This window comes from Bradyrhizobium iriomotense (assembly GCF_030160715.1).
GTDB lineage: Bacteria > Pseudomonadota > Alphaproteobacteria > Rhizobiales > Xanthobacteraceae > Bradyrhizobium > Bradyrhizobium iriomotense.
This window is the reverse complement of sequence record NZ_BSOW01000001.1, coordinates 1-57,010: the sequence shown is the minus strand read 5'-3', so window position 1 is coordinate 57,010 and position 57,010 is coordinate 1. Positions and strand designations below refer to the sequence as shown.

General features: G+C 64.4%; 51 protein-coding genes and 2 tRNA genes (1 of these 53 cut by a window edge). 19 read left to right on the top strand and 34 right to left on the bottom strand.

All coding sequences use genetic code 11. The features are described from left to right. The 7 genes from QQL28_RS00270 to QQL28_RS00240 all read right to left on the bottom strand — a co-directional run. Positions 1-394, bottom strand: the 5' portion of a protein-coding gene (locus tag QQL28_RS00270) for a YybH family protein (protein WP_284260036.1). It extends 8 nt beyond the left edge of the window; the window shows 394 of its 402 coding nt (coding positions 1-394); the start codon lies at positions 392-394; its stop codon lies off the left edge, out of view. Positions 395-414: 20 nt separating this feature from the next. Then, on the bottom strand, positions 415-3,777 hold the full coding sequence (locus QQL28_RS00265; RefSeq protein ID WP_284260035.1) for an AAA family ATPase: 3,363 nt from the start codon (positions 3,775-3,777) through the stop codon (positions 415-417). Then, on the bottom strand, positions 3,774-5,180 hold the full coding sequence (gene qhpG / locus QQL28_RS00260) for a flavin-dependent monooxygenase QhpG (protein ID WP_284260034.1): 1,407 nt from the start codon (positions 5,178-5,180) through the stop codon (positions 3,774-3,776). Before qhpG ends, QQL28_RS00265 begins: the two co-directional genes overlap by 4 nt. Then, on the bottom strand, positions 5,173-6,546 hold the full coding sequence (locus tag QQL28_RS00255; protein WP_284260033.1) for a radical SAM/SPASM domain-containing protein: 1,374 nt from the start codon (positions 6,544-6,546) through the stop codon (positions 5,173-5,175). The genes qhpG and QQL28_RS00255 overlap by 8 nt, the downstream gene beginning before the upstream one ends. A 5-nt stretch (positions 6,547-6,551) precedes the next feature. Continuing rightward, on the bottom strand, positions 6,552-8,948 hold the full coding sequence (locus QQL28_RS00250) for a hypothetical protein (RefSeq protein ID WP_284260032.1): 2,397 nt from the start codon (positions 8,946-8,948) through the stop codon (positions 6,552-6,554). A 17-nt stretch (positions 8,949-8,965) separates the two neighbouring features. Beyond that, positions 8,966-10,447, bottom strand: a complete 1,482-nt coding sequence (locus tag QQL28_RS00245) for a ferritin-like domain-containing protein (RefSeq protein WP_284260031.1) — start codon at positions 10,445-10,447, stop codon at positions 8,966-8,968. 435 nt (positions 10,448-10,882) lie between these two features. Beyond that, positions 10,883-10,968, bottom strand: a tRNA-Tyr gene (locus QQL28_RS00240). A 212-nt stretch (positions 10,969-11,180) separates the two neighbouring features. On the opposite strand from QQL28_RS00240, the gene rlmB reads away from it, so the two are divergent. Next, complete coding sequence (rlmB, locus tag QQL28_RS00235; protein ID WP_284260030.1) at positions 11,181-12,011, top strand: 23S rRNA (guanosine(2251)-2'-O)-methyltransferase RlmB; 831 nt, start codon at positions 11,181-11,183, stop codon at positions 12,009-12,011. 75 nt (positions 12,012-12,086) lie between these two features. Here the strand turns inward: rlmB and QQL28_RS00230 are convergent, their stop codons facing one another. Next, positions 12,087-12,566 carry a hypothetical protein gene (locus tag QQL28_RS00230; protein WP_284260029.1) on the bottom strand — a complete coding sequence of 160 codons (480 nt, stop codon included), beginning with the start codon at positions 12,564-12,566 and terminating at the stop codon, positions 12,087-12,089. 59 nt (positions 12,567-12,625) lie between these two features. Continuing rightward, entirely contained in the window at positions 12,626-13,120 is a 495-nt protein-coding gene (locus tag QQL28_RS00225; protein ID WP_284260028.1) for a hypothetical protein, read from the bottom strand. 308 nt (positions 13,121-13,428) lie between these two features. Here QQL28_RS00225 and QQL28_RS00220 point away from each other — a divergent pair, with 308 nt between their 5' ends. After that, positions 13,429-13,902: a hypothetical protein gene (locus tag QQL28_RS00220; protein ID WP_284260027.1), complete on the top strand. Its 474-nt coding sequence runs from the start codon at positions 13,429-13,431 to the stop codon at positions 13,900-13,902. A 196-nt stretch (positions 13,903-14,098) separates the two neighbouring features. Next, positions 14,099-14,173, top strand: a tRNA-Thr gene (locus QQL28_RS00215). A gap of 25 nt (positions 14,174-14,198) precedes the next feature. Here the strand turns inward: QQL28_RS00215 and QQL28_RS00210 are convergent. From QQL28_RS00210 to QQL28_RS00200, 3 genes are all read right to left on the bottom strand, one after another. After that, positions 14,199-14,372, bottom strand: a complete 174-nt coding sequence (locus QQL28_RS00210) for a hypothetical protein (RefSeq protein ID WP_284260026.1) — start codon at positions 14,370-14,372, stop codon at positions 14,199-14,201. Positions 14,373-14,684: 312 nt separating this feature from the next. Continuing rightward, entirely contained in the window at positions 14,685-16,517 is a 1,833-nt protein-coding gene (locus QQL28_RS00205) for an outer membrane protein assembly factor BamB family protein (protein WP_284260025.1), read from the bottom strand. A 102-nt stretch (positions 16,518-16,619) separates the two neighbouring features. Beyond that, positions 16,620-17,336 carry a class I SAM-dependent methyltransferase gene (locus tag QQL28_RS00200; protein WP_284260024.1) on the bottom strand — a complete coding sequence of 239 codons (717 nt, stop codon included), beginning with the start codon at positions 17,334-17,336 and terminating at the stop codon, positions 16,620-16,622. 102 nt (positions 17,337-17,438) lie between these two features. On the opposite strand from QQL28_RS00200, the gene QQL28_RS00195 reads away from it, so the two are divergent. Then, positions 17,439-17,783, top strand: coding sequence for an alpha/beta hydrolase family protein (locus QQL28_RS00195; protein WP_284260023.1), 345 nt, complete (start codon positions 17,439-17,441; stop codon positions 17,781-17,783). A 205-nt stretch (positions 17,784-17,988) separates the two neighbouring features. On the opposite strand, the gene QQL28_RS00190 is transcribed toward QQL28_RS00195, so the two are convergent. From QQL28_RS00190 to QQL28_RS00180, 3 genes are all read right to left on the bottom strand, one after another. Further along, positions 17,989-19,686: a methyl-accepting chemotaxis protein gene (locus QQL28_RS00190; RefSeq protein WP_284260022.1), complete on the bottom strand. Its 1,698-nt coding sequence runs from the start codon at positions 19,684-19,686 to the stop codon at positions 17,989-17,991. A gap of 162 nt (positions 19,687-19,848) precedes the next feature. Continuing rightward, entirely contained in the window at positions 19,849-20,328 is a 480-nt protein-coding gene (locus QQL28_RS00185) for a GNAT family N-acetyltransferase (RefSeq protein WP_284260019.1), read from the bottom strand. A gap of 98 nt (positions 20,329-20,426) precedes the next feature. Then, positions 20,427-20,594, bottom strand: coding sequence for a hypothetical protein (locus QQL28_RS00180; protein ID WP_284260018.1), 168 nt, complete (start codon positions 20,592-20,594; stop codon positions 20,427-20,429). A 103-nt stretch (positions 20,595-20,697) separates the two neighbouring features. On the opposite strand from QQL28_RS00180, the gene QQL28_RS00175 reads away from it, so the two are divergent. Continuing rightward, on the top strand, positions 20,698-21,084 hold the full coding sequence (locus QQL28_RS00175; RefSeq protein ID WP_284260017.1) for a hypothetical protein: 387 nt from the start codon (positions 20,698-20,700) through the stop codon (positions 21,082-21,084). A gap of 304 nt (positions 21,085-21,388) precedes the next feature. Further along, the gene (locus QQL28_RS00170) at positions 21,389-21,643 is read left to right on the top strand and encodes a hypothetical protein (protein WP_284260016.1); all 255 of its coding nucleotides are present in this window, start codon (positions 21,389-21,391) and stop codon (positions 21,641-21,643) included. A gap of 9 nt (positions 21,644-21,652) precedes the next feature. Here QQL28_RS00170 and QQL28_RS00165 read toward each other — a convergent pair whose 3' ends face one another. The 4 genes from QQL28_RS00165 to QQL28_RS00150 all read right to left on the bottom strand — a co-directional run bounded on the left by QQL28_RS00165 (position 21,653) and on the right by QQL28_RS00150 (position 24,064). Next, complete coding sequence (locus QQL28_RS00165) at positions 21,653-21,892, bottom strand: hypothetical protein (protein WP_284260015.1); 240 nt, start codon at positions 21,890-21,892, stop codon at positions 21,653-21,655. A 173-nt stretch (positions 21,893-22,065) separates the two neighbouring features. Continuing rightward, positions 22,066-22,773, bottom strand: coding sequence for an outer membrane protein (locus QQL28_RS00160; protein ID WP_284260014.1), 708 nt, complete (start codon positions 22,771-22,773; stop codon positions 22,066-22,068). 287 nt (positions 22,774-23,060) lie between these two features. Further along, a complete protein-coding gene (locus tag QQL28_RS00155) occupies positions 23,061-23,480 on the bottom strand; it encodes a hypothetical protein (RefSeq protein WP_284260013.1) in 420 nt (139 codons plus the stop codon). Positions 23,481-23,683: 203 nt separating this feature from the next. After that, on the bottom strand, positions 23,684-24,064 hold the full coding sequence (locus QQL28_RS00150) for a His-rich protein BRANT (protein ID WP_284260012.1): 381 nt from the start codon (positions 24,062-24,064) through the stop codon (positions 23,684-23,686). A 272-nt stretch (positions 24,065-24,336) separates the two neighbouring features. Here QQL28_RS00150 and QQL28_RS00145 point away from each other — a divergent pair, with 272 nt between their 5' ends. Together QQL28_RS00145 and QQL28_RS00140 are read left to right on the top strand one after the other, a co-directional pair. Beyond that, complete coding sequence (locus QQL28_RS00145; protein ID WP_284260011.1) at positions 24,337-24,876, top strand: tetratricopeptide repeat protein; 540 nt, start codon at positions 24,337-24,339, stop codon at positions 24,874-24,876. 111 nt (positions 24,877-24,987) lie between these two features. Next, positions 24,988-26,373, top strand: a complete 1,386-nt coding sequence (locus tag QQL28_RS00140) for a serine hydrolase domain-containing protein (protein ID WP_284260010.1) — start codon at positions 24,988-24,990, stop codon at positions 26,371-26,373. Here QQL28_RS00140 and QQL28_RS00135 read toward each other — a convergent pair. Then, on the bottom strand, positions 26,363-27,931 hold the full coding sequence (locus tag QQL28_RS00135; RefSeq protein WP_284260523.1) for a S10 family peptidase: 1,569 nt from the start codon (positions 27,929-27,931) through the stop codon (positions 26,363-26,365). The genes QQL28_RS00140 and QQL28_RS00135 overlap by 11 nt on opposite strands. A gap of 189 nt (positions 27,932-28,120) precedes the next feature. Here QQL28_RS00135 and QQL28_RS00130 point away from each other — a divergent pair, with 189 nt between their 5' ends. The 3 genes from QQL28_RS00130 to QQL28_RS00120 all read left to right on the top strand — a co-directional run bounded on the left by QQL28_RS00130 (position 28,121) and on the right by QQL28_RS00120 (position 30,148). Further along, positions 28,121-28,903, top strand: a complete 783-nt coding sequence (locus QQL28_RS00130) for an NAD kinase (protein WP_284260009.1) — start codon at positions 28,121-28,123, stop codon at positions 28,901-28,903. A 90-nt stretch (positions 28,904-28,993) separates the two neighbouring features. Then, complete coding sequence (locus tag QQL28_RS00125; RefSeq protein WP_027525630.1) at positions 28,994-29,539, top strand: response regulator; 546 nt, start codon at positions 28,994-28,996, stop codon at positions 29,537-29,539. Positions 29,540-29,569: 30 nt separating this feature from the next. Further along, positions 29,570-30,148 carry an Hpt domain-containing protein gene (locus tag QQL28_RS00120; RefSeq protein ID WP_284260008.1) on the top strand — a complete coding sequence of 193 codons (579 nt, stop codon included), beginning with the start codon at positions 29,570-29,572 and terminating at the stop codon, positions 30,146-30,148. Positions 30,149-30,293: 145 nt separating this feature from the next. Here QQL28_RS00120 and QQL28_RS00115 read toward each other — a convergent pair whose 3' ends face one another. The 4 genes from QQL28_RS00115 to folE all read right to left on the bottom strand — a co-directional run bounded on the left by QQL28_RS00115 (position 30,294) and on the right by folE (position 33,925). After that, positions 30,294-31,469, bottom strand: coding sequence for a DUF2336 domain-containing protein (locus tag QQL28_RS00115; protein ID WP_284260007.1), 1,176 nt, complete (start codon positions 31,467-31,469; stop codon positions 30,294-30,296). A gap of 146 nt (positions 31,470-31,615) precedes the next feature. Further along, positions 31,616-32,632, bottom strand: a complete 1,017-nt coding sequence (locus QQL28_RS00110) for a lysozyme family protein (protein ID WP_284260006.1) — start codon at positions 32,630-32,632, stop codon at positions 31,616-31,618. A 152-nt stretch (positions 32,633-32,784) separates the two neighbouring features. After that, the gene (gene hisI, locus QQL28_RS00105; protein WP_284260005.1) at positions 32,785-33,207 is read right to left on the bottom strand and encodes a phosphoribosyl-AMP cyclohydrolase; all 423 of its coding nucleotides are present in this window, start codon (positions 33,205-33,207) and stop codon (positions 32,785-32,787) included. A 28-nt stretch (positions 33,208-33,235) separates the two neighbouring features. Further along, positions 33,236-33,925, bottom strand: a complete 690-nt coding sequence (gene folE, locus QQL28_RS00100; RefSeq protein ID WP_284260004.1) for a GTP cyclohydrolase I FolE — start codon at positions 33,923-33,925, stop codon at positions 33,236-33,238. 253 nt (positions 33,926-34,178) lie between these two features. On the opposite strand from folE, the gene QQL28_RS00095 reads away from it, so the two are divergent. Next, positions 34,179-34,634: an iron-sulfur cluster assembly scaffold protein gene (locus QQL28_RS00095; RefSeq protein ID WP_284260003.1), complete on the top strand. Its 456-nt coding sequence runs from the start codon at positions 34,179-34,181 to the stop codon at positions 34,632-34,634. A gap of 70 nt (positions 34,635-34,704) precedes the next feature. Here QQL28_RS00095 and QQL28_RS00090 read toward each other — a convergent pair whose 3' ends face one another. Further along, positions 34,705-35,592: a COG3904 family protein gene (locus QQL28_RS00090; RefSeq protein ID WP_284260002.1), complete on the bottom strand. Its 888-nt coding sequence runs from the start codon at positions 35,590-35,592 to the stop codon at positions 34,705-34,707. A 250-nt stretch (positions 35,593-35,842) separates the two neighbouring features. Here QQL28_RS00090 and yidD point away from each other — a divergent pair, with 250 nt between their 5' ends. Both yidD and QQL28_RS00080 read left to right on the top strand, forming a co-directional pair. Then, the gene (gene yidD, locus QQL28_RS00085) at positions 35,843-36,181 is read left to right on the top strand and encodes a membrane protein insertion efficiency factor YidD (protein ID WP_284260001.1); all 339 of its coding nucleotides are present in this window, start codon (positions 35,843-35,845) and stop codon (positions 36,179-36,181) included. Between the two features lie 103 nt (positions 36,182-36,284). Beyond that, positions 36,285-36,455 carry a hypothetical protein gene (locus QQL28_RS00080; protein WP_284260000.1) on the top strand — a complete coding sequence of 57 codons (171 nt, stop codon included), beginning with the start codon at positions 36,285-36,287 and terminating at the stop codon, positions 36,453-36,455. A 113-nt stretch (positions 36,456-36,568) separates the two neighbouring features. Here QQL28_RS00080 and QQL28_RS00075 read toward each other — a convergent pair whose 3' ends face one another. Both QQL28_RS00075 and QQL28_RS00070 read right to left on the bottom strand, forming a co-directional pair. After that, entirely contained in the window at positions 36,569-37,783 is a 1,215-nt protein-coding gene (locus QQL28_RS00075; protein ID WP_284259999.1) for a hypothetical protein, read from the bottom strand. Between the two features lie 2 nt (positions 37,784-37,785). Continuing rightward, positions 37,786-39,153: an APC family permease gene (locus QQL28_RS00070; protein WP_284259998.1), complete on the bottom strand. Its 1,368-nt coding sequence runs from the start codon at positions 39,151-39,153 to the stop codon at positions 37,786-37,788. A 327-nt stretch (positions 39,154-39,480) separates the two neighbouring features. On the opposite strand from QQL28_RS00070, the gene QQL28_RS00065 reads away from it, so the two are divergent. Next, the gene (locus tag QQL28_RS00065) at positions 39,481-40,824 is read left to right on the top strand and encodes an alpha/beta hydrolase (RefSeq protein WP_348522470.1); all 1,344 of its coding nucleotides are present in this window, start codon (positions 39,481-39,483) and stop codon (positions 40,822-40,824) included. 69 nt (positions 40,825-40,893) lie between these two features. Here QQL28_RS00065 and QQL28_RS00060 read toward each other — a convergent pair whose 3' ends face one another. From QQL28_RS00060 to QQL28_RS00050, 3 genes are all read right to left on the bottom strand, one after another. Beyond that, complete coding sequence (locus QQL28_RS00060) at positions 40,894-41,289, bottom strand: hypothetical protein (RefSeq protein ID WP_284259996.1); 396 nt, start codon at positions 41,287-41,289, stop codon at positions 40,894-40,896. Between the two features lie 104 nt (positions 41,290-41,393). After that, on the bottom strand, positions 41,394-42,572 hold the full coding sequence (locus QQL28_RS00055) for an MFS transporter (protein WP_284259995.1): 1,179 nt from the start codon (positions 42,570-42,572) through the stop codon (positions 41,394-41,396). Positions 42,573-42,635: 63 nt separating this feature from the next. Next, positions 42,636-43,802: a COG3904 family protein gene (locus tag QQL28_RS00050; protein WP_284259994.1), complete on the bottom strand. Its 1,167-nt coding sequence runs from the start codon at positions 43,800-43,802 to the stop codon at positions 42,636-42,638. A 408-nt stretch (positions 43,803-44,210) separates the two neighbouring features. Here QQL28_RS00050 and thrS point away from each other — a divergent pair, with 408 nt between their 5' ends. Further along, positions 44,211-46,259, top strand: a complete 2,049-nt coding sequence (gene thrS / locus QQL28_RS00045; protein WP_284259993.1) for a threonine--tRNA ligase — start codon at positions 44,211-44,213, stop codon at positions 46,257-46,259. Here the strand turns inward: thrS and QQL28_RS00040 are convergent. Beyond that, the gene (locus tag QQL28_RS00040) at positions 46,256-47,161 is read right to left on the bottom strand and encodes a hypothetical protein (RefSeq protein ID WP_284259992.1); all 906 of its coding nucleotides are present in this window, start codon (positions 47,159-47,161) and stop codon (positions 46,256-46,258) included. The two genes, thrS and QQL28_RS00040, sit on opposite strands and share 4 nt — an antisense overlap. A 245-nt stretch (positions 47,162-47,406) precedes the next feature. Here QQL28_RS00040 and QQL28_RS00035 point away from each other — a divergent pair, with 245 nt between their 5' ends. The 3 genes from QQL28_RS00035 to QQL28_RS00025 all read left to right on the top strand — a co-directional run bounded on the left by QQL28_RS00035 (position 47,407) and on the right by QQL28_RS00025 (position 52,545). Beyond that, on the top strand, positions 47,407-50,472 hold the full coding sequence (locus QQL28_RS00035) for an autotransporter domain-containing protein (RefSeq protein WP_284259991.1): 3,066 nt from the start codon (positions 47,407-47,409) through the stop codon (positions 50,470-50,472). Between the two features lie 111 nt (positions 50,473-50,583). Continuing rightward, positions 50,584-51,147: a nitroreductase family protein gene (locus QQL28_RS00030; protein WP_284260521.1), complete on the top strand. Its 564-nt coding sequence runs from the start codon at positions 50,584-50,586 to the stop codon at positions 51,145-51,147. Positions 51,148-51,273: 126 nt separating this feature from the next. Next, entirely contained in the window at positions 51,274-52,545 is a 1,272-nt protein-coding gene (locus QQL28_RS00025; protein ID WP_284259990.1) for a serine hydrolase domain-containing protein, read from the top strand. Here QQL28_RS00025 and QQL28_RS00020 read toward each other — a convergent pair. From QQL28_RS00020 to QQL28_RS00005, 3 genes are all read right to left on the bottom strand, one after another. After that, complete coding sequence (locus QQL28_RS00020; RefSeq protein ID WP_284259989.1) at positions 52,531-54,993, bottom strand: putative bifunctional diguanylate cyclase/phosphodiesterase; 2,463 nt, start codon at positions 54,991-54,993, stop codon at positions 52,531-52,533. The two genes, QQL28_RS00025 and QQL28_RS00020, sit on opposite strands and share 15 nt — an antisense overlap. 322 nt (positions 54,994-55,315) lie before the next feature. Beyond that, on the bottom strand, positions 55,316-55,510 hold the full coding sequence (locus tag QQL28_RS00015) for a hypothetical protein (RefSeq protein WP_431309558.1): 195 nt from the start codon (positions 55,508-55,510) through the stop codon (positions 55,316-55,318). A gap of 641 nt (positions 55,511-56,151) precedes the next feature. Continuing rightward, a partial coding sequence (locus tag QQL28_RS00005) for a hypothetical protein (RefSeq protein ID WP_284259987.1) occupies positions 56,152-57,010 on the bottom strand: 859 nt, incomplete at its 5' end.

The following is a 57,010-nucleotide window of genomic DNA, read 5'->3' as shown; positions in this document are numbered from 1 at the left end:
CGTTCCGGTTCCAGCTATCGTAAAGCACTTTCCAGGCACCGTGTTCGCGCTTCCAGACCACGAGGTACTTTGCGGTGTTCTTGGGATCATTGGGTTTCGCATCCGGCGCGAAATGGACCAGGCCGAAGTCAGAAGCCATATCGCCTCCGCTCGCGATATCGATGCGTGTGGGCCTGAAATCCAGATACATGTCGGGCGCCGCCTTGTAGATTGCTTCCCAACTGGCGCGGATGGCTGGGTGTCCGTGGGCGGGCGGTTGATCCGGCCACACCAGCGAGCCGTCGGTGGCGTAGAACTCCATCACACGATCCATATTCTTTGCGGTTGCCGCTTCGCTCCATTTCTTGTCGAGCTCCCTGATCGCCGCTTCCTCCGCGTCATGTTTCTTAGACATCGTGATACTCCCTGGTAGGCTCAGGCTTTTTGAACGGTTCGGAATTGTCGCGCAGGCGGGGCGCCGCGAAGTTCGGCCAGAAGTTGGGCGGCTTCTCTCAAATCCCTGGTGTCGCGCCCTTCGGTGAACCATTCATAAACGGGCGCCAGCACTGCAAATGCTTCAGCCTGATTGCTTCGGCTCGCCAAAAGGCGCGCGAGCGTGGTCGCGGTGCGCAGCTCCCAGGATTTTGCGCGCTGGTCACGAGCGACCGTCAAGGACTTGCGCAAGGTCGCCTCGGCTTGGTCAGGTTCGCTTCTCAAGATCAATATCCGGCCCCGGAGGCGCAGCACCTCGGCATAGTGCGACCGTTCCTCGCCGGCTTCGATGCGGACGACACTTTCCTCGATGAGGCTCCAGGCGCCATCGAGGTCTCCGGTTAACGCCAGCGCTTCCGAGCGCAGAGCCCTGAGATACCAGATCCAGATCCGGTGCCCCGTCTGCATCAGACGCTCGATACCGTGATCCAGCTGCGTCAAGGCCTCTGCCAAACGCCCGCTGCGCAGCCACGCCACCCCGCGGCTGATCTCGGCCATGATTTCGCCAAGCAACGGGATGCCGTGCTCCTTGCTGATGCGTTCGGCCTCGTCGGTACGTTGCAGCAGCGCATCGGAATCGCAGAGATAGTCGAACAATTGGGCGCCCAGCGTGAGCGCGAAGGCAAGGTCGAACGGATGGCCACGGCGCCGGGCGTTGGCCTCGGTCGCCTGGTTCGCCGCCAGCGCTTGATCGGGATAACCCATCATCCAGAGGAACTGGGCGCGATAAACGCCTTCGCCGGTGAACGGGTCAGTGTTGGTGAGCGCCACCAAGCCCCAATGCCGCTTCGGGTCGTAAAGTCTGTGCACCTCATTGCCGGATCGGCGCGCCGCTTCGAATTCGCCGAGCCAGTAACGGCAGGCGGAAGCTGCGCGATGTCCGACGATTTCCAAGCCGTCGTCGCCGAGTTCTGCCCCGGCCTTCAATAGTCTGTCAGCCCAGCGGAGGGATTCCGTTAGCTGGTCCACGCACATATAGTGCACCGATAACGCGTTCAAAATCGGCAAGTAGGCCTTCGTTTGCCTGAGCGACTGCGCGAGCCTCCATGCTGGTTTGAGAACATCGCTGACCTCGGCCTGCCCCCAACCGCGCTGCGCCACTATCGTTGGCCCGAGCGCGGTTCTTAGCGAGATTTCCATAAGGTCGCGCGCTTCTGATGGCTGAAGCTTCGATACCGCCGACATGCCAGTCCGCAAATGGGTGACTGCTTCGGGCAAGGCAAATCGCCCGATCGCGGCTTCGCCCGCCCGCAGCCATAGCGGCGCGGCGACATGATAGCACTCCGCCGCGGTGTGATGAAAGGCGAGCAATTCCGGGGCGGAGTCGCGCGTCGCCGGCCAGCGTTCCTCCAGGAGATGGGCGACATCACCGTGCAGCTTCCGACGTTGACTTTTCAGGAGAGATTCATAGGCGGCATCCTGAACAAGGGCGTGGGAGAACGTATACACAGCGTGGGGGATCTCCCCATGGCACGTCGCCAGCCCGGACGAGATCAAGTGTCGTAGTCCATCGCTCAGCGCTCCCTCGCTCTTCAGCTCTAACCCGGCGAGCAGTTCATAACTGAACTCGCGGCCGATGACCGAACCCACCTGGGCGATTTTCTTGCTCACCTCTACCCTATCGAGGCGCGCCATCAGCGAGTCGCGTAGGGTCTCGGGGATCGTGATGTTGGCCGACGATCCAGCATAGGCGTACCGGTCGCCCTCGAGGATCAGGTCGCCGGACTCCATGATGGTTTTCGTCAGCTCTTCAACGAACAGGGGAACGCCGTCGGCCTTGGCAACAATCTGAGCAGCAAGGCCAGGCGGCAGCGCCTTCCGCCCGACGACATTCGCGACGAGCGAACTGCTCTGCGCCGGGGTGAACTTGGCCAAACCTATCGCGGTTACGGCAGAGTGATCCGTCCATGACGCTCTAAATTCAGGGCGCGCTGTGACGACGAGCAAAGTCGGAATGTCGGCCAGCACATCGATAAAGCGTCCAAGCAGGTCGAGCGTCGTCGGGTCAGCCCAGTGAGCGTCCTCGAACAGAATAAGGGCAGGTCCCGCGCGCGCCTCGGCCCGGACGATCTCGATCAACACTCGCATCGTCTCTTCCTTGGCGACCTTGGGGGAAACGAGAATCTCCCCGTAGCGCTCCTGGTAGGGAACCGAGAGCAACGCTGCGACAAAGCGCATGTCTTCCCGCGCGAGGCCCAGTCGGTTGACGAGCCGCGCCTCGAGCTGGGCCAACTGGATCTGCGCACCTTTGTTGCGAACCGGAACGAACCCCCGTTCGAACGACGAACGGATAGGATAGAAAGCGCTATTGACGAAGAACGGCGAGCATTGAAACAGCTGAGTTTGGACGGGTTCGTCCTGGAGGCGTTCGCGCAGCGCACTGACCATTCGGCTCTTGCCAATACCGGCTTCCCCGCGCAGCAGGATCGCCCGCCCCGAACGCGCCTCTTTCACCTGCCGCCACATCTCTATCAATGTCGATAGCTCTGCATCACGCCCGACAATGGGCGTGAGTCCGCGCTTCGTTGCTGCTTCAAAGCGGCTCTCGGCCTCACTCAAGCCGAGTACGTGATAGACCTTCGTAGAGTCGCCGACGCCCTTCAGATCCTTCTCTCCTAGATCCTCATATTCGAACTCCCCGGCCGCCAACCGGCGCACGCTTTCGCTCACCACGACGGAGCCCGGTTTGGCGACCGTCTGAAGGCGGGAAGCCAGGTTCATGGTTTCGCCGAACGCGTTCCGTTCGCCGGAGGCGACCACAATGATGCCTGAAGCGATACCGATGCGAACCTGCAGCCGCTCAACGCCTTTGATGTCGAGTCGTGCGATGGCCTCGACGATATCCAACCCGGCGCGAATGGCGCGTTCAGCCTCGGATTCGTGCGCCAGTGGGAAGCCGAAAAAAGCGACGACGCCATCGCCCAGCATCCTGAAGACGTAGCCCTCGTAACGATTTACGCAGGTCGTGCAGGCCTCTTCGTAGGCGCGAAGGATGATCTGCTGCGCTTCAGGATCGAACTTGTAGGCAAGCTTGGTAGACTCCACCATGTCGCAGAACAGTACCGTCAACTGGCGGCGCTCACCTGTCGCCGTCCCGGCCTGCGCGGCCGGTTCGTTGAGCGCCTTTCCCTCACCCAGGACACTGAGGATTCGCTTGCGCGGCCCGAACGGGATACCAAGCTCCTTGAGATCACTGTCGGTCAGAATCCGAAGGGTCGCGAGATCAACCTCGTTTTCCTCGAAGACTTCAATGAAGCGTTCGAGATCGTGTGACTTGAGCCATTCCAAGAGGGAGGCGGCTCTCATGACGGCGCTCCGCCCTGCTGTCGGACCAAGACGCCATGATTGACGAGCCAGCCTGCGATCGCCATGCCGGATTTGAGCGGCATGTGGTTCGACCAGAATTGCGCGATCTGCAGTGGCGTCTTGCCCGGCGGTAGTTTTTGCAGCAGTGGCGCAAGTTCTCGCCCCCCGAGAAACACCAGCGGGCTTCCAAGGCGCGGATGATGTAAGGCCGAGGCGAGGCTGACAAAGTCACCCCGCAGACAGGGCGTGCGGACGAACTCCAGTTCGGGCGACAGCTCGACGGGCGTCATTGCCAAAGCGCTGGCGTCGAATGCCGGAAGCGGTGGGAGTTCCCTCGTCTCGATCGGGGCCGAGCGTTGGCGCCAGAACGGGCGATCGCATTGATCCGCGACAGCGCGATAGTGCTCGGCGGTCCAGCGGCGGTGTCGCTCCGATGCATCGCTCAGCTGCGCGCCATAAAACTCCAGAGCGGCGGCGGTCATTTCGCGCCGGCCCAGCAGGGTGTTGGCGACGATGGCGCCGGAAAGCGCGGTCTGGATCGCCTTTTGAACACCACTCGATGAAATCGGATCGATAGCAAGCGCCGCGTCCCCTAACTGAATTTGTGTTGGCGCCACACAGTCGCTGCTGAGATAGGGCGTCGCGTCGATGGCGCGCGCGGGGGCGACGAGCTCGGCGTCGCGACAGTCCGCCATCAGACCGGAGCGATCGATGAGCCCCAGAAAGCGCTCCGACAGATTGGAGCCCGGAGCCGACCTGAACCGGTCGGGATCGACAAACACCAGCGTATTATAGGTTCCATCGGGCAAGGGAACGCCCCAATACCAAACGTCCTCGCCCGCCTCGATCCACGGCGCGGTCCGCCCGCTTGCGCCGCGCCAATAGCCATACACCGCCAGCGTGGACGCACCGGTCCTGGTTTGACGGCGTGGTGAAACGCCGCGCCGTCCGCTGGCATTGGCCACGAAGTCGGCAGTTAGATGCCTGGAGGTACCGTCGGCGTCGAGGGTCAGCCGCCATTTCGCGCCGTCCCAAACTTGTTCGAGGACATGCGCGGGTTGATGAACCCGCGCCCCCAAGGCCCGCGCGCGCTCCAGCAAGCGCAGATCGAACTCGCCGCGGTCGACCAGGAGGCGTTCCTCTCTGGTATCCTCACGGAATTGCGGTCCGTCGGCCCATTTTACCCAGACACCTTTCACTCTGGGAAAACCCGCCGCCTCCACCGTCTCATGCATATCGGCCGCCCTGAGCAGCGTCATTACGCCGGGACTCAAGGACTCGCCCAGATGCCTGCGCGGGAATGGCTTCCGTTCGATCAGATGAACCTGATGTCCGAGTTGGGCCATTCGCGCAGCGAATGTGCTGCCGGCAGGCCCCGCTCCGATGACGCAGATGTCAGCCATGGTCCGATCCTGTCAGGCCGAGCCTAGCCGTTCCTGGGTCGGACGACAGCCGAAAATAGGCCTCAAGGCAATAATGCAGCCAGGCACGGATGTAGTCGCAAGCCGGCCGCCCGCGCCGGATGACTTCGTGGTGGCAGCCCCCGCCGCAGAGATAGCGCGCCCAGCAGGATTTGCAGGGCTCCTGCCGGTGGACATGTCTCGTTGCAAGCCAGTCAGCCTGGCGAGAAAGGTCAACGCCGTCGTCGAGCGAGCCCATCGCGCCAATCTCATCTCCGACAAAACGGTGGCAGGCGGAAAGTTCGCCTTCGGCGGACACGCCGAGGTAGCCGGCGCCTGCGCCGCAGGGATAGGGGCGATGCGTTCCGCGGTGGATCTCCCGCATCGCATTGACCATGTTGGCGAAGGGATAGCGCCGGCCGCTGCGCGAAGCGCGCTCGAACTCCCGCCCGCAATCGATCATTTCCCCCAGCATGAGTTCGAGATCCCCGGACTGCATTTCGCCTTCGGCGTTGGGCGCGTTCAGCACGGGGGAAAAGCCGACGCTGTGAAAGCCGGCGGCAATAAACGTGTCGAGCGTCCGGCGCAGGGAAAGGTTTCGGGGCGTCACCGTCACCCGCGCCGAAACCTGCATCCTTCGCTGCATCTTCAAAAGCGGCGCGACGCGTTTCATCACGGCGTCATAACTGCCGCCGCCGCCTTTGAAAGGACGCAGGGCATCATGGGCCTCCCGCGGGCCATCGATGCTGATGGTGACCGCAAAACCATGCTCCTCGAAGAAGCGCCCGTCGTCCTCGCTCAGCAACGTACCGTTGGTAGTGATCGAGAAGGTGATCTTCGCCTCGCGGCCCTCGGCAAGCTCCACGGCGTGCCGTGTGGCGGCCTGCAACACTTTGCGATTGACCAGCGGCTCTCCGCCGAGAAACGCGAGATTGAGGCGGGCCCCCGGTTGGGCGGTACCCACCAGCAGGTCCACCGCGCGAAGTGCCTCACCAAGCTCCATGTTCTTGGCGGTCCCGCCGAACTCGCCTTGCTGGGCGTAACAATAGGTGCAGCCGAGATTGCATTTCTGTGCGATCGCCAACGAAAGCGCATGAATCGCCGGCGCGGGAAGCGGCGCATCGTCGATCAACGGCGGCTCGCCGATGCCGATACTGGACAAAACCTCGCTCACCCGGTCGGCCGCGATCGCGGCGCCGAGGCGGGCGAACAGGTCAGGCTCGACGTCGAACAGCCGGCTGCCGTTGGCCACGAACAGATGATGGCCGGCCTCGCTTTCAAGCAGATGGATGTCGGGTGAGCGCGGCGCGCCGGCGGCCATGAAACGCGTCGCGACGGCTGAGGGCATTGCAAACGTGTCCATGCCCATGGGGATCACTTTTTCTTCGGGAGCTCAGAGTCATCGGGCTTGTAGTCCCGTCCCCCCACCTGGAATTTAAGGATGCGCTCCCATTCCTTGAACAGGTCGTCGTACATGATGAGCCGCGAGTCCTGGTAATCGTCCGGAAGGTAGTCGCCGGTGCGTTCCTTCTGCAGCCAATTGTCGCCGCGGCTCGTCCCGTCCGGCCCGATGGTGACATTGACATAGTCGGGCCGGCTGGAGGCCCAGTAGTAGCAGGAGCATTCGCGAAAATCGTTCTGCCAGGGCGAGCACAAGCCCTGGGTCAACTCGCCCGCTTCCGCCAGCGTTTCCGAAACGACCGCCGAGCCGTCTTCAAAGAAATTGCGGATCTTTAATTGCCGCTCAATTGTCTTCACCTGATATTCGGGATTCTCGGTTTCCTCGGAGTCCTCATCGGGGTCACCTTCAGGATATTTGCGCAGAGCAGTGCGAGGGCCCCATTTTTCGTCACTAAAAACACAGGTGACCTTTTCACCCGCCTTGTCAGTCAGAACGCGCGCAAGACTGTTCGACCACTCCATGCAAATCACGCCCTGCGGGTTGTCCTCGTTGGTTTCGACGGCCGAGCCAATCGGGTTCGATGTTTTTGGTCCCTTGATCCTGGTGACTACCTTGTGACCATCTATCATGAGCAGCCGGCGTCCCCGCAATTGCCGAAACTCAGGATCGGCGTCGACGACCAGGTTGTCGTGCTCGACCAGCGTGATTCCAGCAAACAGCCGGCGCCAGACCGCACGAAAATCGAACTCGAGGCCTGGACAGCAGTTGCCGATGGCCGTGATCGGGTGTGAACTGATTGGATTGCCCGCCGCCTTGTACAGCAGCTCTGCGCTCTTATTCACCGGGCGCAGCCGGACAAGCCTATCCGCGTCGATTGTTTGCAAAGGCGGAGGTGGCTCCTGCTTGGCCCCCTGGCGCGAATTGTCCTTCGATGCCGGGGGCGCCTCCGACGATGAGGAAGGAACATCCTTCGACGCGGCCATCTTTGGCGGCCCGATCTTTTCGATCGCCTTGATCTGTCGGCGCGTCAAAGCGAGATAATTACTGTCGGCGCCACACATGAGCGCCGGCATCTTGCGCCGTCCGTCATCGGTCAGATCGGCGACCTCTTCGGGCTGCCGAAGCAGCTTTGCGAACCAGGCGACGCTCCCGCTCGTCACAGCAGCGAAGACGCGTTGATGCAATGCCATGATGGCGTGCGTGTCCGCCGCAGGTGGCGAAAACACGGGCCGCAGTGGGCGTTGATTGCCGAACGCCTCTTCGGCCGGCATGGTATCGAGGTCGATGCCGTCGCGACCTCTGAATGGATTGCCGTTCATGACGGCGACGTTCATGAAGCGGACGGTTTCGAACGCCCGCCGCACGACCTCCAAAGCGCGCTCGCGCGAATCGCCTGCGATCTCGACGCCTTCGCGCGCCTGTTCGAGATCGTCAAGAAGATTGCGAACAAACAACGTGTCGGGCGCGTAATGCGGTGGCGCGACGCCGATGCGCGCCTTTGCGCGTAAAGTCTTGCCGGATATTGTGAGTTTCGCTCGCACGAACCCGTCGCAGGCATCATCGAAATAGCCTCGACTCTGGGCCTTCTTCTGCTTGAGCCATGGCGGCGCAGGCGGAATGATCGCGAACAGATCGGGGGGCACGGTATCGATATCGTGCTCCTTCGCCTCCCCGCCTTCATGCTCCCAAAGCACCCAAGACTTGAACTCGTCCTTGGCCTTGGACTTTGGCTTGGCATCCTCACCCGAGTATTTGTAAACGCGCGCAGCCAGGAACGTTTCGTCCAGCTGGTGATCCGGGGGCTGCTCGGGGCCGTAGATGCGCCCGGCCGCCGGCGTGAAGCGCAAGCGGATGTGAGGATACTTCTTGTTGGGCTTGATGTAGCGCACCTCGCCGAAGTCGATCGAAGCGTCGGCGACAAAGTTTTTGCACGTACCCTCAAGCTTCTGAACCGCATGGTCTGAAAACCACTTGGTTTCTGCCTTGACTTTATCCAGCTCGTTGTTGGTGCGCCGGAACACCTTGCGATTTTCGACCTCGATGCGCCATTCCAGCTTGGCTTTCCTCAACATGTCTTGATCGAGGTGGACAAAACGGCCGTCATCAAGTTCGCCCCACAGTTCGAAGAACGGCGCCACCGGGCGGACCTTGCCGTCCTGCTTGAAAATGATTGTCTCCGGCGTCTTCTCCCCCGTGATCTCGCCGTCCGCCGAAACCTGAAACGTCGGCTCGGGCACGATACGACGATACCCGAGCGGGTCATCGTCCGCCTTCGGCGATTCAAGCGTGTAACTGTCGACCGGTTCCGGGTGCGAGCCAAAACGCGCAAAGGCTAAAGGCGGCAGGATCGCAATTCTGGTGATCGTCATCGAACTAGCCCCCCAGTCTACCGGAGACCATCAAAAACGGCGTTGATCCATTCAAGCGCGCCCCTGTCGGCTTGCATCAATGCCGCAAGGTAGTTTCTCGCTGCGGGCCTGGTCTCCACAGCGCATGCATGTTTCTTGTCGCTGAGCAGCTTCTTGCAAAGCTCCTGCGATGTTGCGATCGCCTCCCTGTGAATCCGCCAGGTATCGCGCTCGTTGGGCGGAAGCGCCACGCGGAAAGGCATCTCGAATGGTGGCCCGGCGCGCGGACTTTTCGGATTTTGCAGATCCGTCAGATCTTGATCATCTTTCAACGGCGACTTGACGAGAATTTCAGCAATCGCCTTTAGATTGTACATCTCGCCGAACACGCGGTGGATGATTTGTCCGCGCAGATGCGCCGTTGCCGGCGGCGGATGCCGTCTGGTCAGCGCGAGCGCATGCAGCAGCCAGGTCAGCAGCATGCGATATCGAACATTGAAAAGCCCCGCCCACCGGCGCGACCGCCTGCTTTCGATCTTGGTCCTGCCTGCAGATGCGTGCGCCGAACAGCGGTTTTCCGAATAGTCGCTCGACGGGTTGAACGGAACGTTCCAGCTGAACTCACTCGCATCCTTGTGGTTGCGAAGCTCCTCGTACATCGCGTGGAAGCGCTCGTAATGGCTTTTTTCTTCAGTTTTTGTGCTTTGAATATAGGGGCGGACCGCTCGCAGGATATTGCTGCCTCCCAACAATTCTTCAACCGCAACGAGGCCTTCGCCCTGCTCGGAAAGCTGTGCCAGAGCGAGAATGGCCTGCTCTCGGGTCGTGACTTTGCTGATGAAGAGGTTGGCCCGTTCGGAGCCTGTTTGCGCGGCGACCTCCGCAGTTGTCGTCTTCGGCGCAGGTTCGCCGCGGTAGCTGCGCCCCCAATCATCCCAGCTCATCTGGCCGAAAGCGGCGTCGACAAAGCAGTGGTCCGGGATCTTCTCGGGATCGCCGAGGATCTCGACGATCCGGTGGTAAAGCTCCCCGACGTGTCTGACTTCGTCCCCTTCGACTTCGTCCCCGAAGCTTTCTCCTTGCTGCTCGACGTGCGCCTCCGCGGCCGCGCGAATTGCAGCGTACTGTTCAGGGCAATCCTTCTCCAGACCCACGGGCATTTCTGCATAGCAATAGCAGGCCAGGGAGCCGTGGGTCAGGCGCTCGAGCTGAAACGGAAAGGCCTGGAACGGCGTGTGAAAGGGGTAGTCCTCGCGGTCGATGTTGATGGGACCGCCAAGCAGCGCCAGGACGTTCTGCACCGTCAGCAGATGTCCCATTTCCTCGCGCGCGATCAGCAACAGAATCTCGCGCCAGCGCCGCGCCTGCTCGACATCGTCGCGCAGCGAATAGGCCGCGTACAGATACTGCACCATGAGGGCATGCTCGATCGATGCCCCCATCTGCAAGAGCACGAGCAGATGTTCGTACCAGGAAAGTTCTCGGCTTTTTTCGATCTGACGCTCTAGACGTTGCTGCACAACAGTCCTCCCCAAGCAAGCAGAGCCTAGCTCACATCATCTCCCCGAAAATCGACGGCATGCTCAACCAGCATATCCCAACGATCGGTTCCACACCACCACAAGGTGAATCGTGCGTCGTCACAACGCGATCGCAGTGCAGGCCCTATTGTCCGCCCTGCAGGGCCTGCCTTGGACGTTGCCGCGACAAAGCTCGAACTGCTGGCAGGTCAGGACTTCGCGCTCGTCCGACGTGGAGCCGACCGCTTCCGTCCCCACCTCGGCCGGGAGCTGGACGACGCCACGATCGCTCATCGTCTTGCGCGGCGCGGCCTCGAGCTAGGTGATGGCCGGCTTCGGCCTGGCGACCGGGGCGTGGGGAATGCAATGCACTTGCGGCGCATTGGCGGCTCGAAAGGCCGGGAGGGCCGAGAAAAATTAGTGCAGCAAAATCAATGGTGGGGGAGGCAGGACTCGAACCTGCGAAGCCATGAGGCGGCTGATTTACAGTCAGCTCCCTTTGCCACTCGGGACACTCCCCCGCTCGACGGCAGCACAATCGGACCGGACCTTGCCGGCGGACCGAAACGGCCATGGAGACGTGAAGGCCGCGACTGCCCGAAGGGACACGGGGCGCGACCGGGCGCGTTTATGGGCGAAGCGGCGGGGCAAAGTCAACCGAGCTGAGCAGCTAAAATGGCCTCTTTGGACACCCAAATTGCCAACTTTCGGAACCCGTGAGACAAGCGAGCGCATGAACGATCGCAAATTCGGTCCCAGACCCCGGCGCGGCGGGGCTAAGCCCTTCAACAAAGGCGCAAAATCGGCGTCCCGGCCGGCTTGGCGCGACCGCGATTCGGCAACCGACGGACCGGTCATCCTCTATGGCTGGCACACGGTCACCATGGCGCTGCAAAATCCGGAACGGCGGATCCGCAAGCTCACGCTGACCGAGAATGCGGCCCGCCGTCTCGCCGAGGAGAATATCGAGACCCGCATCGCCCCCGAGATCGTCCGTCCCCAGGAAATCGACCGGTTGCTGTCGCCAGATGCCGTGCACCAGGGCCTGCTCGCGGAGGCCGATCCCCTGCCCTCGCCCGACATCGAGACCCTGGCGCAGGAAGGCATGGTACTGGTGCTCGACCAGATCACCGACCCGCACAATGTCGGCGCGATCCTGCGCTCCGCCGCGGCCTTCGCCGTAAAAGCGATCGTCACCACCGCGCGCCACAGCCCCGAGGCGACCGGCGTGCTGGCGAAAGCCGCCTCCGGCGCGCTCGAGCTCGTGCCGATCGTGACCGTGCAAAATCTCGCCCGCGCGCTGACCGCGCTCAACGAGCGCGGCTTCCAGACCGTCGGCCTCGACAGCCAGGGTAGCGAGGACCTCTCCGAGGTCGCCTTGCGCGAGCCGCTTGCGCTGGTGCTCGGCGCTGAGGGTAAGGGCCTGCGGCAATTGACGCGCGAAACATGCAGCGTGGTGGCCAGGCTTGACATGCCCGGCGAGATCAAGAGCCTCAACGTCTCCAACGCCGCCGTGCTGTCGCTGTATGTCGGCGCGAGCCGGCTCGGGCTGATGAAGCGCTGAGTTCGAGGCAGAACAAAACGCCCGTCCGCGTGATGCGAACGGGCGTCTCGAAACTCAACTCAACCGATCAGGCGATCAGTAATAGCGGCGCAGCACGCGGTGACCGTAGTAGTACGGCGAGTGGCGGTGTGCGTAGCCATAGCGCGGGCCGTAGCCATAGTGCACGCGCGGCAGATAGCCGTAGCGCGGACCGTAGCCGTAGCGATACGGACGGTAATACGGCCGGTGGTAATAGTGGGAATAGGCAGGCGCTGCGACGGCCGCGCCATAGCCGTAAGACCGCGGGCCATAGTTGACGACGGCGTCCTCACGGTAGGTCGGATACGGCGCGAACGCGCCGGGGCCGGTGTAGGTCGGGCCCTGGTTGACGTAGTAATACTGGGTGGTCGGCTCGGCGAGGCGATCAAAGCCCCAGCCACCGCAACCGGTGTTGCAGCCCGAATAGACCGGTGCAACGGGCGCCGCGCAGGGGCTCCAGCCACAGGCCATGGCGGGCGCCGCCCCCACCACCATCACGGCTGCCGCCGCGACCAATCCTGAAATCATCTGACGCATTACTCTCTCCTGTCGATTTTCGTTTGTTGGATTTTGCTTGGGTATCGATCTGCCTGGACTTACCTGTGCAGTTCATGATCGCCGGGCACCTGCGCGTGAGGCGACGGGCGGAAACGACGATGCGGATCGACGTTGATCTGGGGAGCAAGGATCACCGGCGGCGGATCGGCCGGCACATCCACCTGCGGCGGCAGCGGCGCCGATTGCACGCCCCAGCTCCGGTAGTAGCTCTCGGCAGGCTGCGGCAATTTGCGATTCGTCGGCGGCTCGACCTCGAGGCGGCCATAGCCGGGCCGCAAGCCCATGCTCGGATAATAATGGCCGACATCGCTCGGCTGTCGCTCGCCGATGTAGCGCCCGCCATAGATCGTGGGCTGCACCTGCACGTTCTTCGCCAGCCCCCATTCGCCTTCGATGACGGTGTAGGAGGCATCGATGCCGTTGATGATGATCGGCACGGCGGGACGACCTGGAATCACGATGTCGAAGCCGTCGCCGGCAAGCGCCGTCACGGGCAGTCCGACCAAAAACGCAATGAGCGCGACAGCGCGCATGAAAGGGTCCCGGGTTAATCGGCCGAGAACCTATCCGATCGCCACAGTCAGAGTGTTAAGGCAGGCCGCTGAAATTCCGGTAAGCCTAACGCGTAAGGATTGGCGGGCGCTCAAATGCCGCGCCGGCGATATCGAAGCGTTAACGGCAACCGCTTGCCGGTCGCATGACGCCATTGCTGCGCGGTTGCGTGGCAGCAAACAAACATCCTGCACGGGTTCACGTCGATGTGACCCCACGGGCGACAAACCGCGGAACCACGGCCGGACGTCGCACTTACCCAAGGTCTCAACCACATGGAGCAAATACCATGACGAGCCTCAGGCTTCTTGGCGCGGCTGCGCTTCTCGCGTCCGCGCTGGCGACACCTGCCTTCGCGCAAATGGCCAACGATCCGAACCGCTGCGCGGGCCTCTTCCAGGATCCTGCTTGCCAGAACGTCGCCCCCGGCACCGCCACCGGCAGGCATTATCGTCACAGCCGTGCCGCCTACCGGCAGGCGCCTCCGAATGATCAGACCGGCTTCTGGCCGGCAGACGCGGCAGCGGCGACTGCCGGCGCCGCTGTCGGCACTGCGGCCGCCGTCACCGGTGCTGCTGTTGGCACCGCGGGCGCAATCGCAACCGCTCCGTTCGGAGGCTGGAACAATTCCTACGCCTCTTACGACCAGGGCGGTACCGGCTGGCACGGCGACTGGAACAGTTACGCCGCCCGCAACGGCATCGTTTGCAGGCCCGGCACCTGGATCAAGGGCGACGACGGTCGCCGCCATCTCTGCCAGTAGGACGCTCGCTTTCAGGCTGAAATGGCTCAGGCGGCCCTCGGGCCGCCTGTTTTTTTGATCGCTTGCACCCGAGCGGCGCTCCCTTGGTGCAGCGCCGGCGGGTTCTGGCACTTTCCGGACAAGTCTGGTATTGCGACCGCACGAAAGCGGACCTTGCCGGCGCCATGCCGGTGGTTTTTCGTGTTTCCTGAAAGTGGCCGGCTTAGCTCAGCGGTAGAGCAGCGGTTTTGTAAACCGAAGGTCGGGGGTTCAATCCCCTCAGCCGGCACCAGCTTCTTGACGCTCACCTCCTCGCCTCATCCATCGGACTTGACTGCACTGGCGGCACGATCGCGCAGCAGGTCGGCTTCGAGATCGATGACGATGTGGTGCAACAGACGCGCGGCAAGCGGATCCGTCACCTCCTGCGCCAAGATCCTGTAGCGGGCGATCTCGCTTTCACGCTCGTCGAAACCTGCATCTGTGACCATCGCTGCACCCTCCAGCAAACCTGACGCGAAGGGCCCGCAGATCGTTTCGCTAAAATTTTCCAATCATTCTTCATGGTTCACAGCTCGTAAATAATGCTGACTGGCGTTCGTCCCGCAGCAGGACAGTCTGGAGACGAGCATAAAAAAACGGCCTCAGCATCTGGGGGCCCTGGTGGAGGCGTAGTGCTGAGGCCGAACGTCCGCGCCGGTGTCAAAACGGCACGCCGGCAAGCTGCTCTGCTTCGCGGGTTCCCGCACTTGCTTATGTGAATCCGTTGCGTCCTGCTCATACTTCGCAGGCCTAGCCCAGCCTCACTTCCCCACCTCGAACGCCAGCAGCACGTTGCCGGCGGTGCCGCTCCATTGGCCGTAGCCGGAGTTGGTGTAGAGCATGCCGTCGACGATCACCGGACCCGGGCCGTCGATCGCGCCGCCTGACGCCGCAACGCCGTTAACGGCCTTGTAGGTCCGCGAGGTGTCGAACTCCCACAGCATTTTTGCATCCGCGGTCGCGTAGGCGCGCAAGTACCCGCTGACGCCACCGGAGAACACGACACCGGGAATCGCGCTGATTGCAGCTGACAGCGCGGGGCTGCATTGCGGGCGCTCGCCGCAAGCGACCGGCGGCACCTCCCAGGCGACCTTGCCGCTTCCCAAATCGAGTGCGAACAGCCCGCCGCCTTGCGTCGAGTCGAGCCGCCGGGTGCCGTCGCGCAGGAAGCGCACGTCGGAGATCGCGACATAGATGCGGTCCTGGTCCGCGGCCGAGCCCCATTCGCTGCCGCCGAGCGGACCGCCCTTCCCGATCCGCGTCTGCCAGAGGATCTTGCCCTCGTTGTCCGGATCGAGCGCGTGCACGACGCCCGATTTCTGGCCGATGACGATGACGCGCTTGCCGTCGCGCAGCTTCACCAGGATCGGCGACTGGCCGAAATCATGATCCGGCCCGTGATCATCAGGACAATTGGTCTGGTCGGCGGTGAAGCAGGCCACGACGAAGGCGTCCTTCGGCGAAGCCTGCTGTTTCCAGAGCAGCCGTCCGGTCGCAAGCTCGAACGCCAGCACGGCATCGCTGGTCGCGGCCGGCGGGTTCGAATAGGAGTTGCTGGTCGCGACATAGATCGCCTTCCGCTCGGTGTCGATCGTCGGCGCAGACCAGATTGCGGCGCCGGACGGACCATAAAGCTGCGTGCCGCGCGCATTCCTCGTCGTCGGTTGCGGCACCTCGGGGATCGTGTAGGCCTTCCAGATCAGCTTGCCCGTCGCGGCCTCCAGCGCGACGAGGCTGCCGCGGAAGGTGCAGCATTCGTAATTCGGCTGCGATCCAGCCGCCTCCTCGAGCGAGGACACCGGCACGTAGAGCACGCCGGAATAAAGCACCGGGGCGCCGGTGATCCGACCGGCCGGGTGCTCTTCAACGTTCACTTTCCAGATCAGCGCGCCGGTCAGCGCATTGACGGCATAGACGTTGGCGCGGCCATCGCCGAAGAATATCGCGAACTGATCCGTGCCCGGGACCTGCCCGAAGCTGATCGCCGCGCGGACCGTGAGGTCGGGTGCAAACGTCCACACCGTGCAGCCGCTCTTCGCATCGAGCGCCCGCACCTTGCGATCGGAGCCGCCGACGAATAACAGCCCGCCGACGACCGTCGGCTGCGCAAAGGCGAGCGTCGCGCCGGGAAACGCATACGCCCATTTCAACGTCAGATGCGGCACCTGCTCCGCCGTCATCCCGGCCGGCTGGAAACGGCTGTTGTTGAGATCGGCGCCCCAGCCATTCCAGTGCGGCCCGTCGATGTCTTGAGGAAAAGCGGTGACGGCCTGCGTGCAGCGGCCGGACGCGTCGGCGGCCGCAGCCGCGCCGCTCACCGCCGCCTTGCCGGTGACGAAGGATGCGATCGCCTTGCGCTCGTCATCGCTGCGCCCCTGCGCCATCGCCGCCATGCTGCCGGTGCTGAGTGTCGCCAACACCTGCTCGAACGACATCGCCTGCATCGCACTGCGAGGCGGCACCCGGCTCTGCGCGGCGCTGCTATCGTGGCATTGCGCGCAATGCGTGGCATAGAGCGCGGCGCCATCCTGTTGCGCAATCGCGGGAGCACCGCAGGAGATCAGCAATAAGGCCACGATTGCGTTCAGCTTCATCGTTCACACCCCAGCAAGAGCAGCGAAGCGAAATTCCGTCACGCAAAGCGAAGTGTAGTGCGAAGGCCTCGGAGAGAGCAACAGACGTCGCGGCGACGCCCGTCACAAGGCCTTCGCAATGTCTCCTGTCTCATCGGGCAGATCGGCAAGACGCCACAGCCCGAGGCTCTTGTCCCGCCAGCCGCCTCCGCCCTCCTCGCAACGCTCGTTGATCACCTCCAGCGGCGCCGGCCAGCCGAACGGCGCCCGCTCGAGATTCAATGCGCGCCAGTCGCCATCCTCGCAGTCGAAATTGTCCCGCCATTCCGGAAAAGTGGTGGCGAGCAGAAAACGCGCACCGCTGGCGCGGAAACGCGCCAGCGCGCGGGAGATGTTCTGAAAGCTCAGATGCACGAGGCAATCCCGGCACAGGATGACGTCGGCCCGAGGCAGTTCATCCCGCGTGATGTCAGCGCTGATGAAGCGGCCCAGGAGCTCGCCCTGCGCAACCCGCCGGCGGTTGGCTTCGATCAGCGACGGCACGATATCGACGCCGATATAGTCGACGTCGAGCCTGCATCCGCCGATCCAGCCGGCATCCCCGCAGGGCGCATCGAGCAGCGAACGCACGCCGAGGCGCCGCAGCAAAGGCGGCAGCGCTGCCCTGATCGCGGCGGTGGCCGGGTCTTCGGAGCCAAGCCCCGACACCGAGGTCGGAGCGCCCCACAGATTGGTACGGACGATGCGGTCAAACCGTCCGGCAAGATCGAGACCGGCAAAACTCTCGCGGTCGGCGAGGAAGCGCCGATGGGCGAGCACAAGTGGACGATCGGAAGACATTGGGCATGACCTCAAGCGAATTCCAGGCAAGTCAAATTTCCGTCGCAGGCACACTATACAGGCCACACCTCCCGATGAGTATCCGCTGGAAAAGAGTTGCTGATGATCACGCGACGAACCACCCTTGCAGGCTTGGCCCTGCTCTCGCTGTCACCCGTAGCGCGCGCTGAGCCCGGCGACGACGCCTTGACGCGTCATGCCGCGGAGGCTTCCGGAAAACGCCCCGCCGTGATCCTGCTGCACGGCGAAGCCGACCAGAACGTCTCGATCGCGAACGGACGGAAATTGATCGAGCTTGCGAGGTCCGTCGGTGCCGAGGCCGAGTTCGTACCCTATCCCGGCAAGCCCCACGGCTTTGACTTCTCCGATACCGATCCGATGGCTGCGGATGCGATCGACCGCGTCAGCCGGTTCTTTCAGGCACGGCTCGCCGACTTAGGGCGCTGACTACACGCTGGATCAAAGTTCAGTTAGAGTGCGCAATCCCATGCGCCCCTATTCCAGCCAGGAAAGAGCCAAGATCACCGCAGGTGCGGTCGCGGCCGTCGTTGCGACGGGCATGCTGTTCGTGGTCGCGCTGGCTCTTCTGATTGTGCGTTAAGGTCTGCGGCGCCGGCGGCGCAAGGCCGCCGGGTCACCGGTGCCCCCACGCCTAGCCGGCGCGCACCGTCGACAGGAATTTGCCGACTTCGAGCTTCAGCCGGTTGCTGTCGGTCGCCAGCATCTTCGCGGTCGAGAGCACCTGCGAGGAGGCCGAGCCGGTCTCGGCGGCGCCGCGCTGCACGTCGCCGATGTTCGAGGACACCTGCTGGGTGCCGCGGGCGGCCTGCTGAACGTTGCGCGCGATCTCCTGCGTCGCGGCGCCCTGCTCTTCCACCGCCGCGGCAATCGTCGAAGAGACTTCCGACAGCCGCTCGATGGTTGCCGAGATCTCGCGGATCGCCGTCACAGAATCCTGGGTGGCGGTCTGGATGCCGGAAATCTGCTGGCCGATTTCGCCAGTCGCCTTCGCGGTCTGCTCGGCCAGCGACTTGACCTCGGAGGCGACCACCGCAAAGCCGCGACCGGCCTCGCCTGCGCGCGCGGCCTCGATGGTGGCGTTCAGCGCAAGCAGGTTGGTCTGGCCGGCAATCGTGTTGATCAGCTCGACGACGTCGCCGATCCGCGTCGCCGCGGTCGAGAGCTGGCTGACCCGCTCGGTCGTCGAGCGCGCCTGGCCCACCGCGTCGATCGCCATCCGCGCGGATTCCTGCACCTGGCGGCTGATCTCGTTGACCGAGGACGACAGCTCCTCGGTCGCGGAGGCAACCGACTGGACGTTGCCGGTGGCTTCGCCCGAGGCGACAGCCACGACCGATGTCAGCTCCTGCGCGCGCTGCGCCGTGGTCGCGAGCGTCGAGGAGGACGCTTCGAGCTCGGTGGAGGCGGAGCCGACGGTATCGACGATCTCCCCAACCGCGCGCTCGAACCCGTCGGCGAGATCGACCATGTCACGCCGGCGTTGGGCGGCGGCCTGCCGCTCGGCGTCTTCCTGGGCCTTCTTGAGCCGCTCGACCTCGAGCGCATTGGTCTTGAAGATCTCGACCGTCTTCGCCATTTCGCCGATCTCGTCGCGGCGATCCTTCTCGGGCACCTCGGTCGAAAGATCGTTCCGGGCCAATCCCTCCATCGCGAGCTTGAGCCGGGCGATCGGTTGCGACATCGCCTTGAGGCCGATGAAGAGCGCGATCACGACGCCGAGCAGCAGGCCGGCCGCGCTGACACCGATCATCGTGCGGATCGAGGCGCTGGCCTCCGCGCCGAGCGCTTGCCTGCGCTTGGTAACCTGTTCGGCCGTCTCCGCCGCAAATTTGGCGATGTCGGCGAGCGCTGCATCCATCACCGGATCGCACTCCTTGTGGGCGCGGTCGGCAGCCTTGGCGTTTTCTTCCGTCGTACTCGCCTTGGCCCCGGCCTCGAGCACCGGGTCGCAGGCTGCAAACACGCCCTTCAACTTGTCGCGGATGGTGCGGATTTCGCCGGCGCGGGCTGCATCCTCCTTGATTGCGGCATCGAGGAAGCCGGCGATCTGATTGCGATTCTCGTTCGCGATCTTAAGGCGCCTGGCGTTGCCCTCCTCGGTGGTCTCCGTCAGCGTGGCGTAGAGCGCGGCGTGATAAGTTTCCGCCCGCCGCTGCGCACGAGTTAGGCCCAGCGCTGCCGATTCGGCCTCCGTCAACTCAGAGAAGCTATCGACCGTCGAGGACAGCTGGATTGCGCTGAAGGCCGCCACGCCGATGAGGGCACTGCCCAGCACCGTAACGATCAGGCCGACTTTCAAGACAATCTTCAGATTATTCAAAAAGCGCATCGCAACTTGTCCGTGTGGAGCCAATCGGCGTGGAACCCGGCAGGGAAACCCGCCCCAATGGAACCCACGGACATTAAAACTTGATACAAATTTGCGAGCGTAAAATTACGGGAAAATAACCGTTGGGACCCGCCTTGTAAGCTTCCTGTAAGCTTTCTACGACTACGGCGACATCACCTTGATCGTGCGCGACATGAAGGCGGTTCGTCCAAAGCCTTTCCAGTCGGTGTGCTCAACGAGGTCCCAGCCGAGCCGCTGATAGAACGGCGCGGCACTGATCGTGTAGAGGAAGATCTGGGCAAAGCCGCGCACGCGGGCCTGCGCCTCGATCGCGCGCACCAGCACGGCGCCGGCCCCATGCCGCCGATGCTCCGGCGCCACGAACAGTCCGGCAAGCCACGGCGAGACCTGGTGGTTGGGCTCAATCTCGGAGGGCACCAGCAGGCAGGTGCCGACCGGCACCGTCCCGCGCTTGGCGATCAGGGCCACCTGCCGCGCCTGGTCCGCCGCGAAGCGATTGAGCGTACGCCGCTCCTTCTCGACGCTCGCCTCGAGCACCGAAAACGTCTCCGCGCGCCAGCGCGCGCAGATGTCGATCTCGGCGGTGCCGGGGTTGACGATGTAGGTCTCTATCTCGGCCATTTCTATCTCGGGCATGGCGCCGACAAAAGCCGAGGCCGCACGAACGCGCAAGCTGTGCACGGACACAGCTACAGCCCGAGCTAGGGTGCCGTCGTTGCTCAGGTCGGGGACGCTTCCGTCCTCTCCGTCTCGTGGCGATCCTGCGCGCGTGCAAGCTCATCGGCGAACTTGAGCACGAGACGCCGCTTGTCGGGCGGCAGCAACAGGAAGGCGCGCACCAGGCACAGGCCCTCGGCCTCTTCCGACGATTCGTCCTTCGATTTCATTGCCGCATTTTCGGGCGATCGGGAAAAATATGCAATCCCCTGCAAGCATGGCTTGATTCGGCGCGGCCGGTTTGCTGGAATGGCGTGCGCGCAGAGGTGGACCATGAAGTGGATCAGGGAACGCGATGCGCTTATTGCGCAGACGTTAGCTTTTGTTCAATCCGTGACCGGACGGAAGGAGGAGACGCTCCTGACGGGGTCTGCTTCCGTGCCCCCGCCAATCGCCATGGAGGTCACCTCCGTGGTGGTGATCGAAGACGTCCGTGAGGTCGAGCAGCCGCCGCAGACGGCGCCTCCGCCCCAACCCTTCCAGGTCTCGCCGCCCAGGAGATCAGGCGATTTCCGCAGCGAGGTGCTGGCCAGGGTTGCCAATTTCCGCAAGCATCAGGAGCGTTTCGAGCGCGAGCGCGAGGAGTTTTGCCAGTCGACCCTCGCCAAGGTCAGGGACGCCATCAGCAATCCCCCGCCCCGGCCGCCGGCCGCGACCTGACCTCAGGCCATCAGAGCCAGGACCAGACCAGCAGCAGATTGGCCGCACAGGCGCCGATCAGCGCCAGCGTGAGCGGCAGGAGCATGTGCTCGCAGGAGGTTTTCAGGCCGGTCGTCATGGCCAGAAACATCCGCTGATTCCAGCCCGGGAGTCCCAGGGATTCTTTTTTTTGGGATTCAGGACTCGTTTACGACTCAAGCCCCGGCCGCCCCATTCACGGATCCGTGATGACGCGCCATCCGGTGAAGCCAGGCTGAAACCCTCAATCCACTCGAGCGTTATGGCCGTTCCGGAGGCAGGACCGATGCCCTACGCGCTGTTTTACAACGACGCCCAACTCAGCAAGGCCTATCCGAGCGAGGCCGACGTCTGGAAAATTGCGCAGCAGAGCGGCCTGGTCGTGGACGTCGCCACCGACGAAGACAGGCCGGGACCGCGCCGCATCCTGGACAATGACTACGAGATCAAGCCGTGCCGCACTGGTCCGGGCGAGGATCCTGCCAAGAACAAGGCAGACGCCGAGCGGCAATCCAGGATGGAGCTGCAGTTCAATTCGTGAAGACGTACTTCAGGGCGTAGCGATCGCCAGCGATGCCTGCTCGCCCGACAGCACCACGCAGGCCTTGCGCCGATGCAGGCCACGGATCGCGCCGGTGACCTTCAGCACCCGGCCCGGTCCGCAGGAGAAATCCTGCACGAAGGCCACCTCATAAGGCGCCAAGACCAGCGGTTCGGATTTGAGGATCGTCTGTGCCGAGCACGGCAGCGTGACGAATAACGAGATCACCACCGACGCCAAGATACGCATGTTCGTCATCCCACCCAGCCCGGCAATCCCATAATAACGCGTCCCGGCGCGTGTTCCGTAAGGGGCAAAAATTATTTTTGCTTTACCGCACGCCCATGACGCTCGTGAGACCAGACATGCAAAACAAAGGCCGGCGAAGCCGGCCTTTGCAGTCTGTCGTTGCTATTCGAGGATCAGTAGCGCGAGGCCGCCGGACCGCCCCAGCCGAAGCGGTAGTTCACGCCGACCTTGACGGTATGCTCGTCCTCCCGGCCGCGCACGCCAACGACGTCCGCCGGGCCGGCGGTGACGGTGGTGTTGCCGAAATTATAGTACTGGTACTCGGCCTTGGCCGACCAGTTCGGCGCGAACATGTATTCGAGGCCGGCACCGACGGTGTAGCCGTCCTTGTTGTTGCCCGTGGTGGTGACCGCGGTGGGCACGCCGCCGACGCTGGCGCCGAAATTATTGTTGCGCCAGGCATAGCCGCCCTTGGCGTAGACCAGCGCCGGGCCCCAGGTGTAGCCGACGCGGCCCGTCACCGAGCCGAGCTGGTCGGTGTTGGAGGTCACGAGCGTGCCGGCCGGAAACAGGATGCCATGGTTGTTGGACGGCAGCCAGGAATACTGGGCCTCGATGCCGACCACCCAGTTGGGTGCGAACTGGTAGTCGAAGCCGCCCTGCACGCCGCCGAGGAAGCGGGCGTCGCTCGACTGGAAGGTGTTGTCGCCGGCGAACGCACCGCCGACATGGCCGCCGATGTAGAAGCCGGTCCAGTTGTAGACGACCTGCGGCGCCGTGTAGGCCGGAGCCTTGGTGTAGGGACGCGCCGGAATGTCGGCTGCCGCGGCTGGAGCTGCCAGCGCGAGCAGAGCGGCTGCGCCGAGCAAGAACGTCTTCATGGATGATCCCCGTTATCTCGAATTCACCCTCGGCAAACAACTTGGCTTGAATTTGGTTGCTTCGCGGCGATGCCGGAGCCTTGATCGTTCGGTCCTGCGACGAGGCTTCAACAACGGCTTTTTGTTCCCCGGCGTTCCCTCGTGACGACAGATTTTTTCGCTCGCGCGCACACTGCCGTAACAATTTGTCGCTGGGGACAAAGGCCCCGTTCAAGGCTCCCCGAAATGTGATCAGCGGCTTCCAGCCGCTCCCGTCCTACCACCAGGCGATGAAGGCGGGCTTTGCACTACCGCATCATCTTTTCGAGTTCTGGAAAGGGTGCGTAAACCGCACCCGCGCACAGCTCGCCGACCCGCTCCGCGACGCGGTCGGCGCGGCCGTTGACGTAGACGATTGCCCGCTCGCGCATTGCCCGGTAACTGCCATCACTCTCGCGCGGGGTGAAGTGCAGGCAGCTCACATAGAACGGCCGGCCGCCGACCGTGCGCATGACCGGATCCGCCATCGCGGCATCGCGCACGCCGACCGGGTCGTTCAGATAGCTGTGCATGATGGCGAGCGCCTCGCTGCGGAAATTGTCGGGAAAGGGTTGCGGCGCCGAGCTTCCGCCATCGTCCAGGGACGGCCGCCCGCCGTCGCTGCCGAAGCAAGCCGCAAGCAGCAGCGGCAGCACCAGGACGCCTACGCGCTTTGCCAATCCCCCCACGACTCCCCTCTCTCCCGACCGGACGCGAAGGACGTTCTAGCCGCAAGGTCGGGCCGAGGGAATCTGCTTCTCGCCCCAGAAGCAGCGCATCGGCCCGCCGCCATCGCTCACGCTTTCGCGAGGCGCGATGGCAGTCGGGCCGGGCCTGAACCCTATCGCGCGGTGACGGGGCAATGTGGGTCGCCACCGCGCGGGATCAGCTACTAGCTGCGCTTCTCGGTCGTCACCGGCGCACCCGGCTTGGAGACGTCGGGCTGGGCCTTCGGCTGCTTCTTGGCCGAAAGCATCTTGTGGTGATGACGATGCTTGTGGACCGACTTGTGCTCGCTCGGCGTGACGGCGGCGTTGGCGTTCATCGCCTTCGTCTTGGTGTCGAGCTTGGCATCCGTCTTCGCGTCGCTCTTGATGCCCGTCTTGGCGTCAGCCTTAACGTCAGCCTTGGCGCCGGTGGTCGACGCCTTGCTCTGCGTCTGGTCCGCCTTGATCACCGGGGCCGGCGTCGTGGTCTTGCCGGCTTCGGCAGCGAAGGCCGGAGCAGCGATGACGGAAGCGGCGATGAAAGCTGCAGAAATGGTCTTCAACATGGTGGTCTCCTCTTGGAAGGATCTTGAGGCGGCGCCCTCTCGCCAACCCTTCGATCATGGTGGAGACGTTAGGCGGGGCGCGCTGAACCCATTCTGAAGTGCGCGGATGGCTTCCGTTCATCTCGATGACATCTTTGTCATGTTCTCGGCGGCAGATCCGGCCATGGTTGTTCCGGGAATAAGCCGAGCGGTCGGGAATGTTTTTGGTGCTCAGGTGTTCCCGTCAGCAGGCAATCGTGTAGGATCGCCGCGTTTCCATACGGGAGAAATAGATGAGCAAATTTGCAAAGCTTCTGGTTCCGGCAATCGTCTCCATGACGCTGGTCGCCGTGCCGACACTCCAGAACGCCTATGCCAACGGCAGCGACAGCCCGTCTGCGCCGTCAGATTCGGGTTCGACCAAGAGCAAGAAAAAGAAGAGCTCCTCCGTCAGCGATCCCAAATTCCTCGCGGCCTATCGCACGGCCTACACCACGATCTACGATCACCACGACTATGCGAGCGCCATCGACCAGCTCAAGACGCTCAAGCGCGATGACGTCGCCGACGTCGCCAACCTGATCGGCTACTCCTATCGCAAGCTCGGCGACTACAAGCAGTCGCAGACCTACTACGAGCTGGCGCTCAAGGACGATCCGAACCACGTGCGCACCTGGCAGTATTACGGGCTCTGGCAGCTCGAACAGGGCAACCGCGAACAGGCGCAGTATCATCTGAACAAGGTCGCCTCGCTCGCCGGCACCGGCAGCGACGAATACCGCTCGCTCGCCGCGGCGCTCGACAAGCCGACGGGCACAACCCTCGTCTACTGACGACGACTCTACGTTTGAGACCAATGAACCGGCGCAACCCTCGGGGGTTGCGCCGGTTCTGTCTTGTCGGCTAGCTTTCGCGAAGTACCTCTGCTTCTCGCGTGGTGGGCAATGGATGCCTGGTTACGAGCCGCGATCGACTACATCGGCTCATGGATCGAGTTTCAGCTCGTCGGCTCGCAACAGCCGGGCCTCATCGTCGCGATCACCCATCGCGGCGAGGTCGTGGCCGAGCATGCGTTCGGCCTCGCCAATCTCGACACCGGCGAAAAGCTGACGCCGCGTCACCGCTTTCGCATTGCCTCGCATTCCAAGAGCTTCACCGCTGCGGGCATCTTGAAACTGCGCGAGCGGCGCAAGCTGCGGCTCGACGACCCCGTCGGCGACTATGTCGGGGACTTGCATCCGCGCGTCGCCGAGACGACGATCGCTCAGCTGCTCTCCCATAGCGCAGGCCTGACGCGCGACGGTGCCGACTCCGGCCAGTTCATCGACAGCCGCCCCTATCTCAACGAGGAGGAGCTGCTGGCGGAGCTGCAAACGGCGACCGCGATCGAGCCCGGCACGCGCTTCAAATATTCCAATCACGGCTTTGGCCTGATCGGGCTCGTGATCGAAGCCGTCACGAATGAGCCCTACCCCATCTGGATCAAGCGCGAGATCATCGAGCCCGCCGGCCTGCGCGAGACCGAACCGAGCCCGCCGCTTCCCAAGACCACGCCATTTGCGCGCGGTCACACGCGAAAACTGCCGCTTGGCGAGCGCTGCGTGATCCCCGGCGACAACCCCACCCACGCGATGACGTCCGCCGCCGGCTTCGTTGCGACCGCTGCCGACACCGCCCGCTTCTTCGCGCAGCTCGCGCCGAACGCCAAGAGGAGCGTGCTGTCGGTCGCGAGCCGGCGCGAAATGACACGAAACCACTGGCGCATTCCGCAGAATCTTGAGGGCTATTACGGCCTCGGCGTCAACGCCGGCAAGACCGACGGCTGGGACTGGTTCGGCCATGGCGGCGGCTTCCAGGGCTACATCTCCCGGACCTGCTCCATTCCAGCCTGCGAGCTCGCGATCACGATGCTCAGCAACTGCATCGACGGCGCCGCGCCGATCTGGATGGACGGCGCGATGCAGATCCTGCGTGCGTTCCAGAGCCGTGGGACACCCGATCGGCGGTCACGCAACTGGACCGGCCGCTGGTGGACGATCTGGGGCGCGGTCGATCTCGTGCCGATGGGCAACCGCGTCGTGGTCGCCAATCCTCAATTCAACAATCCGTTCATGGATGCGGCCGAGATCGAGGTCACCGGCCGCGATGCCGGCAACTTCGCGTCCGCCGCGGGCTACGCCAGCCATGGTGAGCCGGTGCGCCGTATCCGCGACAAGCGCGGCAAGGTTCGCGACATCTGGCTCGCCGGCATCAACGTCAAGCCCGAGAACGTGATTGCGCGCGAGATCGCGCGCAAATACACGCCGCGGAAACGCCGGCCTACTGCTTGATCATCGCCTCGACCTCGGCACGAAACGCCTGCCGCGACGCATCGCGCGAATAGAACATGTGGCCGCCCGGATAGACCACGAGCTTGACGCGCGGCCCTGAGGCAAAGGCGGGCAACTGGTCGAGTACGATCTGCGAGCCGAAATAGGGCGTGGCGAGGTCGAACAGGCCGTGTCCGACCAGCACCGTCATCTTCGCGTCCGTTGCGAGGATCTGGCGCAGCTCCGACACCGACTGCGCGGGATTGATGCCGTGGCCGAAATCCCAGGCCCGTTCGACTGCGCCGTTGAGCACCTCGTAGGAGCCGTCCGGCCGCCAGTTCAGCTTGCGCGTGAGGAGATCGACCGCGGCACTGGTCAGCGGCGCCTGAAGCGTGTCGCCCGAGGGATCGCCGAAGCGGAAGCCGGAGGAATCCGGATAGGGATCGAAGCCACGCACGGAGGCATCGTAGCGGCCGGTCACCTTGCCGTTCTTGCGGTCGAGCTCGCGGCGGAATTCGCCGACGTCGAAGCGGCCCGCGAGCCTGCGGCTCACCGCCTGGTCGATGCCGGTCAGCGTGGCGACCTTGTCGGCCAGGCGCGTGGCCGCCTCCCCGTCCGCCTCGCCTTTGACGAGGTCGGCCAGGAACTCGCCGCGCGCGTAAGCTTCCACGTCGGCGAGATCGGACCGCTTCACCGCACCTTTGGCTTCGCGCACTGTCGCGACATAGCTCGGCAGCGTCGCGACATATTGCAGGAGGCTGGTGCCGGTGAACTCGCGGAAGTCGAACAGGGGCGAGACCATGATCAGTCCCTTGACGCCGACGCCCTGCTGCATCTGCAACTGGCGCACGACCTTCGGTCCGCGAATGCCGCCATAGCTTTCGCCCGCGACGTATTTTGGCGACAGCAGCCGGTCGTGCTTCTCGAGCCAGCGGCGGATCACCAGCGCGAGTGCGCTGACATCGCCGTCGACGGAATAGAACCGCTTGCGGACATCCTCGCCGGTCGCCACGAAGCGGCTATAGCCGGTCCCGACGGGATCGATGAAGACGAGATCGGTGAAATCGAGCCAGGTCTCCGCATTGGGCCTCACCTCCGGAGAGGCCGATGGCGTGACCTCGTCGGCATTGATCGGCAGCCGCCAGGGACCGGCATTGCCGAGTTGCAGCCAGGCCGACGATGCGCCGGGCCCGCCGTTGAAGAAGAATGTCACCGGGCGCGTGGCGCGGTCGGTGCCGTCGAGCTGATAGGAGGTGTAGGCAATCTCCGCCTGCGGCTCGCCCCTGTCGTCGAATACGCGGATGGAGCCGGCGGTCGCCGAGAAATTGAGTGTCCGCCCGGACAGCTCCAGCGTCTGCCTGGTCGTTGAGTCCGGCGGCAGGCGATGCTGCTCGGCCGCTACAGGGGGATTTTGCGGCGTGTTTTGCGCGTTGCCGCCGCGTCCGCCGCCCTTCTGGCCGGCCGGCGCCGTCGCCTCGGGACGCGGCTGTGGCGGGTCGTCCGCGCGGACCGGGCCGAGCGTGGCGAAGGCGAGGAGCGCCAGCAAAAGCCCCCCGCGGCGAAGCCCCGGCGATGTGATGGTCACGCTGCTCACTCCCTGTTATCCGCTACAAGCCGTAGCACAAGATTGCGACAATGGCGCGGCATCACGGCGTATTGACCGTTTGCCATGGCGCAGGGTCACGCTCGACAAGAACCGCAGAGGTCGTATAGACGACCTCGGGACACCTTTTCGAGCCGGCCTGACCCTTTCGAGCCCCGCGATTTCATGACAAAGCCCAAGCGATATGACCGGATCGCCTTCGTCGCCAGCGCAGGCGCCGAGGCGCAGGCCGCGTTCACGCAGCTCACCGGACTTTACGGCAATTGCAATCCCGATGAGGCCGACGTCATCGTGGCGCTCGGCGGCGACGGCTTGATGCTGCAGACGCTGCACCAGCACATGCGCGCGGGCAAGCCGATGTACGGCATGCATCGCGGCACGGTCGGCTTCCTGATGAACGAGTTCTCGACTCACGACCTGCGGGCGCGGCTCGAGGCCGCGCACGAGTCGGTCATTCATCCGCTGTTGATGCGTGCGACCGACGTGCATGGCGGAGCGCATGTCCATCGCGCGATCAACGAGGTCTATCTGTTCCGCCAGACCCATCAGGCGGCGCGGCTCAAGATTCTGATCGACGAGCGCGAGCGCATGGCGGAATTGATTGCCGATGGTGTCTTGGTGGCGACGCCGGCAGGCTCGACGGCCTACAATCTTTCCGCACAGGGCCCGATCCTGCCGATCAACGCCGCCCTGCTGGCGCTGACGCCGATCAGCGCATTCCGCCCGCGTCGCTGGCGCGGCGCGCTGCTGCCCAACACCGCCTATGTCGTGATCGAGGTGCTCGAAGGCGAGAAGCGCCCCGTCGCGGCGGTCGCCGATCATGACGAGGTGCGCGATGTCCGCCGCGTCGAGGTATTGTCCGACAAGACCATCTCGATGCGGATGCTGTTCGATCCCGGCCACAGCCTGGAAGAGCGCATCCTGCGCGAGCAGTTCGGCGGCTACTAGGCCCCGCTTCGGCGGGCCCGCAAAAGCAACGCTTCCTTAACCTCCGGCGCGATATGGTTAACGAAGTTTGACCGCTTCGGCCCGGGCGTCATGTTCCGCATCGATTTCAACAAGCTGCGCTTCCTCGTCTGCGACGACAATCCGCACATGCGACGCATCCTGCGGACGCTGTTGCACTCCTTCGGCGCGCGCGAGGTCTATGAGGCCGAAGACGGCGCCACCGCCCTCGAAATGTACAGCCACTACGTGCCCGACATCGTCATCACCGATTGGGCGATGCCGATCTTCGACGGCCTCGAGCTGGCGCAGATGATCCGGCAGCCGGAATCCAAGGGCAACCCCTACGCGCCGATCATCATGCTGACCGGTCATTCCGAGAAGCGCCGGGTCACCGTGGCGCGCGATGCCGGCGTCACCGAATTCCTGGCCAAGCCGATCTCGGCCAAGGGCCTCTACCAGCGCATCCTGAACGTGGTCGCCAATCCCCGGCCCTTCATCAAGACCAAGACCTATTTCGGACCCGATCGCCGCCGCAACACGAGCTCCGCCTATATGGGCCCCGAGCGCCGCGTCGGCGAAAAGCACGAGGTGCTCCAGCAGCCCTCGCTGCTCGACAAAGCGCGGTCCTCCATCTAGCGAGCGACCTCAACCATCGAGGCAGGCATCATGGCCAGGAACAGCCCCAGAGACATCGAGGTCAAGGCCTTCGCCACCCACCACGTGATCACGCAGCCCAATCCGCTGCGCAAGGTGCTGCGCCGGGTCGAGGAAAAGGACATGGACGACCCGGTCGGTCGCGCCGAACAGGCGCTCGCCGGACTCTCCTCGGAGTTCAAGGACTGGATGGCGGTGGAGGCCGGACGGCTGGCTGCGGCCTACGCGGCCGTGCAGAAGGACGGCTTCACCAAGGAGGCGCGCGACGAGCTGTTTCGTGCGGCCCACGACATCAAGGGCGACGCCGCGACGTTCGGTTATCCGTCCGCCGCGGTCATCGCCGAAAGCCTGTGCCGCGTCATCGAGCATGCGCCGGATCTTGCCAAGGTGCCGGGCGAGCTGTTCTCGCACCACATCAACGCCATCCAGGCCATCGTGCACGAGAACACCAGGCTCGACAGCCTGAGCGTCTCGGGCGAGCTCAGCCGCCGCCTGCGCAGGGTTGCCGACGACTATCTCGCCCACGTCAACCGCGACCGCCCCGAGCATCTCGAAGCGATTCTGGCGCCGAGCATCGTGCCGGGGGATTAGCGTTCCGCCCTCTCCTCGTCATTGCGAGGAGCGTAGCGACGAAGCAATCCAGACCGCCTCCGCATAGGTAGTCTGGATTGCTTCGCTGTGCTTGCACAGCAATGATGGAGCTTGCGTCGCGAGCCGGCCCAATCGCCGGCTTTGACTACGCCGCGATCAGGTCATCATAGACCGGCGCATTCGGCTCCTCCGCGACGAGCTCGTCGCAGAACAGGCGCGCTTCCTCGCGCGCCGATTCCGTCGCGAAGCGGCGGAGCAGGATGAGCAGCGGCTCGGTCGCGTCGCGATCGGTCTCGCAATGGGTGAGCACGCGCTCGACCATCCGCCTGCGCAGCCGCGCGGCACCATCCGGGGTGTCGACAAAGCCGTTCTCGTGGCAGGCCTCGAGCGCGATCTGGAAGGCCGCGAAGGTCGATTCCGGAAAGCCCGCGCGGCGCAGAAGCGCATGCAGGCTGGCTCCGCCGCGGTCGTGCAGCAGTGCCGCGACGCGCGCCGGTGGCAGCTCCGACAATTCCGCAAGCGCCGCATTGAACAATTCGAGATTGCCCGACAATAGCGCACGCAGGATCAGGCCTGCCGTGAGCTGCGACGTCGCGCGCAGGTGGCGCACGAGGCCTTGCATGTCCTCGCCGCGCGAGCGCGCCGCGATGTTGACGGTGGAACGGTCGCGCGCCTCCGTCGCGATGCGCTCGGCACGATCGGCACTCAGCCAGTTACGGGCGATCACGAACTGCGCCAGCGTCGCGGAGAGTTTTGCGACCAGCGCGGCGCGCGTGGCCGCGGGCAGATCCTCGAGCACCAGCAGCGCCTCGCGGATCGCGGCAAGATGGCCGTGACGCTCGACGATGCGGTCCCAGGAGAACGGCGCGAGCTCGGCGTAGGGATTTTCGATCAGCTCGAGCGCCGCCGCCGCGCAGCCCACTTCGGCGATCGCGGCGCAGACCGACGCTGGCAGCGCGATACGGCGGGCGACGGCGCATTGGACCTCGCAATTGCCGGTCGCCACGATGTCGACGAGATCGGCATCGATCAGGAGCGGCGAATGTTCGAGCACGGGAAGCGCGACCGACGGCTGGTCGGTCGACAGCGCCTGAACGATCGCCGCCGGCGCCTCCGTCGAGCGCGCGAAGGCTTCCGCCATGGCCTGGCGCACCAGCGGCGACGGATCGTCGAGCAGCATCAACAGTGCGCCTTCGGCGGCGACGCGGTCGTCGTGTGAAAGGTCTGAAATCAACCAGGCACGGGCCAACGCCCGTGTTGCCTCGGCCCGCTCACCGGCGGACGCAGTCCTGATCCAATTGATAAACTGCCGAACGATCATTGTGCTTCCGGCCTACGCAACCAAACGAAACGGTGACCCCCGTCACCTGCAAGACAAAATAAACCACGACGCTTAACAAAGCGTTCACCATAACCGACTGGTATTATTGACGTTTTGTTAAGGGCTGCAAATTTTGCAGCGCGAGCCTAGCTCGAGAAGGTGCCGCTGCGATCGCTGAAGAGGTCGAGCGGCTGCGGCGCGCGAACGTCCGGCGTCGCATTCGTCACCGACGTGAGCGAGGCGTTATTGCCCCACAATTTCTGCACCGTGGCCGAAACCGGCTGCGTGCTGTCGCCGGGCTGGTAGATCGAGCGAAACACCGGTGTGCTCGGCGAATCGTCCGCCACCGTCGTCGCCGACGTCGCGCTGACCGGCGTCGCCACGCGCGTATCCGGGAAGGTCTGGAGATAGGCGGCGCTGTTGATCAGCGGCGTGGGCTGCACGCCGTTGGCACTCGCGACCTGCGTCGTCGACGGCGTGTCGCCGTACATGGCCATCGCGCTCCGCGTCGATTTCGAATTCGCGGCGCTGGCATAACGCGTATCCAGCACCGAGTAGACCTCGGAGACGCTGCGCGCGCGGCCGTCCCTGGCATAGAAGATCGAACGGTTGGCCGCGGCCGCATTGGGAAACAGCCGCGCGCCGACCGCTTGCGGATTATCCTCGGCGTTGGCGATCAGCTTGGCCGCGCCGCCGACGCCCATGAAGTGCGCCATATAGAGCTCGCTGTCGCTTGGACGGCGGCCGAGCAGGCCCGTCAGCTTGAAGCTGTTCGACTGTGTCAGCACCGCGGCCATGCTCGATGCGGCCTGCGGATCATCGCGCAGCTTCATGATCGAGCTCCGCATGGTGGGATCAGCGACCGTATAGCTACCGGAGGAGGTTTTGGTGATGGCATCGGCATAGCTGCCGTAGCCGAGCTGGGTGCCCGCCTCCTTCACGGTGCCGAGCCAGGTCTGGTCGATGAACTGATAGAGCCCGTGCGCGGACGAGGTCGACGCGCCCGCGGTCGGATTGAAATCCGATTCCATCTTCGCGGTGGTCAGCATGTATTCGAAGCTGACGCCGGTGAGATTGGAGGCCTGCTTGATCGCGCCGGTCACACGCGCCCGCGACGGATCGATCCCCGCCGTCGTCGTGGCACTTGAGTTGTCGACCGACATAATGGGCAGCCCCGCTCCGCGCGGCATTGATGACGCCGGCAATTCGGCGCCATGTCGTGCCAACCTGGGACAGCTATGGTTAATGCGGGGTTAAGATGCTTCCCCTTGTCATTCCGGGGCGCACCGAAGGTGCGAACCCGGAACGATAGGAGTCACTTCTTATAGATCGCGTCGGGATCGAACAGCCGCTCGGCCTCGACGAACACGAGCTTGGCGCTCCCGTCATCGGCCTCCACCTTGCGGTAGAAGCACGACCGGCGGCCGGTATGGCAGGCTGCGCCGACCTGTTCGACCCGGATCCAGACCGCATCCTGGTCGCAATCGGTGCGCATCTCGACGACCCGCTGGGTCTGACCCGACGTCTCACCTTTTCGCCATAACGCATTGCGCGAGCGGCTGAAGTACCAAGCTTCGCCCGTCGCGATGGTCTTGCGCAGCGCCTCGTCGTTCATGTGGGCGACCATCAGCACGTCCCCGGTCGTGGCATCCGTCGCCACGCAGGTGACAAGGCCGGTCGCGTCGAATTTGGGCTGGAAGCTCAGCCCTTCCTCGATGTCGTGGGAGTGCGTGGACACGAGACCCCTCGCAAATTCGTCGCGAGGGTCAGCGCTGTGAGCCTCGCACCAGGGACAGGAAGCGGGCCTGCTCCGCCGGATTGTCGCGGAACATGCCGGTGAAGCGGCTGGTGAACGTCATCGCGCCATGCTTGGCGACGCCGCGCACCGACATGCAGGTATGCTCGGCCTCAACCACCACCGCAACGCCGCGGGGCTTGAGGATCTCGTCGATCGCGGCCGCGATCTGCGCGGTCAGGTGCTCCTGGGTCTGGAGCCTGCGGGCGAAGATGTCGGTCAGCCGCGCGAGTTTTGAGAGGCCCACGACGCGCTCGACCGGCGTATAGGCAATGTGCGCCTTGCCGTAGAACGGCATCATGTGGTGCTCGCACTGCGAGGTGAACTCGATGTCGCGCACCAGCACGAAGTCGTCATAGCCGGCGGTCTCGCCAAAGGTGCGGTCCAGCACCTCGGCCGGGCACTGATGGTAGCCCTGATAGAGTTCGTCGAAGGCCTCGACGACGCGGCGCGGCGTGTCGAGCAGGCCCTCGCGCTCGGTGTTCTCGCCGATATAGGCGAGCAGCGTCTTCACGGCCTGCTCGGCCTCGGCGCGCGCCGGGCGCGGCTGGTCGGCACGGACGGCGGCCGCGAGAAATTCAGCAGGATCGAGCTCAGCGGGGCGATCGGCCTGCTTGTCGGAAGGCTTGCTGGGGCGGATGGGTTTGATCAACGCGTCCATGTCAACTCCGTTCGACGGCCTTGCGGCCGGAGTGTCACCGGCAGACGGGGCGGTCAAGCCGCCGGACGCCTGAGAGAGAACAACCAAGTTTGGCGATCAACCTCCCTTGACCGTCGGAGCGAGGTGCTCGACCGCCGCCGACAAGGCCACCGGGCTGTTTTTCCACCAGTTCCGACCCTATATAAGACCGAGGACGGCGGCCGCCAAGGCCGATCCCGCCGGAAGCCGCCCGGAAGGTCTCGGACTCCATCACATGCTGAACGACATCTATAACAAGCGGATCATCGAGCTGGCCGGGAATATCCCCCGTCTGGGTCGCCTCTCCGATCCCGACGCCAGCGCCACCGCTCACTCCAAGCTGTGCGGCTCGACCGTGAAGGTCGATCTCAAGATGAGTGGGGACACCGTCACCGACTTCGCCCATGACGTGAAGGCTTGCGCGCTCGGACAGGCGTCTTCATCCATCATGGCAAGTCACGTGGTCGGCTCGACTGCGAGCGAACTCCGTGAGTTACGCGAAACCGTTCGCAAGATGCTGAAGGAAAACGGCGCTCCGCCGGACGGAAAATGGGCCGAGATCAGGTTCCTCGAGCCGGTCCGCGATTACAAGGCGCGCCACGCTTCGACACTCCTGACCTTCGACGCCGTGGTCGATGCCATCGGCCAGATCGAAGCAAAGACGAAACAGCCGGCCACGGCGCAGGACTGAGCGCGGCTCATGTCATTCGGGGTTTGCGCAGGCGCGCGCCCCGGCCTGACGAAATCAATATCTTCAAATCCTACTTCTGCGGCGCAGCCGCAGCGCCGGTCGGGACGGCAGCTTCCGCCGTCTTGGTCGACTTGGCCGGCTGCTCCGGTTCCGCCGCGAAGCGGTCCTGCGCCTTCGGCGCCGCGTCAGCCATCGCGGGGGCCGAGACATCGACGTGCGGCAGCACGTCGGAAGCGGCGCCGGTCGTCACCAGATTGGTGAGCTTGAGCTCGGTGGCGTCCAGTTCGTGCAGGTCTTCCCACGGCGGCACATTCAGCGCGAGCGACAGCAGGTCGCCGGCACCACCCATATCGAAGGTGTACTTGGCGAGCCGGCCAATGTCGCGCTCGACGATCATCAGGTCCTGTGCGCTGTAGGTTGCGGCCCGCGCGTCGTCGGCGCGGTCGCCCATCCAGATCTGATGCACGCGGACATGGGCGGCGGCCGGCACGTAGCGCGTCTTGCCGGCCAGCAGCAGGAACACGCACATGGACTCGCAATAGGCCTCAGGCGCAATGGCTGAACGCGCGCCCTGCCCGCCGCGACTCGGCACGCTGATACCGACGGTGGTCAGAAGCCCGAGATTACGGAAGCGCCGCCCGAGCGTGATCGCGTCGTTGACGGAACCGCCGCTGGAGTCGAGCACCACGGTCGCCCCGCCAAGCTGGCGACTACGCGCAAAATCCTCAAAATCCTTCGGCGTATCGGCTGTGATGATACCGACGGCACTGACCCAGCCGCGGCAGTTCGGCTCGCACGCAACCCAGTTGAACTTCATCGGCAGCTTGCGCTCTTCGAGGGTACCGCCGGCCTGTGCGGAGGAGCTGAAGGTCGCGACCGCGCCCGCCAGCGCAACGCAACACGCGGTGGTTCCCACCAGCAACCAACCGCGAAGATCAAGCGACCTCAGGAGTCTCAACGTGGTTCCTTCCCCAAGCCCCAATGTCGCGCAAACATCCCGCAGTTGCGCCAGTTGAGTCTATACATACAGTCGTATGTTCCTATCTCACGAACGTCACAAAAATGGTATCCGTGGGAATACAGCTCGTCCATAGAGACTTGCTGCGCTGCTCCCTGAAAACAGGCAAAGTATGGCACGCGCGCAACGGGTTACTGTTCCGTGCGTTGGAACCGCGCAATTCGCGGCACAGGTTTGCAGCAGAGCGCACATGAAGCATTCAGACTCCGAGATTGGTTCCACCATCGCCGCTTCGCTGTTGCTCCTGCCGCGCAGCGTCGGACGTGGACTGATCTGGCTGTACCGGCACACGTTGTCGCCGCTCGTCGGCTACAACTGCCGCCACCTGCCGACCTGCTCCGTCTACGGCGATGAGGCGATCGAACGTTTCGGACTCTGGGCCGGAGGCTGGATGACGCTCGCGCGTCTGCTGCGCTGCCACCCGTTCGGAACGTCAGGCATCGACAATGTGCCGCTGACGGCCCCGCAAGGCGCGCGCTGGTATCTGCCCTGGCGCTACGGACGCTGGCGCGGCGTCAACGCTCCCTGATTTCGCTGCAGCGCTTCCAATCGCGTCGCGCAACCCTGACGTGCGCGGAACCGCAGGTGCTACAATCGCGTTGTTGTCGTGCTCCCATCGGGAGGAAACAACAATGCGCTGGAAAATCAGCCCCCACGGTCACGACAGCAGGACCATCGACCTGATCGCCATCATCGCGCTGCTCACCCTCGTCCTCGGCGCCGGCTGGTACCTGGCAACAAGCCTCGCAACGCCGCCAGGTACGACGGCCTTCATCGTTCCGAGCCAGAGCGTTCACTGGTAGCTCGAGCATGATCCGGAAAAATGTGAAGCGGTTTTCCCTCGCGACAAACGCGGAACGCGTTTGCGCGGAGATCATGATCCAACGATAAAGGCTAAAGCGCGATCTCATCGCGCTTAGCGAAACCAGAAGAAGCGTCCCGGCGGCGGCGGGATCGGCTCGGGCGGACGCGGCCGCTTCGGACGGACCGGCTTTGGCGTCGGTTCGGCGGACGAGGTGGTCTCGACGGGCAGCGTCTCGGTTCCCGGCACCTTCACCGACAGCAACAGGTTCGATTCATTCATGCGCCAGCGATAGCCGATGCCGAAATCGATCGGCTGGGCGCGCGAGAAGAGCCCGGCATAGCGTTCCTGATATCGGCCGGGAAATTCCGCAATCGGGCCGAGGTAGCGGCCGAACGGGAAGAACCGCCATTGCCGCGCATTGTAGTTCGCAAGCGGAATGCCGGAATCGTCCTGGATGATGGTGGCGCTGTTGGCGAGCAGCCAGTCGCGCGCGATCGTGAAGTTGCCGGCGTGCAGGAGATACGACGCGCTCTTGAGCAGGCTGTTGCCCGGTCCGAGCGTCTCGCAGAACTTCAGGAAGCCGGCCGCGCGCGCGCCGGAATTGGAGAGATCGGTCGAGAAGTAATACAGCGTCCGCGCCGCGCCGTCGCTGCCGGCGAAGGTGATGCGCACGCCGCGGGTGGCGTTCGGACCTGCGTTGTCGCCTGCCGCATGGAGGCCGCCCGTGTTGTCGATCGAGAGCATCTCGACGTTGCGTATGGTCTTCCCCGAACGCGCCAGGAAAACGTAGAGGATCGGCAAGGTGCCGTTGACCTCGTTGGCGTGCAGGTCGACCTTCATGTGCTTGGTGATGAAGAAGCTGAAGCTGAGGATCGAGGCGAGCGAGCGCTCGACATTGTAGAGCGCGGGCGCAATCGCGCCGTGCGGCACGCGCGTCAGGTCGGGAACGTTGCCGACCGGCTCGAGCGCGCCAAGCACGTAGGTGCTCGCCTTGGAATAGAACGCGTCGGCGTAGAGGAAATCCGGCCCCGAGAACATGTAGAACATGGTCGGCCGGGGCGCGGCCAGATTGACCTCCGACCAGGCGCGGATCCTGGAAAGCTGCCGCTGCTCGAGCTGGGCGAAGGCGCCGTCGAAGAACTTTGCGTGGCGCTGCCAGGACGGATCCCTGGTCAGCGCCACGAGCGGAGAGTCCGCGGATGGCTGCATGCCCGCGAGGAAGCGCGCCGTATCGTCGGCCGTGACGGTGCCGGCCGCACGCGCGGAGGCCACGACCGCGAACAACAAGGTGAAGGCGACGGCCGCAATCTTCATGGGTCGAAACATGTCTATTCGCGATGGTGTGAGGTTGCAGCGGCTTCCGGCCGCCTGCGGAAAATGGCGTAGATCAACAGGCCCGAGAGCATGATCAGCATACTCGACAGCGACTGAACCGGCCGCTCGGTCAAGAGATAGTACATCATGAAGGCGGTCACGAGCAGGAATACCACCGGCGTGACCGGGTAGCCCCAGGCGCGGTAGGGCCGCGGCAGCGCGGGATCGGTGAAGCGCAGCTTGATCACCCCGAGCACGGTGAAGAACGAGCAGAACAACAGCGCGAACTGGATGAAGTCGAGCACCGCCTCGAAGCTGCGCGTGAACAGCAGGACGTTGGCGACCGCGAGCTGAAACAGGATCGCATAGGCCGGCGCGCCGCTCGCCGATTTCCGGGAGAACACGCCGAGCGCTGGGATGTCCTCGCCCATCGTCATCATGACGCGCGGACCGATCCACATCATCGCGCTGATGGAGGAGATCAGGCCGATGCAGATCATGGCGCCGACGATGCGGCCGCCGAGGTCGCCGAAGATCGCCGTACCGGCGACGCTCGCGACCTCGAGCTGGCCGGCAAGCTTGTCCATCGGGGTTGCGTAGAGAAACACCGCGTTCAGCGCCACATAGAGCACCATCACGATCAGCGTACCTGCGAACATCGCGCGCGGCAGGCTCTGCTGCGGCATGTGCAGCTCGCCGATGATGTAAGTCGCCGCGTTCCAGCCGGAGAAGGAGTACATCACGAAGACGAGCCCGATCGCGAAGGGCGCGCTGGTAATGTGGCCGAAGTCGCCCGACGCCGGCATGAACGACACCGGCTGCTTTACGCCGATCGCAAAGCCCGCGACCAGGAAAGCCACGATCAGAATGACTTTCAGAATGGTCGAGACGAGCTGGAAGGTCGAGGAGTGTTTGGCGCCGGTGAGCTGCACGATCGACACCAGCCACACCACGCCGATGGCGAGCGGGATCGGCGGCAATGTCGGAATGACCGACTTCGCATATTGGCCGAACGCCATCGCCGCAAGCGCGACCGGTGCGGCAAAGCCGACGGTCGCCGAGACCCAGCCGGCGAGAAAACCGAATGCGGGATGATAGGCGCGGCCGAGAAAATTGTACTCGCCGCTCGAGCGCGGGAACATCGCCCCGAGTTCGCTGTAGGAGAACACGCCGCATAGCGCGACGATGCCGCCGACCGTCCAGAGCAGCAGGATCGAGAAGCCGGACGGGATGTCCTTGACCTGGAAGCCGAGGCTGGTGAACACCCCGACGCCGACCATGTCGGCAACGACGATCGCGGTCGCCACCAGGACGGAAACGCCAGACCCGCCTCCGAGACGCCGGCTCGTCCACGCCGCGCTTCCCGCATCTGATGCCGTCATCGCCGTCCTTAGCTGAGGCCTCACGCCTCTCCCAAGCATCGTGCAGATTGGTCCAGTCAATTCAAGCAGGGTTAACAAGGGTTAAATGAGGCAATCGAAAGCGGTATTTCAGCACCACATATGCGCTCTTGCGTGCAATAAACCTGCCGCCGCGCCAAGAAAGCCGACCCTCCCTCCCACAATCGCGACACGATTGCGTGGTCCTTTCGATCGTTCCGGATGTGGGGAGTTTTCTCCGGAAGCTTAACGTCACCTAAACGCCAATCGGCTGAATTAGCTCAAGATTGCCGATTGCCTTGGGACTAGTGACTTGGGGTTAGTGGGTGGATGGTCGGGGCCGATCCGAGAGTTGAAGCAGCCATGAGTGCTGACCGGGCGAGATCGCCTGGCATGCATCGTCGTGCGCTTCGACTTGCCTGCCGGATCGGCCTCGCCTCAGTCTTGGCGCCGCTCTCGCTGGCGCTGGTTCAATGCGGCCAGGCCCCCAACCCAACGACGCTGGCCGCAAACAGCCAGGCCAACGTTCAAGCCAATACCCAGATCGTCGCCAAGACCAGCACGCAAGTCGCGAGCGGCGACACGTTCGAGGATCGCTTTCCGGCCCCTCAATTCAAGGAGCGCTTCCCCACCGCAAGCGAAAGCTTCCTGCAACGGCAGATGTCGGACTTCTCGCCGAAGCGCGCGGTGCAAACGCCGGCAACCGCCTCCTACAAGGTCGCCTCGCTCGAGCCGCAGGTGCCCTATCAGCGTCCGCAGCGCGACGACCTGACGACGCTCGTCAGCATGAAGTCGTCGGCCTTCCCCTATTTCGGCAACAATCCGGCCTCGGACGCACCCTTCCTCAACATCTCGAAGGGCGATCGCCGCGGCCATCGCAGCTATTCGGGACGCGTGCTCTGGCAGGACGAGACCTACAATGACAGCCGCGTGCTCGTGCACGTGCCCGAGCATTTCGACGTACGCAAGCCGGGCGTGATCGTGGTGTTCTTCCACGGCAACGGCGCGACGCTGGAGCGCGACGTGCGCGACCGGCAATTGGTGCCGCAGCAGATCTCCGAGTCCGGCGCCAATGCCGTGCTGCTTGCACCGCAGATGGCGGTTGACGCCGCCGATTCCAGCGCCGGCAAGTTCTGGCAGCCCGGCGGGCTCAAGCGCTTCATGGCGGAATCCAGCGAGCATCTCGCTCGTCTCTACGGCGATCCCAACAGCGCGCGCGCCTTCGCCAACATGCCGATCGTCGTCGTCGGCTATAGCGGCGGTTTCCTGCCGACCGCCTGGAGCCTCGAGGTCGGCGGCATCAGCGACCGCGTTCGCGGCGTCGTGCTGCTCGACGCCGTCTATGGCGAGCTCGACAAGTTCGCCTCATGGATCGAGAGCCACCGCTCCGGCTTCTTCGTCAGCTCCTACACCCACTACACGGCGCGGCGCGATCGCGAGCTGATGAGCATGCTCCGGCAAAAGGGCATCAGCGTCTCCGAGGACATGGATGGCCCCTTGCGTCCCGGCAGCGTGGTGTTCGTAGAGACCGGCGACGGCATCAGGCATCGCGACTATGTGACCCGCGCCTGGACGCAAAATCCGCTCAAGGACGTGCTGGTCAAGATGTCAGCAACGCCGTCGCTGGCGCTGACGCGCGTGGCGGCGAGTCCGTCATCCTCATCGAGCCGCTAGAATCGGCGAGATGCGGATCCGCACTCGCTCTGATCAGGCGAAAGCAGATCTTCGAATCAGTCCTTCGAATCAGTTCTTGGGCAGCTTCGGGATGCTTTCCGCAAAACCGTTGAAGCAGGCCAGGCGCTCGTCCTCTTCCTTGAAGAACCGGCAATCGGCAACGCCCTTGGCCTTCGCGGGCTTCGGCTTCGGCTGCGGCGGGATCACCCCGTCGTAGCAGTTGAGCCGGTCCTTGGTGCCGTCATCGACGTCGAGACAGGCCTGCAGCCTGACCGCGGTGGACTGCGGCTTGCCCTTCGGCGCAGCCGCCTCGGGCTTGCCCTTGGCGGCCGCCTCCTTGGTCCCCTTGCTGGCCCCCTTGGGCTTGACCTGCACCAGCGGCTTGTCGCCGACCATCGGCGTATCGGTTTGCGCAAAAGCGGCGGCCGAATAAAGCACCGCGACAAGCGCCAGAATCATCCTCATCTCAGTCAGCTCTCGTTGGTCTCCAACCCTCGCCTTCTAGCGCCGTCCTGCGCTGTTTGCCAAGCGTCCGCTGCGGGGGAAAACTGGATGTGATGGGCTTTGCACTATGCCGCGACCGTTGCCACGGCCGGCCGGGGCCGGGTCAGCCCGACGACGGCAAGCGCGAGGACGACGAAGCCGGCCGCCACGAAGCCGATCGTGTGCAAGAGATCGCGCGCGAACAAGGCCCCGCCCGCTGCCGAGCCCACGGCCTGCCCGATATAGAGCACGGACGTATTGAGCGAGACGGTGGCCGGCGCCAGCGACGGCGCGGCCGCGACCAGGCGAACCTGCTGCATCGAGTTGGTCGAGGCAAAGCCCAACCCCCAGATCGCGACCGAGGCGATCATCAGCGCAAGATTGCCGGCACCGAGCGCCCATCCGGCGATGCCCGCGAGCAACAGGCTCGTGAACAGAATCGAGGTCCTGTAGGGCCCCCAAGTGTCGACGATGCGCGTGGCAATGAGGAGGCCGAGGAAGCCGCAGACACCGTAGACGCCGAAGACCAGACCGACCGCATCGGGACTGGCATCCGTCAGCTTCTTCAGGAGCGGCCCCATGAAGGTGAAGACGACGAACTGCCCGGACATCTGGAGCATGGTGATAGCGAGCAGCAGCACGATGGTGCGATTGCGCCCGACTTCGCTCCAGGTCTTCAAATCGACCGGCGTGCCCTTCAGCCCCGCCGGCAGGCGCCATAGCAACAGGAGGAAGCTGAGACAGCCGAGCCCGCCGATCGCGCCGTAGGAGGTCCGCCAACCATAGTGACTGGCGATGAAGGTAATCAGCGGCAGCCCGACGGCCGCGGCAATCGACCATCCGAGAAACACATAGGCGATCGTGCTGCCACGCTTTTCGACCGGCACGATGATCGCCGCAGTGCCCGCGGCCTGCGGCGTGTAGAGCGCACCGATCGCAAGCATCACCAGGCGGATGGTGAGCAGGCTCGCATAGTCGGGTGCGAAGGCCGAGCCGATATTGCCGACGGTAAGCAGCGCAAGCGTTACGGTGAGCAGCAGGCGCCGCTCGATCCGGCTGGTCAGCCACGCCGTCAGCGGCGAGCCGATGCAGAGCGTGATGGCGCCGAAGGTGATCAGAAGGCCCGCAGTGCGGATGCTGATGTCCAGTCCCGAGGACAATTCAGGGAGCATTCCGGCCGGCGCCAGCACCGAGCAGCCGGTGACGACATTTCCAAGCATCAGGGCGGTTGGCGCGAAACGGCGGGCGGCGGGATCGGATTTCATGCAGGTGCATGTAGGCAGCAACGGCACGGCGCGGAAGGGCGGACCAGGTCTATTTCGCCAAATCTATTTCGCCGGATCCACGATGTCGCTGCGCGCACCGGCCGTGTTCACCTTTGCCGGTGCGCAGGTGGCGAGTAGCCGGTCGAGTGCAGATGCCAACCCCTCGTTCGAGAGCCGGCTAGTGCGGGAAGGCCCGACGCCGTCCGGTCCCTGCGCCGCCTCCGTGAAATCGAAGTTTGGCGCGTCCGACAGCGAAAGCAGCGTGGCCTTTCTGAATTGCGTGCCCCAGAACTCAAATCCCTGCGTCGTGACGGGATTCGAGATGAGCGCCAGCGAATTGGTGCTTCCCAGCGCCACGCGAACCGATGCGGGGCTGGCCGCCGACGCCGCCGGACGCCGGAACTCGAGCGCGAAACGATCGAGGTCGAAGCATGTCAGGCGCCAGGCAATCAGGCGAAAGGATTTGTCGGTCTCATTCCGCTCGGCGACGATCTTCTGCACCATGCTTCGCGTGCTGAACTCAAACAGCCACGGCGTCTCAACGTGCGCGCGCCGGTCGATGCCGAACCGCGCGATCTCGTCGCGCGTGAGCACGTGCATGTCCTCATATCTCACGGTGTCGGCGAGCCTGAGCAGACCGAGGTCGCCGCCCATCCTGGTGATGTAGTTCGTCAGCAACTGATCGGCCCGATCGAGGCCTCGCTTGTTTGCTGCCGCGCGCATCTCCGCAGTCGGCGTCCCGACACGGAAGAAGGTCACGACCTTGGGCGAGTGCACCCCGAGCACGGCATCTGGAGCGATCTCCCGTGTCGTTGCGCCGAGGATCAGATAGGGACATGCCGAGGCGCAAACCGCCCCGCGGGTGGCGAGATTGCCGCGCAATTCCCGCCCCGAAGCCTTCAGCTGCAGACAGACGTCGCCGTCCTGGGCCTCGAAGCCACACTCCTCCGCCACCGTGCGCCCGACCCGCGCCACTGCGGACCGCTCCCGGAGCATGGCGCCCATCGTCACGGCCTGATCCAGATTGCCGCCGGGCGAGGAGAAATAGATCGGCAGGCCGCGATCGGGGACTTTCTGCAGGAATTTGCGAAACCGTGGTGCGGCTCCGGCGTCGATCGTGCCTTCAGCGGCAATCCAGCGGTCGCAACCGCGGCCACAGGCGTCCGGCTTCCCTTTGACGACATAGAACGTGATCGGCCGTTGCGAGGTCGCCGGCGTCTTTGGCCGCATTTGTGGCACCGGGCGTGCCGGCAACGGCCGACTTGGCTGCGGCGTCAGAGGCGCCGGCGAGACGCGGCCCGCGACTGGCGCGGCCAAGGCAGGACCAGACGTCGGCCCGCCGACCATTGTCAGAAATGTGACGAGGACAATGCCGGCGCCTTTCCTGAGGCAAGTCGATCCAACGAACGTCACGAAACAACCAACCCCAAACCCGCAGTCGATCCCCGATAAGCCCTATGAAACAACAACCTGTGGACGCATGCAACGTCAAGATCGCGTCCGGCTCCGGGCTTCGAAACGGGATGTTCGCAGGCAATTTCCTCGTTTTGCCCGATTGCGCAGGCCGAATCGCCTGATATACCGCTCGTTCCCGCTTACCTGCGCTCGTTCGCAGGAGTGAGCTTCAGGAGAAATACAATGTCCGACGACCACAAGTCCGAGTCCGGCTTCCAGTACAGCCTCAGCAATTTGAAGCCCGTGACCCCGGCCGCCAAGATTACCCTCACCTTCCCCGACGGCGCCAATCGCCAATTCGACAAGGGCATGACCGGCCTCGACATCGCCAAGGGCATCTCGCCGTCGCTTGCCAAGCGCACGGTAGCGATGGCGCTCGACGGCGCGCTCGCCGATCTCAATGATCCCATCGAGGCTGACGCCAAGATCGAGTTCGTCAACCGCGACGATCCACGCGCGCTGGAATTGATCCGCCATGATTGCGCGCACGTGCTGGCGGAAGCCGTGCAATCGCTGTGGCCGGGCACCCAGGTCACCATCGGCCCCGTGATCGAGAACGGCTTCTATTACGACTTCTTCCGCAACGAGCCGTTCACCCCGGAAGATTTTGCGGGAATCGAGAAGAAGATGCGCGAGATCATCGCGCGCGACAAACCCTTCACCAAGGAAGTGTGGGACCGCGAGAAGACCAAGCAGGTGTTCCGCGACAAGGGCGAGGCCTTCAAGGTCGAGCTGGTCGACGCCATTCCCGGCAGTGAGCCGATCAAGATCTATTTCCAGGGCGACTGGTTCGATCTGTGCCGCGGCCCGCACATGACCTCGACCGGCAAGATCGGCAACGCCTTCAAATTGATGAAGGTGGCCGGCGCCTATTGGCGCGGCGATTCCAACAACCCGATGCTGACCCGCATCTACGGCACCGCCTTCGCCAAGCAGGAGGACCTCGACGCTTACCTCAAGCAGATCGAGGAAGCCGAGAAGCGCGACCATCGCAAGCTCGGGCGCGAGCTCGACCTCTTCCACTTCCAGGAAGAAGGTCCGGGCGTCGTGTTCTGGCACCCCAAGGGCTGGACCATCTTCCAGCAGCTCATTTCCTATATGCGGCGCCGCCTGACCGGCGACTATAGCGAGGTCAACGCCCCGCAGATCCTCGACAAGGTGCTGTGGGAGACCTCCGGCCATTGGGGCTGGTATCGCGAGAACATGTTCGCGGCACAGTCCGCCGGCGACGAGGCCGAGGACAAGCGCTGGTTCGCGCTGAAGCCGATGAACTGCCCCGGCCACGTGCAGATCTTCAAGCACGGCCTGAAGAGCTACCGCGACCTGCCGCTGCGGCTCGCCGAGTTCGGCGTGGTGCATCGCTACGAGCCGTCCGGCGCCATGCACGGCCTGATGCGCGTGCGCGGCTTCACCCAGGACGACGCACACATCTTCTGCACCGAGGATCAGCTCGCCGACGAGTGCCTGAAGATCAACGACCTGATCCTGTCGACCTACGCGGATTTCGGCTTCACCGGCGACCTCACCGTCAAGCTGTCGACCCGCCCCGACAAGCGCGTCGGCACCGACGCCATGTGGGATCACGCCGAACGCGTGATGGCCACCGTGCTGCGCGAGATCCAGACGCAGAACAACCACATCAAGACCGAGATCAATCCGGGCGAAGGCGCGTTCTACGGGCCGAAGTTCGAATACGTGCTGCGCGACGCCATCGGCCGCGACTGGCAGTGCGGCACTACGCAGGTCGACTTCAACCTGCCGGAACGGTTCGGCGCGTTCTACATCGACCATGACGGCGGCAAGAAGCCGCCGGTGATGGTGCACCGCGCGATCTGCGGCTCGATGGAGCGCTACATCGGCATCCTGATCGAGCACTATGCCGGCAACTTCCCGCTCTGGCTCTCGCCGGTGCAGGTGGTGGTCACGACCATCACCTCGGAAGCAGACGAATACGCCAAGCAGGTGGTGGAGCAGGCGCGGCGTGCAGGCCTTAGGGTCGAGATCGACCTGCGCAACGAGAAGATCAACTACAAGGTCCGCGAGCACTCGCTGGCCAAGATCCCGGCGCTGCTCGTGGTCGGCAAGAAGGAGGCCGAGACGCATTCGGTTTCCGTCCGCCGCCTCGGCAGCGACGGCCAGAAGGTGATGCCGACGCAGGAGGCGCTGGCTGCGCTTCTCGATGAGGCGACCCCGCCGGATGTCCAGCGGATGCGGACGACTGCGGCGGCCTAACCGGCCGTTGCAGTCTGTAACGACGGCTCGGCGCTTCCCGTGCAAGCGCCGAGCGCCTCGTCCGCGCATCGCGCGAGATAGAGGAACATGGTGGCGAGCATCTTCTCCAGCGCCTCGCGGCCGCGCGGCGACAGCGTGACCTCGTTGTTCGCGGCTCCGCCGCGCACCAGCAGGCTCTTGTCCTCGGCATCCCGCAGCAGCGACAGGACGTGCTTGCGCGAGACCGAGAAAGTCTTCGCAAGCGCGTTGATCGAGAGCTGCACTGGTTCTGCCGGAGGAAATGTGTCGCCCTCCCTCCCCGCAAGCGTAAGGCTGAACAGGATCACGACGCCGGCGTTGCGCTCCGCGAACGGCTCGAGGTCCGGCGCATTGTCGAGAACGCGAAGGCCCGCGACGAAACGCCGGCCGAGCGCTGTGGCGAAGGCGCTGACAAACGCCGGATCGTTCACGGCCGCAAGATAGTCCGCAGCTTCCGGAAACAGGCATCGCATCGCCTCGAACTGCCGCGCCCAGCGTACCCGATGCAGGGCGAGCAGCTTCTCGGTCGGCGCCAGCAGACGTTTTCGGCGATCGGGATTGGGCGCCGCCATCAACAACCCGCCCGCGCGCATCAGGGCCAGCAACGCCTCGCAGCGGCCGCGGCTGCAAAGGCCCAACTCGACGCAGAGGTCCTTCATCGCACCGACGGTCAGGCCGGGGTCCCTCCCGCCAAAATGCAGATAGAGCGCGACATGGGTGAACAGCGCCCGCGCGCGGTCGCTGAGGAGCAGGTTGAGGAGCCTGTTGGTCCGGTAGATCGCCACCGCTCCCTCCGCCGACGACCGCATCGCGCGTGAAAAATCGGGATGACGGCGCAGCGCGGCAACGGCATCTGGTGAGGGGGTGAGCTGCGGGACGGACATTGCAGGCACGAACGGAAGGAGTGTGGGCAATCTCCGTTGGCACGGCTCTGGTGTTGCACACAAGCCTCAAGCGGCTGCCGATCGCGCAATCCACCCAAAAAGTCGCAGTTCTCGGCGCGACACGACGTGGGTACGCCTGCGCAGATCGCGCGTCGTTTGGCTGGCGCGGCGCATGCGACTTCGTGCAAGGGGCTGAGGTGTTGTTCGCTGGTGCGTCCGATCAGGGCGCTTTGAAAATTCCACAGATGCGCGCCCGGCCATTCTGGCTTGCGGCGGCGCTGTGGCTTGCCGCGGCTGGCCCGGCTTTCGCGCAGGCGACGAGCGGCGGTGCGGGCGGCAGCCCAACCCCTAGCTTCCAAAATGGCGGAACCAGCTCCGCGACAGGCACGGGGGGCGACGGGGGCAATGCGCCCTTGGCGGCGAGCCGTGGCGCCGGCGGCGGCGGCGCCGGGGTCACCGGCGGTAACGGTGGGGCAGATTTCACAGGTACGGTCGCCGGTGGCGCTGGTGGCGCTGCTGGAGGAGGAAACGGCACCAATGGCACCAATGGCGACTCGAGCCACGGCGGCGGTGGCGGCGGTGGCGGCGGACACGGCGCCGCCGTGACCACCGACACCACCAATGCCGCGACGATCACCGGCGGGAACGGCGGGCGCGGCGGCTCGACGTCCGGCAACTACGCCGGCGGTGGCGGCGGCGCCGGCGGCTATGGCGTCGTCGTCAATGGCAGCGGTCTCGCCTATACCAACACCGGCACCATCAGCGGCGGCAGCGGCGGCAATGGCGGCGCGGTGACTGCTGGGAACGGCTATGCCGGCAACGGCGGCGACGGAGGCTATGGAGTCTTCCTGACCGGCAGCAGCGTCCTCACCAATACCGGCACCATCGCCGGCGGCAATGGCGGCAAAGGCGGCAACGCGCCCACCAGCAGCCAAGCATCCGCGGCGGGCGATGGCGGCGATGGCGGTGCGGCCGTCTACTTCGCTGGCGGGGGTACGCTCATCAATTCGGGGAGCATCGTCGGCGGCGATGCGGGCAGTGCGGGCACGGCCTCGTCGTCGGCGGCGTATGGAGCTGACGGCACGGGCGGCGCCGGCGTTGTGGGCGCCGACCTCACCATCATCAACAGCGGCTCGATTTCTGGGGGAATGAACGACGCTTCGACCCGCGCCAACGCGATCACCTTCACGGGCGGCAGCAACGTGTTGGAGCTCTGGGCCGGGTCGGTGATCACAGGCAACGTCGTCGGCACCGGCACCGATACGTTCCGGCTCGGCGGCTCGACCGACAGCACGTTCGACGTCTCCAGCATCGGCTCGTCAGCGCAGTATCAGGGTTTTTCGACCTTCGGGAAGACCGGCAGCAGCACCTGGATGCTGACGGGTACGACGACGGCGGTGACGTCCTGGAGCATCAATCAGGGCACGCTAGCCATCAGCTCCGACGCCAACCTGGGCGCGGCGTCCGGCAGCCTCGCCTTCGGTGGCGGCACGTTGCAGTTTTTGGCGGATTTCACCACCAGCCGGACCGTGACGCTCAATGCGGGCGGCGGCACCTTCGATACCAACGGCCACACCGCGACGCTTGCCGGCGCCATCGACGGCGCCGGAGGGCTCACCAAGATCGGCAGCGGAACGCTGGTGCTGAACGGCATCGGCCTCTATTCCGGCGCGACCAACGTCAATGGTGGCGTGCTCGACGTCGAGGGGACGATCACCACTTCGGCGATGACGGTCAACGCGGGCGGCACCTTGACCGGCACGGGCACCGTCGCTCCGCAGACGTTGACCGTCAATGCCGGCGGCACGCTCGCGCCGGGCAACGGCACGCCCGGCTCGTCGTTGACGATCGTCGGCAACCTCGCTTTGCAATCCGGCGCGACCTATCTGGTGCAGCTCGATCCTGCGGCGGCATCATATGCAAGCGTAACCAGTGCTGCGACACTCGGCGGTGCGACGGTAAATGCGGTATTCGCCAACGGCAGCTACGTCAGCAAGACCTACACCATCCTGACCGCAGATGCGGGTATCTCCGGCACCTTCAGTTCGCTGGTGAACACCAACCTGCCGGCCAACTTCCGCACGACTCTGAGCTACGATGCCAACGACGCCTATCTCAATCTCGTCCTGGACTTCGCCATTCCGGGCGGACTGAACGGCAACCAGCAGGCCGTCGGCAACGCATTGACCAATTTCTTCAATGCGAACGGCGGCATTCCGCTGGTCTACGGCGCGTTGACGCCGTCGGGTCTGACACAGGCGTCCGGCGAGCTCGGCACCGCGCCGCAGCAGACCACGTTCGACGCGATGACCCGGTTTGCGACCTTACTCGCCGATCCCTTCTTCCAGCGCACGCCGGGCGCAGGAGCGAGCGGCGCAACCGGCTTTACGGACGAGGATCGCGCCCGCAAGCGGACCGACGCGTTCGCGATGCTGCCTGATGCACCGCCTGACAGTTTCGCACAGCGCTGGAGCGTTTGGGCGGCCGGCATCGGCGGCTCGCAATCCACCAGCGGCAGCACTGCCGTCGGATCGAACGACGCGACCAGCCGCACCTACGCCACCGCGGTCGGCGCCGACTACCTGATATCGCCAAGCACGGTGGCCGGCTTTGCGCTCGCCGGCGGCGGCACCAGTTTTGGCGTGAATGGCCTCGGCTCCGGCCGCTCCGATCTGTTCCAGGCGGGCCTCTATGTGCGCCACTTCGAGGGGCCTGCCTTTATCACCGCGGCGCTTGCCTATGGATGGCAGGACATCACCACCGACCGCACCGTCACCATCTCCGGCGTCGATCGCTTGCGCGCCGCGTTCAAGGCCAATGCGTGGGCGGGTCGCGCCGAAGGCGGCTATCGCTATGTTGCGCCCGTGGCCGGCGGACTCGGCCTCACACCTTATGCAGCAGCGCAAGCGACCGTCTTCGATCAACCGGCCTATGCCGAACAGGTCGTGTCGGGTGCATCGACCTTTGCCCTGAGCTACGCCGGCAAGCGCGTGACCGACACCCGCAGCGAGCTCGGCCTGCGCGCCGACAAGTCCTTTGCCGTGCGCGATGGCATCCTCACCTTGCGCAGCCGCCTCGCCTGGGCGCATGACTTCAACCCAGACCGCTCGGCGGCTGCAACCTTCCTGGTACTGCCGGGCGCGAGCTTTGCGGTCAACGGCGCGGCGCAAGCGCGCGACTCCTCGCTCACCACGACGTCGATCGAAATGAAGTGGGCCAACGGCTGGTCGGCTGCCGCGGCGTTCGAAGGTGAGTTCTCCGCTGTCACACGCTCCTATGCAGGCAAGGGTGTGGCGCGCTACACTTGGTGAGTTACAGCCGGCGCCGATCACAATCCGTCTAAACGGGGGGTCTACGGTCTCGTGGCCGGCAGGATCGCATGCTAATGCCATGCCCGAATTGATCCGATGAGAGAGCTTCCCGTGCCCGACGCCATCGACCTCCTGAAGACCCGCCGCTCCGTCAAGCCGCGCGAGATGACGGGGCCCGGCCCCTCGCCTGCCGAGCTCGAGACGATCCTCACCATCGGCGCGCGCGTGCCGGATCACGGCAAGCTCGCGCCCTGGCGCTTCATCGTCTTCGAGGGCGAGGCCCGGATGCGCGCCGGCGAAGTGATCGCGCGCGTGTTCGCGCGCAAGAATCCGGGCGCACCGGCGGCCGACATCGAGGTCGAAAGGAAGCGGCTCACCGATGCGCCGCTCGTCATCGGCATCGTCAGCTTCACCAAGCCGCATCCGAAGGTGCCGGCCTGGGAGCAGGAATTGTCGGCCGGCGCCAGCGCCATGAATATCGTCACGGCCGCGACTGCGCTCGGTTACGGCGCGTGCTGGCTGACCGGCTGGTTCGCCTTCGATCGCGACGTGCTGGAAGGGCTCGGGCTGAAGCCAGACGAGAAGCTCGCCGGCCTCGTGCACATCGGCAGGCCGACCAAGCCGAGCGAAGACCGCCCGCGCCCGGCGCTCTCGGAGATTGTGACGCGGTTCTAGTCGACGCCTGGGAGTTGACGGGCCGCTCGTCTTCCGGCTTTGATCCCGTTGCGTCGGCCGGGCAGGATACCGAAGTGAAGCTTGCTCACGCCCATGCCGCCGCGTGACGCTGCGCGGGCTCCCGCCATGACCACCACGCGACGAACATTTCTCGCAGGCGCAGCGCTGCTCGCGGGCACCGTGCGAGCCCGCGCGAACGCCATCCCGGCCCCCTCGCCCGACCAGCTCGAGCGCATCACCGCGTTCTTCGCCAACGAGGTCGCAACCCACCGGCTGCCGGGGGCAGTCATCCTGGTTCAGCAGCACGGCAAGCCGCTTTATCTGAAGACCTTCGGCGTGTGCGACGTCCGGACCGGCCTGGCCATGACGCCGGACACGATCTTCGCCATCCATTCCATGACCAAGCCGATCACGAGCCTGGGAGCGATGATGCTGATCGACGCCGGCAAGCTCGCCCTCGCTGATCCCGTGTCGAATTACATCCCCTCCTTCGCCAGCACCAAGGTGGGAGTGGAGGTCACCAATCCCGACGGCACGCTCGCACTCGAAATGGTGCCGCCGATCCATCCGGTGACCATCAGGGACCTGATGCGGCACACATCGGGCATCAGCTACGACTATATCGGCGCCAAATGGGTCGAGCAGGCCTATCATAATGCCATGATCTTCGCCGGCCCATTCGACAACCGGGAGTTCGCCGAACGCATCGCTGCGCTGCCACTGGCGCGCCAGCCCGGCACGATCTGGCGCTACGGCCATTCCACCGACGTGCTCGGCCGCGTCATCGAGGTGATCTCGGGGCAGACGCTTTACGAATATCTCAAGCAGAACGTGCTCGATCCGCTCGGCATGACCAGCACCAAATTCCAGCTGACGACGCACGACGAGTTCAAGCGGATGGCGCGGCCGCTGCCGAACGACACCATCCTGCTCGACGCCGAGCGTGATCGTCTCGCCCATCCCGAGTGGGAATCCGGCGGCGGCGGCCTGCTCTCGACCATCACCGACTACGGGCGCTTTGCGCAGATGCTGCTCAATGGCGGCGAGCTCGACGGCAAGCGCTATCTCAGTCCCGCCGCCTTCAAGGACATGACGACGGATCACATCGGCCCCGGCTCGGGCGTCGATCGCGACTATTTCTATTTTCCGGGCGACGGCTTCGGCTATGGATACGGCCTTGCGGTGCGCACCGATCCCGGCAATGCCAAACCGCCGCCGCCAGGCTCGATCGGCGAACTGAAATGGGATTCCGGCAGCGGCACCTATTTCGGCGTCGATCCCAAGCTCGACATGATCTACGTCATGATGCAGCAGACCCAGAGCGAGCGCGGCCGCATCACGCCTGCTTTCAAGGCCCTCGTCTACGACGCCTACCCTCCCGAGCTACGCCGCCCGTGAGGCGCGCTGTCCGAACTTGGCCAGCAGCTGCGTGATCTCGCCGGCGGGACGCGCCGCGCTGAACAGGAAGCCTTGCACCTCGTTGCACCCCTCTGCGCGCAACCAGTCGAGCTGATCCTCGGTCTCCACGCCTTCCGCCGTCGTCGTAATGTTGAGGCTGCGGCCAAGCCCCGAAATCGCGCGAACGATGGCGACGCAGTCGGGGCGCTCCGCAAGATCCTTCACGAAAGAACGATCGATCTTGATCTTGTCGAAAGGGAAGCTGCGCAGATAGCTCAGGCTCGAATAGCCGGTGCCGAAATCGTCCATGGAGATGCCGACACCGAGTTCGCGCAACTGGTGCAGCGTGGCAAGATTGGCATCGGTCTCGGCCAGGAAGATCGATTCTGTGATCTCGAGCTCGAGCCGCTTCGGCGCCAGGCCCGATTGCGCCAGCGCCGAGATCACGACCTGGACCAGGTTGCGGCTGCGGAATTGCGCCGGCGACAGGTTGACCGCGACCTTGATATCGACAGGCCATTTCACCGCCTCGCCGCAGGCTTCGCGCAGCACCCACTCGCCGAGTTGGGTGATCAGGCCGATATCCTCGGCGACCGGAATGAACTCGGCCGGCGAGATCATGCCCTTTTCGGGGTGCCGCCAGCGCAACAGGGATTCGAAGCCCGAGATGCGATCGGAGACGATCGAGACCAGCGGCTGGTAGTGCAGCTCGAACTCGCCATTGGCAAAGGCGTGCCGCAGATCCAGCTCCATGTCGCGCCGCTTCTGCGCCTGGAGGTCCATCTCCTTTTCGAAGAAATGGTGCACGCCACCGCCATCCGATTTCGCCCGGTAGAGCGCCATGTCGGCATTGCGCATCAGATCCTCTGACGTCAAACCATCACCGGGCGAGAGCGCGATCCCGATGCTGGCGCCGATCACCAGTTCCAGGCCGTCGATCTCGTAAGGCGCGCTCAACATCTCGATCAACAGGCTTGCGCAGGCGCTGGCTTCGTTCGGGGAGACGTCGGCGGCCAGGATCACCGCGAACTCGTCACCGCCGAGCCGCGCCGCAAGATTGGTGCCGCGGATCACGGTGCGCAGACGTTCGGCGACCTCCTTGAGCAGGCGGTCGCCCATGGGATGACCAAAGGAGTCGTTGATGTTCTTGAACAAGTCGAGGTCGATGCAGAGCACGCCGACCCGCTTGCCGCCGGCCTGGTCCAGCGCCTGCTTCAGGCGCTCCTGGAAATAGTCCCGGTTCGGCAGATTGGTAAGCCCGTCATGATGCGCCATGTAGGCGATGCGCGCCTCGGCCTTGCGCCGCTCGGTGATGTCGACCACCGCGACCAGATACCCCTCGCGATCGTCGAAGGTGACACGGCGACCGAAGGTCAGCACCTCGATCTCGCTGCCGTCAGCGCGCAGGTGCCGCCAGTTGCGTGTGGAGCGATAGGTGTCGCCGATGCATTCGAGCGCCTCGCTGTGGCTATCCCATTCGTCCCTAGGCCAGATCTCCGGCAATCTCATGCGCAGGAAGGTGGCGCGGCTATAGCCGTAATGCTGGACCGCCGCGTCATTGACGCTGAGGAACTGCTTGGTTTCCGCGTCGAACACCCACATCGGCATCGGGTTGTTGTCGAACAGCAGCCGGAACGAGGCGTCACGCCGCTTCAGCGCGGTAACATCGGACATCGTAAGTGAAACCACGTCGGCAAAGGCCGTGGCGCTGAGCCGAAGATAGCGGCCGTCGGTCTCGATCTCGAGTTGCTCACCGCGGCCGCCACAGACGACCGCAAGCAGCAGTTCCCGGACATCGGGCGAAGCCAGCAAATTGGCGCGCTCCCCGAGGCGGCGCCACAGCAAGCTGCCGCTCGGAAGCTTCAGGATCAACTCGGCGCTCTTGTTGTGGTGCACGACCTGGAAATCGAACGGCTGTCCATCGGCGTCGCGCAGCGTCGCCAGTGACACGACCGCATCGTCGGTCGCGGAGAAGATCGCATCCAGAAGATTGTATTGCGTGCCGCGTTCGTTGATGTAGGCGCCGATAAGGGTAGTGCCCCAGCGCGAGGTGGTCGGCAGAGCCAGCACGTCGTAGGTCCTGACCATGCCGTCGCGGACGCAATGCGCGTTTGCAAGATGCGGCCGGCCCTCGTCGAGCGCATTCGCCGCGGCCTCGATCAACGCAGTGGCGCAATCCGGAGCGAGAGCGGCAACCGAAATGTCCCAGCGCTCGTCACCAAGCCATGTCTGCACGTAGCGCCCGCTGCGCGACAGTTCGAGCGTGCCGTCATATCTGAGCAGCGCGATATGGTCGGCGAGCCGTCCGAGGCTCCCCAGCATCACGTCTTCATAACGCGGCAACCGTTCGCCCGGGCGAAGGGCGGCGCGCCATTTGCGCTGAAGCACCGGGATGTCGTCAAACATTTCGGTGGCCGGTTTTCCCAGCGCTTTCTTCGCGGCACTCATGTCTTCCCCACGCACTCTCCCACGGCATCCAAGGCAGGCGCTCTTAACGGCGTGTAAAAGGAGTTTGCGTGCAGCACACGAACGGCGATTATGACAGTTTTAAGTCGAGCGATGGTTAGTGCCCGTTAGGGACTATGACGGTTGGAGCAATGGCGTACACTGCCTCTACAGACCCGTCATTGCGAGGAGCTAAGTGACGAAGCAATCCAGAGTCTTTCCACGGAGAGATTCTGGATTGCTTCGCTGCGTTCGCGATGACGGAGCAAGGCGCCGACGCCGTCCGCCAACTCGCATCTGAGATCGTCAGGCCGCGTCACGCCCGTCAGTCCTCGCTCGAGGCCGCCGACCGGTTGTTCAGATAGGCCTGGGACAGGAGGAAGAACAGCGCGCGTTCACCCTGATACTTGGCCGCCGGACGGGTGCGCTCGAAGCCGTCGGCAAACACCCTGCCTGACTGGTCGCATACCTGCCACCGCCAGCCAAACCGCTTGCGCCTCGCTAGGACCACTTCGAACATGCCGACGGGCTGCGCCCCCTGCTCTTTGCCGGCCACGCGAGGCCAAGACCACCGACCCGCGTATCCGGCCCCCTTGGACGGATGCCCGACATATAACGCAGCAGGAGCGAAAGAGAACCAAATTGATTATCGGAATTACGTGGCAGGGGCGGTGTTTCCCCAAGCCTTGCGCTTTATGACGGCTTGGTGGCGCTTTCGCACGCGCATTCAAAGGGAACATGAGGCGGGATGACCGGTGAGCGCAGACTCACCGGCCAATCCGGTGGCGCGCATCAGCGGCCGACTCGCGCCTGCAAATGCGCCGGATAGCGATCGCCCTCGACGGTAACACTGGCGAGAATGTCGGCGATGGCACGGCGATCGGCGTCCGTCAGCGCCGGCGTCACACTTGGCTTCCGCGATCGCGCCGACAGATCGACGAGACCCTGGCCGGCCTTTCGTGCGCTGAATGAGAAGCGTGGTAGCGCGGCAGGAGCCTCCAACCACAGCTGTGTGCCGCGTGCTCGCCCGTGGTGATGCGGATAGTGCACGCGAGTTGGTGCGAGCCGTTTGCGGGCTACCATCTCTATTACTCGAGCAGGCAGCAGCCGACCCCTGCCTTCGCCGTGCTGGTCTAGGCGCTACGCTGTCGGAAATGATGTCTAGCGCGCGACGACTTCGACTTCGCCGTCGACGCCGTTGACGACGTTGAAGCCGCGCTCATAGACCTTGCCCTCGTTCTTGGCGATGGCGCGGTATTCGCCTTCGGAGAGCACGACGCGCGGGAAGGCGCCGATCGATTCCTTGATCACGTCGCCGCCGGGCGTGAGCACCGACCAGGCGGTGTTGGCGAGCGCCTCGCCGCCCTTGTCGCTGACGAGCTTCAGTGTGATCACGGCGGCGCGGTGGGTGATGGTTACATCCGTGAGCTTGCCGGCCTGCACGCGGATGTCGGAGCGCACCACCGAATTGGCGTCGCCATAGTTGGAGATGATGTAGTAGGTGCCCTCCGGGATCAGCACGACATCGCCGGCGGCGACGTTCGGCACCAGCGAGGCGCGCTCGCCGGCCTCGAACTGGCTGCCCTTGTAGATCGCGAACGAGATCTGGTTCTGCGGAATGCGGCTGGTGCCGACGCGGCCCTCGATGCGCAGGCCTCCCGCCGGCAGCACGAAGGCTTCGCGGTCGGTCTCGGCCTTGAGGCTCACCGTGCGCACCGCGCTGACAAGGCCGAAGGCGACGTGCACGACGTAATTGCCGGGCGGGAGCACGATGTTGGGCGTGGCGTTGCGATCCTCGCGGATCAGCTTGAACGTGCCGTTCTCGTCTGGACGGTCGGCAAACACCCGCCAGACGAGGCCACTGGTGATCGGCGGCAGATCCTTGCCGTATTTCGCGGTGAGCGACAGCACGGCCTGGCCGGGCGCGGCCGCCCCCATGGGCGCGGCTGGCGGAACGGTCGCGACGGAGGGCGGGATGGTGGGCGAAGCCGGCTGCGTCAGCGTCGGCGGCAGGCTCGGC

Bases quoted from the DNA above. Each gene is read 5' to 3' on its own strand.
- QQL28_RS00265 (WP_284260035.1), bottom strand. From the start codon at position 3,777: ATGAGAGCCGCCTCCCTCTTGGAATGGCTCAAGTCACACGATCTCGAA.
- qhpG (WP_284260034.1), bottom strand. From the start codon at position 5,180: ATGGCTGACATCTGCGTCATCGGAGCGGGGCCTGCCGGCAGCACATTC.
- QQL28_RS00255 (WP_284260033.1), bottom strand. From the start codon at position 6,546: ATGGGCATGGACACGTTTGCAATGCCCTCAGCCGTCGCGACGCGTTTC.
- QQL28_RS00250 (WP_284260032.1), bottom strand. From the start codon at position 8,948: ATGACGATCACCAGAATTGCGATCCTGCCGCCTTTAGCCTTTGCGCGT.
- rlmB (WP_284260030.1), top strand. From the start codon at position 11,181: ATGAACGATCGCAAATTCGGTCCCAGACCCCGGCGCGGCGGGGCTAAG.
- QQL28_RS00230 (WP_284260029.1), bottom strand. From the start codon at position 12,566: ATGCGTCAGATGATTTCAGGATTGGTCGCGGCGGCAGCCGTGATGGTG.
- QQL28_RS00225 (WP_284260028.1), bottom strand. From the start codon at position 13,120: ATGCGCGCTGTCGCGCTCATTGCGTTTTTGGTCGGACTGCCCGTGACG.
- QQL28_RS00220 (WP_284260027.1), top strand. From the start codon at position 13,429: ATGACGAGCCTCAGGCTTCTTGGCGCGGCTGCGCTTCTCGCGTCCGCG.
- QQL28_RS00210 (WP_284260026.1), bottom strand. From the start codon at position 14,372: ATGGTCACAGATGCAGGTTTCGACGAGCGTGAAAGCGAGATCGCCCGC.
- QQL28_RS00205 (WP_284260025.1), bottom strand. From the start codon at position 16,517: ATGAAGCTGAACGCAATCGTGGCCTTATTGCTGATCTCCTGCGGTGCT.
- QQL28_RS00200 (WP_284260024.1), bottom strand. From the start codon at position 17,336: ATGTCTTCCGATCGTCCACTTGTGCTCGCCCATCGGCGCTTCCTCGCC.
- QQL28_RS00195 (WP_284260023.1), top strand. From the start codon at position 17,439: ATGATCACGCGACGAACCACCCTTGCAGGCTTGGCCCTGCTCTCGCTG.
- QQL28_RS00190 (WP_284260022.1), bottom strand. From the start codon at position 19,686: ATGCGCTTTTTGAATAATCTGAAGATTGTCTTGAAAGTCGGCCTGATC.
- QQL28_RS00185 (WP_284260019.1), bottom strand. From the start codon at position 20,328: ATGGCCGAGATAGAGACCTACATCGTCAACCCCGGCACCGCCGAGATC.
- QQL28_RS00180 (WP_284260018.1), bottom strand. From the start codon at position 20,594: ATGAAATCGAAGGACGAATCGTCGGAAGAGGCCGAGGGCCTGTGCCTG.
- QQL28_RS00175 (WP_284260017.1), top strand. From the start codon at position 20,698: ATGAAGTGGATCAGGGAACGCGATGCGCTTATTGCGCAGACGTTAGCT.
- QQL28_RS00170 (WP_284260016.1), top strand. From the start codon at position 21,389: ATGCCCTACGCGCTGTTTTACAACGACGCCCAACTCAGCAAGGCCTAT.
- QQL28_RS00165 (WP_284260015.1), bottom strand. From the start codon at position 21,892: ATGCGTATCTTGGCGTCGGTGGTGATCTCGTTATTCGTCACGCTGCCG.
- QQL28_RS00160 (WP_284260014.1), bottom strand. From the start codon at position 22,773: ATGAAGACGTTCTTGCTCGGCGCAGCCGCTCTGCTCGCGCTGGCAGCT.
- QQL28_RS00150 (WP_284260012.1), bottom strand. From the start codon at position 24,064: ATGTTGAAGACCATTTCTGCAGCTTTCATCGCCGCTTCCGTCATCGCT.
- QQL28_RS00145 (WP_284260011.1), top strand. From the start codon at position 24,337: ATGAGCAAATTTGCAAAGCTTCTGGTTCCGGCAATCGTCTCCATGACG.
- QQL28_RS00140 (WP_284260010.1), top strand. From the start codon at position 24,988: ATGGATGCCTGGTTACGAGCCGCGATCGACTACATCGGCTCATGGATC.
- QQL28_RS00130 (WP_284260009.1), top strand. From the start codon at position 28,121: ATGACAAAGCCCAAGCGATATGACCGGATCGCCTTCGTCGCCAGCGCA.
- QQL28_RS00125 (WP_027525630.1), top strand. From the start codon at position 28,994: ATGTTCCGCATCGATTTCAACAAGCTGCGCTTCCTCGTCTGCGACGAC.
- QQL28_RS00120 (WP_284260008.1), top strand. From the start codon at position 29,570: ATGGCCAGGAACAGCCCCAGAGACATCGAGGTCAAGGCCTTCGCCACC.
- QQL28_RS00115 (WP_284260007.1), bottom strand. From the start codon at position 31,469: ATGATCGTTCGGCAGTTTATCAATTGGATCAGGACTGCGTCCGCCGGT.
- QQL28_RS00110 (WP_284260006.1), bottom strand. From the start codon at position 32,632: ATGTCGGTCGACAACTCAAGTGCCACGACGACGGCGGGGATCGATCCG.
- folE (WP_284260004.1), bottom strand. From the start codon at position 33,925: ATGGACGCGTTGATCAAACCCATCCGCCCCAGCAAGCCTTCCGACAAG.
- QQL28_RS00095 (WP_284260003.1), top strand. From the start codon at position 34,179: ATGCTGAACGACATCTATAACAAGCGGATCATCGAGCTGGCCGGGAAT.
- yidD (WP_284260001.1), top strand. From the start codon at position 35,843: ATGAAGCATTCAGACTCCGAGATTGGTTCCACCATCGCCGCTTCGCTG.
- QQL28_RS00080 (WP_284260000.1), top strand. From the start codon at position 36,285: ATGCGCTGGAAAATCAGCCCCCACGGTCACGACAGCAGGACCATCGAC.
- QQL28_RS00075 (WP_284259999.1), bottom strand. From the start codon at position 37,783: ATGTTTCGACCCATGAAGATTGCGGCCGTCGCCTTCACCTTGTTGTTC.
- QQL28_RS00070 (WP_284259998.1), bottom strand. From the start codon at position 39,153: ATGACGGCATCAGATGCGGGAAGCGCGGCGTGGACGAGCCGGCGTCTC.
- QQL28_RS00065 (WP_348522470.1), top strand. From the start codon at position 39,481: ATGGTCGGGGCCGATCCGAGAGTTGAAGCAGCCATGAGTGCTGACCGG.
- QQL28_RS00060 (WP_284259996.1), bottom strand. From the start codon at position 41,289: ATGAGGATGATTCTGGCGCTTGTCGCGGTGCTTTATTCGGCCGCCGCT.
- QQL28_RS00055 (WP_284259995.1), bottom strand. From the start codon at position 42,572: ATGAAATCCGATCCCGCCGCCCGCCGTTTCGCGCCAACCGCCCTGATG.
- QQL28_RS00050 (WP_284259994.1), bottom strand. From the start codon at position 43,802: ATGCGGCCAAAGACGCCGGCGACCTCGCAACGGCCGATCACGTTCTAT.
- thrS (WP_284259993.1), top strand. From the start codon at position 44,211: ATGTCCGACGACCACAAGTCCGAGTCCGGCTTCCAGTACAGCCTCAGC.
- QQL28_RS00040 (WP_284259992.1), bottom strand. From the start codon at position 47,161: ATGTCCGTCCCGCAGCTCACCCCCTCACCAGATGCCGTTGCCGCGCTG.
- QQL28_RS00035 (WP_284259991.1), top strand. From the start codon at position 47,407: ATGCGCGCCCGGCCATTCTGGCTTGCGGCGGCGCTGTGGCTTGCCGCG.
- QQL28_RS00025 (WP_284259990.1), top strand. From the start codon at position 51,274: ATGACCACCACGCGACGAACATTTCTCGCAGGCGCAGCGCTGCTCGCG.
- QQL28_RS00020 (WP_284259989.1), bottom strand. From the start codon at position 54,993: ATGAGTGCCGCGAAGAAAGCGCTGGGAAAACCGGCCACCGAAATGTTT.
- QQL28_RS00015 (WP_431309558.1), bottom strand. From the start codon at position 55,510: ATGTTCGAAGTGGTCCTAGCGAGGCGCAAGCGGTTTGGCTGGCGGTGG.